The organism is Bacteroides intestinalis (assembly GCF_003464595.1).
In the GTDB taxonomy this organism is placed as follows: domain Bacteria; phylum Bacteroidota; class Bacteroidia; order Bacteroidales; family Bacteroidaceae; genus Bacteroides; species Bacteroides intestinalis_A.
In genome coordinates, this window is the sequence record NZ_QRZF01000003.1 from 519,044 (window position 1) to 561,583 (window position 42,540).

Sequence of the window (42,540 nt, forward strand, 5' to 3'; positions counted from 1 at the left end):
TTGTAATGATTGTCATGTTCCTCATGAGAATGCCGTTAAGAAATGGACATTCAAAGGGATGGACGGTATGAAGCATGTAGCTGCTTTTTTGACAAAGAGCGAGCCGCAGGTTATCAGGGCGCATGAAGCCAGTTCAGAGGTGATTATGAACAACTGTATTCGTTGCCATACGCAGTTGAATACGGAGTTTGTGAAAACCGGAAAAATAGATTATATGATGTCTCAGGTAGGCGGGGGTAAGGCATGCTGGGATTGTCACCGGGATGTGCCGCATGGTGGAAGCAATTCGTTGTCATCTACTCCCAATGCACTGGTACCTTATCCCGAATCGCCCGTTCCGGACTGGCTGCAAAAGATGCTTAAGAAATAATGAAATAAAATCAATATACTTATGGAAAAGAAATTGAAGTCATGGCAAGGCTGGCTGCTGTTCGGTGGTTCGATGGTAGTCGTGTTTGTATTAGGATTATGTGTTTCCGCACTGATGGAGAGGCGGGCGGAATTAGAAAGCGTGTTCAATAACCGCAGGACTGTTATTACAGGCATTGAAGCCCGTAATGAAGTGTTCAAAAGTGATTTCCCCCGTGAATATCAGACTTGGACGGAAACAGCGAAGACGGATTTCCAGAGTGAATTCAACGGAAACATTGCAGTCGATGTACTGGAGCAACGTCCTGAAATGGTAGTTCTGTGGGCAGGATATGCTTTCTCAAAGGACTATTCGACTCCGCGTGGCCATATGCATGCGATAGAGGATATTACGGCAAGTCTTCGTACGGGTGCACCTGCTACTCCCGAAGATGGCCCGCAACCGTCTACCTGCTGGACATGTAAGAGTCCGGATGTTCCCCGTATGATGGAGACTATCGGTGTGGATGCATTCTATAATAATAAGTGGGGAGCAATGGGTGATGAGATTGTAAATCCTATCGGATGTGCCGATTGCCACGAACCGGAAAATATGAACCTGCACATTAGCCGTCCGGCATTGATCGAGGCTTTTGCACGCCAGGGTAAGGATATTACGAAAGCTACTCCGCAGGAAATGCGCTCGCTGGTTTGTGCGCAGTGCCACGTGGAATATTACTTCAAAGGTGATGGTAAGTACCTGACTTTCCCTTGGGATAAAGGATTTACTGTGGAAGATATGGAGGCTTATTATGATAATGAAGGTTTCTATGACTATATTCATAAACTGAGCCGTGCTCCGATATTGAAAGCGCAGCATCCTGATTATGAAATCTGTCAGATGGGTATTCACGGTCAGAGAGGTGTGTCATGTGCAGATTGCCACATGCCTTATAAGAGCGAAGGTGGTGTGAAATTCAGCGATCACCATATTCAAAGCCCGCTGGCGATGATAGACCGCACTTGTCAGACTTGCCACCGCGAAAGTGAAGAAACACTGCGTAACAATGTGTACGAACGTCAACGTAAGGCTAACGAAATACGTAACCGTTTGGAACAGGAACTCGCTAAGGCTCATATCGAGGCAAAGTTTGCATGGGACAAGGGGGCTACGGAAGATCAGATGAAAGATGTACTTGCCCTTATCCGTCAGGCGCAGTGGCGTTGGGATTTCGGTGTGGCTTCTCACGGTGGTTCTTTCCATGCTCCGCAGGAAATCCAACGTATCCTTTCACATGGACTGGATAAGGCTATGCAGGCTCGTCTGGCTGTATCAAGAGTATTGGCTAAGCATGGTTTTACGGATGATGTGCCGATGCCGGATATTTCAACCAAAGAGAAAGCACAACAATACATTGGTCTCGACATGGATGCGGAAAGAGCTGCTAAAGAGAAATTCTTGAAAACAACTGTACCTGCGTGGCTGGAAAAAGCGAAAGCTAACGGTCGCCTGGCCCAGAAATAAAACAGAGATATGTGGATCAGACCGTGGGGATTTAAAGAAGGATGCCTGATAGGCGCAGGATTGTTGGTGACAGGATGGCTGCTACAGATTACAATTGGTGAAATAGATTGGAGTCTGTTTGCCTATCCGGTGAACATCATTGTTCTGGTTTTATATATAGCCGGAATAGTTGCCATGCATTGCCTGCGCAAACGTGTCTATTTCTTCGGTTGGATGAGTCATTATACATCAGCTGTCTCTTCTCTTTTATGGGTGGCGGGCATTACGGTGGTGATGGGACTTATCCGTCAGCTCCCTTCCGGCCCATGCCGTGCAAGCCTACGGCATCGAACGGGTGGTGATGGGACTTATCCGTCAGCTCCCTTCCGGTCATCCGGCAGATATGCTTGGCTTTTCGCGAATGCTTTCAGCATGGCCTTTTGTATTGCTTTATATCTGGATGGTGACTGTGCTGGGGTTGACTACACTTCGTGCCGGATTTCCATTCAGATGGAAGAAGCTTGCTTTCCTTTTGAATCATGCCGGGCTGTTCGTTGCCCTGATTACGGCAACCTTGGGAAATGCCGATATGCAGCGGCTGAAAATGACTACCCGGATAGATAATGCCGAATGGCGTGCAATGGATGAGCACGGTAAATTGATAGAACTTCCGCTGGCCATTGAACTGAAAGACTTCACGATTGACGAGTATCCTCCGAAACTGATGTTGATTGATAATGAAACAGGACATACATTGCCTGAGAAAGCACCGGAACATTTGTTGCTGGAAGAAGGTGTAACGGATGGGCAACTGTCCGATTGGCTGGTGACTATCCGGCAAACGATTCCCTGGGCGGCTTCTGTGGCTACGGAAGATACGGTGAAGTTTACCGAATTCCATTCGATGGGAGCCACGTATGCCGTTTATTTGCAGGCTATCAATCAAAAGACGAAAGCAGCAAAGGAGGGCTGGGTAAGTTGTGGTAGTTTTATTTTCCCATATAAAGCATTGCGTCTGGATTCGTTGACAAGCCTTATCATGCCGGAACGCGAGCCGCAGCGTTTTGCATCTACAGTGAAAGTTTACACGGAAGACGGCAAACAGGTGGAAGATACGATTGCAGTGAACCATCCTCTGAATGTGGCCGGATGGAATATTTATCAATTGAGTTATGATGATACGAAAGGGCGCTGGAGCGATATCAGTGTGTTCGAACTGGTACGTGATCCGTGGCTGCCTGCTGTCTATACGGGTATTATCATGATGGTGCTGGGAGCTATCTGTCTGTTTGTTAACGCACAAAAAAGAAAAGAGGAGGATGCTGAATGACGTGGGATTATTTTGTACCGTTTTCAATTGCCGCCCTGCACTTCTGGGGATTCGGTGCCTTTGCCGCCTGGCGCGGAAGAAAACCGTATGTTGTTGGCGGGCTTACCTTGATAGGACTTGCTATCTTCTTTTGCTTTATTGTGGGAATGTGGATTTCTCTGGAGCGTCCGCCTATGCGGACCATGGGAGAGACGCGCCTGTGGTACTCTTTCTTTCTTCCACTGGCAGGACTCATCACATACAGCCGTTGGAGGTATAAGTGGATACTCAGTTTCAGTTTTATTCTGTCACTGGTATTTATCTGCATCAATATCTTCAAACCGGAAATACATAACAAAACTTTGATGCCGGCTTTGCAAAGCCCGTGGTTTACGCCGCATGTCATCGTATATATGTTTGCCTATGCTATGCTGGGTGCGGCCACCGTGATGGCTATTTATCTGCTTTGGTTCAAGAAGAAGCCGATTGACAGCCGGGAGATGGACCTATGCGATAATCTGACTTATGTAGGATTGGCATTCATGACATTAGGCATGCTGTCGGGGGCTGTATGGGCAAAAGAGGCGTGGGGACATTACTGGTCGTGGGACCCGAAAGAGACATGGGCGGTCGCTACGTGGTTCTCCTATCTGATTTATATACATTTCCGCCTTGGAAAACCTTTGTTACACCGTAAGGCCTTAATTTTACTTCTGATATCATTTGTTTTGCTGCAAATGTGCTGGTACGGCATAAACTATCTGCCCTCTGCACAGGGAGTCAGCATTCATACGTATAATTTAAACTGATAATCATTATGAAAACTACTTATTGGGCAATGCTTCTCATGCTTTTGCCAAGCATGGCGTATACGCAAACAATAGAAAAAGAGAATGAATTTACAATGTCCATCCAGATCAGACCTCGTGCAGAATATCGTAATGGTGCTCTGATGCCCCGTAACGAAGGAGAGGAACCTGCGGGATTCATCAATAACCGTGCACGCCTTTCTATGGAGTACAAGCGTTCTGATTTGCAAATGAAAATCTCGGCTCAGCATGTGGGGGTATGGGGACAAGATCCGCAGATTGACAAGAATGGACGTTTCATCATGAATGAGGCATGGGCTAAACTGAATTTCGGTAAAAACTTCTTTGCACAATTAGGTCGTCAGACCCTTTCGTACGATGACGAACGCATTCTGGGCGGACTGGATTGGAACATAGCCGGACGCTATCATGATGCATTGAAACTGGGTTATATCGATCCCAACAACCAATTGCATTTGATCCTCGCTTTCAACCAGAATGACGAGACTAAGATAGGCGGTACCTATTACGTGCAGACCGGAGCACAGCCTTACAAGAATATGCAGACATTCTGGTATCACTATAAATCCGATTATACTCCCTTTGATGCATCCTTACTATTCATGAATCTGGGATTGGAGACCGGAGATGCGGCAACAAAAGAATCCCATACCCGCTATCTGCAAACGATGGGTACTTATATTACTTATAAGGATAATGGCTGGAATGTGGACGGTGCTTTCTACTACCAGATGGGGAAGAACCTGAATGCAGAAAAGGTATCTGCCTTTATGGCAAGCCTGCAGGCCGCTTATGCCATTGACAAGACCTGGACAGTAGTGGCAAGTGCCGATTATCTAAGCGGAGACAGCGGTGACAGTGACAAGTACAAGGCATTCAATGTTCTGTATGGCACACATCACAAGTTCTACGGAGCTATGGATTATTTCTACGCATCTGACTTTAAAAACGGATATGCTCCCGGGTTGTTTGACAAACGTCTGGGTGTACGTTTCCGTGCTTCCGATAAGGTGGATATGGACTTGAACTACCACCATTTCTCAACAGCGGCGAAATTGCCGAATCTGAAGAAAGCATTAGGTTCGGAAGTCGATTACCAGATTAACTGGTCGGTGATGAAAGATGTGAAACTCTCTGCCGGATATTCCTTCATGCGCGGAACGGAAACCATGGATGTCGTGAAAGGTGGTAATCACAAAAGCTGGCAAGACTGGGGATGGGTTTCAGTAAATATCAATCCGAGAGTATTGTTTGTGAAGTGGTAAAGATAGATAAAAGAGAATACGTATGGGGAGCTTCCTCATACGTATTTTTCTAATGATGGTTCGTCCAGAACACGGACTGTCTTTCCGTCCATCTCTATAATTCCTTCCTTTATCGTTTTATTAATTTCCTTCGATAGTGCAGGGCGGGTTACATTCAGATATTCGGCAAGGGTTGCCTGATTGTGAATGATATTGACTGTTGAAGAATTCTTTTTCTTGTGTTCCAACAAGTAGACAACGAAACGTTCACGCACTGTTTTTCGTGATAGGGTTTTCAGCCGGGATACTGTGCAGACATTACAATTGCCCGTGATGCAAAGAAAGTTGTGTAATATTTTAGGTTCCTCGCTGATAAGCTTAAACATGGACTCTTTACTGGCGGTGAGCAGGGTACTGTCTTCCATGGCGGTAAAGGTTGCCGGCAGCACTCCGTCTGAACTGAATAAATGAGGAGTGGCGAATGCACGTGCCGCAACGATATATTCTATCATGACTTCATTTCCCAGTCCGTCAATAATATCTACCCGTAGTTTCCCTTCTAACAATACATATAACTTCTTGCAGAGTGTCCCCTGGGTGGCAATGATATCTTTTTTGTCGACCGAGTACAGGGAGATATCCAACCTGTCGAGCAATGAATGCTTGATGTTAAGGGGAAGGTCACGAAACAGCGGAATCTGGAAAAGTAATTCCTGATGTTTGTCGGTTAATGTTATTTTCCTCATTATATTAGGTAGTTGGTTGTACAAAGATACGATGAAAAAGTAGAATTAAAAGTATTTCTTCGAATTCTCCTCGTCAATAAACATTTCTTTTCCTTCTATTTGTATGCAGCCCTCATTGCTCAGTTCAGATATAGCACGTGCCAGTGACGGACGGGCCACTCCAAGTATATGTGCCACTTCCTGTTGGGAACCGATGCCTCCATGCATCTTTACATAATTGAGCAATCTGGATTTCAGGCTTTGTAAGGCAAACTCGTTCAGTTTCTTGGATAGAAACAAGCTTCGGTCGGAAATCAACTTCAGGAAATTCTGCATGATGATCGGGTACTGGTGCATGAACTCCAGAAAAGCATCCTTATTCAGAATCAATACTTCCGAGGTTTCCAGGGTTTCGATATTCACCGGGAAACGGTTTTCGGAGGCGAAGATGAAAGCCGGTGCAAGGAGTTTCGGAGCACGGAGAGTCTCTATGGTGAGTTGTTTTCCTTCTGCACTGACCATTTGCGTACGTACTGTTCCATTGCACAGAATATATAGAGAACGGTAAATATCTCCCTGCATGGCGATAAACTCTCCCGGTTTATAAGATTTAAGGGTATGTTGGTGCAATAGAACGAACTTTAACAGCGTTTCTTCTGTTATGCCTCGAAATAATGGCATTTGTAATAATATATGTGGTTCCATTCTTTTTTAAGTTTTTTGTGATTGGGTGTAACATACGTGACAATTTACCTGCCATAAACTCTCCATCTTTGCACAAAGATAATGCAAATCGAACGCAGAACTTTCATGCCTGCATGAAAAAGTTATGCTGAGATGCAGCTTATCTTCTTAAAAGAGAAGGAATATATATTTTATAACTAAATAAAAAGAATAAGATGATGGAAGCTAAAATGTTTTGTTATCAGTGCCAGGAGACAATGAAAGGCACCGGTTGTATCTTGAAAGGTGTGTGTGGAAAAGAAAGTCATACGGCAAAGGCAATGGATTTGCTGATGTTCGTGGTACGTGGAATATCAGTCGTTACCGATGAGTTCCGTAACGCTGGACATTCTGTAGCTGCCGAAGTGAACCGTTTTGTTGTGGATGCCTTATTCTGTACCATTACAAATGCCAACTTCGATGATGAAAGCATTCTGAACAGGGTGGATAAAGGTATGGTATTGCGTAACCGTTTAATAGAAGAAGCCAAAGAAAAAGGTATTTCCTTGCCTGAAATTGACGAATTGCAATGGCAGGGCGGACGTGATGAGTATGCTTCCAAGGCGGAAAGCGTGGGTGTGTTGCGTGAGCCCGACATAGATCTGCGTTCCCTGAAAGAATTGATGACCTATGGTCTGAAAGGTATGGCGGCATATCTGGAACATGCCATGCGTCTGGGATATGACGATGCTTCTATCCATACTTTTATGCAACATGCTTTGGCCGCCACTGCCACAAAATCACTTCCGGCAGGCGAATGGGTGAAGATGGTGCTCCAGACCGGAGAATACGGTGTGAAGACTATGGCTTTACTGGATAAAGCAAATACCGAACGCTATGGCAATCCGGAAATGACAAAAGTAAATATCGGAGTAGGGAAGCGTCCGGGTATCCTGATAAGCGGCCACGACCTGAAAGATATGGAAGAACTATTGAAGCAAACCGAAGGTACAGGAGTCGACGTGTACACACATAGCGAAATGCTACCTGCTCACTATTATCCTGCTTTCAAGAAGTATTCCCACTTCGTAGGCAACTATGGAAATGCCTGGTGGAAGCAGCGTGAAGAGTTCACCACCTTCAATGGCCCTATCCTGTTTACAACGAACTGTATCGTCCCCCCGTTGGCAAATGCTGAATATAAAGAACGTATGTTCACAACAAACTCCACCGGATATTCCGGTTGCAAGTACATTCAGGCAGATGCCGAAGGCAGAAAAGACTTCTCCGAAATTATCGAGATAGCCAAGCAATGCCAGCCGCCTACGGAAATAGAACGTGGAGAAATCATCGGTGGTTTTGCCCATAATCAGGTGTTGCAACTGGCAGATAAAGTGGTGGATGCCGTGAAGAGCGGTGCTATTCGTCGCTTTGTGGTTATGGCAGGTTGCGACGGACGTATGAAGGGACGTGATTATTATACCGAATTTGCCAAGGCATTGCCTAAAGATACAGTCATCCTGACAGCAGGTTGTGCCAAGTATCGTTACAATAAGTTGCCTCTGGGAGATATCAACGGCATCCCACGTGTATTGGATGCAGGACAGTGCAACGACAGCTATTCACTGGCAGTCATTGCAATGAAACTGAAAGAAGTGTTCGAGCTGAATGATATCAACGAACTCCCGATTGTGTATAACATTGCCTGGTACGAGCAGAAAGCCGTTATCGTACTGCTGGCCTTGTTGAGTCTGGGTGTGAAGAAAATCCATTTGGGGCCTACGCTGCCGGCCTTCCTGTCGCCCAATGTGGCAAAGGTCTTGGTAGATACTTTCCAAATAGGTACCATCAGTGATGTGGAAGATGACTTGAAGATGTTCCAATTATCATAAGACTGAAAAAACTCCGGTAATAGCTACTGCTGTGCCGGAGTTTTTATTATTAATAAATAGTGAGATTTATGAAAACAAAAGATGTAGAAACGGATGCGGGAAGTACGGATTTGGCTTCCTACATACTTGCTGTGACCGAACAGCTGAAACGTGAACGAAAGTTTGCGGCGGCGCATGGTTATGTGTCTGCACTGCATTCCTTCCAAGATTTTGCGGGTGGCAGGGGCACACCACTGCCTATGGATGAAGTGTTCACCCCTATGCGGCTGAAAGCCTATGAGGAGTGGCTGATGCAAAAGAAAAAGAGACCCTTGAAGGTGAACAGTGTGACCAGTTACATGAGTTCACTGCGGGCTGTGTACAACCGCTGGATGCCTGTAGGCACACCGGGACACAACCCACAGCTGTTTGCCGGTGTACATACACGGGTGGTGTCTCAAACCAAACGTGCGCTGCGTGGATGGCAGATGGAAAAGTTGTTGAGAGCAGAGAACGATGACCTGACCAGAGAAGAAAGAAGGGCTTTGGCATATTTCCGCCTGATGTTTCTGTGCAGGGGGATACCGTTTATCGACCTTGCCCATTTGCGCAGGCAGGATTTGCAGGGTCAATATCTGGTCTATCTCCGTCATAAGACTCAGAAACCGATGCGGGTGAAACTGTCTCCCGAAGCCTTGCGCCTACTACGAGGGCTCGGACAGAAGACTAACCCCTCATCTCCCTACCTGTTGCCAATCCTGGATGCAGAGATACAGGACGGTTGGGAACAATATCTTTCTTACCAGATTGCTTTACGTAACTTTAACCGGACATTAAAGCAAGCTGTAAAACGGATGCTTCCAGGCGTACCGGTAAGTTCCTACACTGCCCGCCATACTTGGGCTACGCTGGCTTACCACATGGGGCAGTCCATTGGTATTATCAGCCAATCACTGGGACACTCGTCCATCCGGGTAACGGAAACTTACCTCAAACCTTTTGAGAATGAACGTATCGATGAAGTAAATAGACAACTCATCGCAGCTGTGAAAAAAGGTAAATGGAAGAGGAGTATGCTTTACAGTATATTGTAAGACACGAAGTTGAGACGAAATTACTTACCAAGTAACGGCAGTAATCGCTTGCAAATATCCACTTATTTTCACAAATAAACAAGGATATATTAATAAAACTTTAAATATAATTCTTTCAAGACGGAATCACGATGATCTAAAACAGGAAAAACACATATTATCTTCTTATTTCTACTACGGCAGGTATACGAATTGCACCCTCCACTTTCAGCTTAGAAGCGGAACCATCAACTATTTTACTTTTAGCTCAGAAAAGTCTTTTTTTTATCCTAAGCGATGCGCTTGGAAATCGCTTTTTCCGCATGCATCGGATAGTAGTTTGAAATTACTTGGTAAGTAATTTCAGGACTTCTGTTTTTTGAAATCCGATAAATGATAATTAATGAAATGTATATATAGTGTAGCACGCTTTAACCGTTTGTTGTTGTGCTGTTTGTGGGATTGCGGTGTCTGGTTGTAGCGACAGCTGCGACGCCGCAATTTACCAAACGGAGCGAACGGCCCTGAATCACTTGCAACTCGTCACCTATATAGTTTATCATAAATATATTAACCCTAAAATAAAAGAGATTATGTCAGAAGAAATCAGGTATCAAATCAACGGCCAACTGGCGGATAACACCGTGACCGTGGACAACAAAGAGGATTTGATCCTCGTCCCCGTCTCCAACGGCAGTGCCGACGAGGAACGTATCATTGCCGAAATGAAAGCGGAAGACTCCGGCCTGCGGGAAGAAACTATCCGCCACGTCTTCGACCTGGAGAAGCGCGTCACCAAACGCCTGCTGATGAGTGGTGTCAGTGTGAACACTGGTTTGTATTATGCCTCGGTCAGTTTCCATGGTGTGATCGAGAGCTCCGCCTGGAATCCGGCAAAGAACTCTATCGTGGTAAACTTCAACGTGGGTGCCGACCTTCGCGAAGCCATCAAAAATACGGTGGTGAACATTATCGGTGCAAAAGGCAGTGCCATGTATATTGCAGGCGTTCAGGATACATCCACCCGTGCATTGGATTCCAGTGCCACAGCCGGACGTGCTTTCACCCTGAAGGGTGCATTGCTGAAAGTGACTGGTACCGACGACTCTGTAGGCATCATCTTGACTGACTCAAAAGGTACGATAACAAAAATCACCGAAGACTTGTGGGTATTGAACGAACCTTCGCGCCTCAGTTTCATCATCCCCAGCGGATTGGATAAAGGCACGTATGAACTGAAGGTGACGACACAATACAGTAGAAACACTCTGTTGAAAGTACCGCGCAGCGTTATAAAAACGATTTATATCGGCACGGCACCTACCGGCGGTGGAAGTGGAGGTGACGGAGGGATAGAGGAAGATCCGCTCGGATGATCCGTAGGTATTACTGGTGACGGTGTTGCACCCGAGCGAGTGACGGTGTTTCACCTGATCGGGTGATGGTGCTTCACCTGAACGGGTGACGATGCTTCACCCAATTTACATCTCAATCAACTGTGATAATGATTACTTAGGAGAGAGAACATACATTTTACATATCATAATAAAAAAACGAACGCAACATGAAAAGAAAATCGATTTTCACCTTGTCTTTATTGCTGGTCACGTTAGCCTTTACATCATGCGAGAAAAGTGTGTATGATGCAGACAAACAACCGCAAAAAGAAAAAACAGTAGCCGACCTGATCGTCCCGAGCGGGTTTGACTGGAAAATGACCAAGAATGCACAGTGCGAAATCACAACTCAAAGTGCATCGGATGTTTCAGTATACTCCGATAAGGAATGTACCGAAAATACAATGTTGGCAACTCTACAGACAAACGACGGAACCCTAACGATTCCTCTGAGCCTGCCTGCCAATTCTAAAGAGGCTTACCTGCAATACGAAACGGTAAATGGCAAGAAAATGGTTTTGGCAGCTGCTGCTGACAAGGACAATGTGGTTCATTTCACGCTTCCCCAGGACAGTAAACCGAGTCCTGAGACAAGGGCGGAAAGCACAACCAGAGGAAGAGGCAGTATCTGTTACCCTAATAGCGGCTGGGGTACTGTCATGTTCGAAGACCAATTTCCGAGTTTAGGAGATTACGATTTCAATGATTTTGTTCTTGGCTACAGGGTGCAAATTCCATTCAAATCCGATGGACATAAGTCAGTGATTGACGAAGCCATACAACTCGGTATTGAGTTGAGGGCTATGGGAGGCTCTTTCTCTTATACTCCATGTTTAAGATTGAAGAACCTGATGGCAAAGGATGTTGACGAGATTGAAGTATATCAGCGCTTTAATACATCCGTTGAAGAAGTAAACTGGTTTGCTGGTCCTGATGGTGAAGTCATTATGGACTTCAGTAATTTGGTTTCGGCAACTTCAAAGCCTTCCGGTAGTACCTTCTTTAATACGGACAAAGAATATCTTGTTACGGAACTTCCGCAATTGAATATTGCTATTTACTTGGACGACGATGATGTAGATGTAAATTCAGCAGACTTTGAAAGTATCGACTTTTATCTGGCAAAAGCCAATCATGGCACCGAAATCCATTTAGGAGGATACAAACCGGTATACGATACATATCCCAGTGACAACTCCGATTTGGGAACGGATTATTATTATAACAATAAAGGCTTGATTTGGGGCTTGAGTGTTCCGGCTCCTATAGCTCATGTAATTGAGAAAGGAAATTTCCTTGATGCTTATAAAGACTTTGCCGCCTGGGTGATGAGTGGCGGTCAGGATAAAGCAAATTGGTATAACGGAGAGAAGAATAACGAACTCTTGATAAAAACTCAATAAAATTAGAACCAGTTTTTAGAGTAGAACGGCACATATCCTGTATGGTAACTGAGGGATATGTGCCGTTCGTTAATTCGTAGCTACAACTTTCCCTTTCTTCTTTTGTTCATTCGAAAGGAATAGACTACATTTGCATGGAGTCCCCGTTTATGAATTTAAATATAGAGTGATATGGAACCGATTAAACAAGTACCTTATGGAGTATCTGACTTTGTAGCAGTAGTAGAGCAGAACTTGTATTACGTGGATAAGACTATGTATTTGCCGTTGCTCGAACAGCAACCTCGTAATTTGTTCTTTATCCGTCCGCGCCGTTTTGGGAAGAGCATTTTTCTGAATATGCTTCGCGCTTATTATGACAGTTCACAGAAAGCGAAATTTGAAAAACGTTTCGGCAATCTTTGGATTGGGCAGAATCCTACACCGTTGCAAGGGCGCTATCAGGTACTTTTCCTTGATTTCTCTAAAGCGGGCGCCGGGATAGAGAATTTGGAAGCCAACTTTAACCTTTATTGTTGCCGTCAATTGGATGGATTCATGGCGACTTATGAGGATGCTTACTCCGAACGTATCGTTGAAAACTTCTTTGCCTCTCAGTCGGCAGCTGATAAGTTGAGTATGATTGAAGTGGAAGCCACCCGTCAGGGCTATCCGCTCTATTTGATTGTAGACGAATATGACAATTTCACCAATGTGGTGCTCAACGAAAAGGGAAATGATTTATATCATGCCATTACGCATGCCAGCGGTTTTTATCGGGAGATATTCAAGAAGTTCAAGGGCATGTTCGAACGTATTTTTATGATGGGGGTAAGTCCCGTTACATTGGATGACTTGACGAGTGGTTTCAATATAGGTTGGAATATCAGCACCGATTATCAATTCAATATGATGCTGGGTTTCAGCGAAAGTGATGTCCGTGAGATGTTTCAGTATTATAAGGATGCCGGACAACTAAAGGGAGATGTCGAGGCGATGATAGCTGAGATGAAGCCGTGGTATGACAATTACTGTTTTGCAAAAGAGAGCTTGACGCGTGATCCGAAGATGTTCAACTGTGATATGGTGTTTTATTATTTGCGTAACTATATGAATCTGGATAAAGCCCCTGAGCAGATGATTGACCCCAATACCCGTACGGATTACAACAAGATGAAGAAGCTCATTCAGCTGGATCATCTGGATGGTGATCGTAAAGGGGTGCTCCGGAAGATTACCGAAGAGGGGGAGATTGTTGCAAATCTGATAACAACTTTCCCTGCCAGTCAGATTACAGATCCGGATATGTTTCCCAGTCTGTTGTTCTACTATGGTATGTTGACCATTACAGCAACACGGGGAGAACGCTTGGTACTAAGTATTCCCAATAACAATGTGCGTAAGCAATATTACGAGTATCTTCTGGAAGATTATCAGGCAAAGAATAAGGAATATATCAATTTAAATAATTTGAGGGATTTGTACTATGACATGTCTTATGACGGTAAATGGCGCGAAGCCCTTGAATTCATTGCCCATGCCTACAAGGACAATTCTTCTGTACGCAGTATGATTGAGGGCGAACGAAATATACAAGGCTTCTTTACCGCCTATCTTAGTGTGAATGCGTATTATCTGGTTGCTCCTGAAGTGGAATTGAACCATGGCTTTTGCGATATGTTTTTGATGCCCGACCTGCAACGCTATAGCGGGGTGGCGCACAGTTATATTCTGGAACTGAAATATCTGCCATCGAAAGAGTATGAAACAAAAGCTCCTGCCCAGTGGCAGGAAGCTGTTGATCAGATACATCGTTATGCTGAGGCCCCGAGGGTACAACAACTCATTCAAGGCACAAGATTGCATTGTATAGTAATGCAATTCAGCGGATGGGAATTGGCAAGGATGGAGGAGGTATAGAAAACCTCCTCTATCTCTTTCTTACAACTTCCACCCCAATGTCTTTTCCTGTATATTCCATAGCTTGGCGTATAGCCCCTTATTATCGAGTAGCTCCTGATGCTTACCTTGTTCGGCAATGCGTCCTTCCTCCAATACTATGATGTTATCTGCATTCTTGATCGTCTTCAGGCGATGGGCAATCACGATTACCGTGCGTCCTGCAATCAGGGTATTGATGGCACGCTGTACTTCCACTTCATTTTCCGGATCGAGTGAAGCCGTTGCTTCATCCAGAAGTACTACGGGAGCTTCTTTCAATATAGCCCGTGCAATGGAAATGCGCTGCTTCTCTCCACCGGATAAGGTACAACCGCCTTCACCGACCTGCGTATCATATCCTTTGGGCAATCGCATGATGAAATCGTGGCAACATGCTTTGCGGGCCGCCGCCTCTATTTCTTCGTCCGTAGCGTCGGTTTTGCCGAAACGGATATTGTTGCGAATGGTATCCTGAAACAGATACACATCCTGGAATACCATTGAGATATGACTCATCAACGATTCCGGTTCCAGGGTTTTCATATCTACTCCATTAAATAAAACCTGCCCCTGTTGCGGATCGTAAAAGCGTGCGCATAGTTTCAGCATGGTACTTTTTCCACTGCCCGAAGGACCTACCAGAGCGGTGAGTGTATTCTTACGCAATGTTACCGATACATCATGCAGTACCTGTTTTTTCTGATAGCCGAATGATACGTGATAGAAAGTAATATCACCGCTTTCCGGAGCCTCTTTACTACCTTGCATTTCCGGTTCGTTCATCAGCGTCAGGATGCGTCCCCCGGCAATGGAGAAATATCGGAATTCTGCAAAGTTGGTCAGTGCCGAAGTCAGCGGATCGAAGACGCGGGAACCGACAACGAGGAACATAACGAATGTGAGCAGGGATAAATCTCCTCCTATCAATAAGTATGTTCCGCAAAGTATCATCAACGTCAGACCTGCCCGTATCAACGTTACAGAAAGCAGTATGAACGGGCCGAGCAATGCTTCCTGGCGGATACAGGCACGGCGCAGTTCGGCAAAGGCATTCTTCAGACGGACAAACTTGTCGCCCAGCAGATTATATGCTTTCATTACCCGTATTCCCTGCAAGTACTCTTCCAAGCGATTGCCTGCATTGATTTTGGCAGCAATCTGTTTGCCGCTCAGTTTGTATTGCAGGTAAGTACTGCCCAGCAATATTCCTACGGCAAGTGGCAGGGCTATAAACATGGCAACGGCCATTCGCCAATCTATCCATAGCAAGCCGAGGAAGGCAAGTACAGGCATCACCAGTGCACCCATCAATTGGGGCAGATGATGCGAAATACCTGTTTCCGCCATGGTAAAGTCTGTAATCAGCATGGACGAAAGATCACCCGGATCGCGGCGTGAGAGGAAACCCAATGAGAGTTTCCGCAAATGCTCTGCCAGGCTGACACGTCCTGCGGCACTCATTTCATAGGCACCCCGGAAATTGGCACGGTAAGAAGCCCTTTCGGCCAATGCCATGACAAATACATACACTACAAGCAGGATAAAAATAGTCCAGAGCCGTTGAGTGTCCAGCGGCATTCCGCTGCCATCGAAAGCGCGGAATATCACGTTGATCGCTTCGATGGACAGGCAGAACGGGATAATATTTATCAGGTTGGCAAGCATCGTGTAGCCCACAGGTTTGCGAAGGCGTTCGGTGTGCCCTATCGTAATATTTTCTATTGCATTCATTCTTTTACCTCCTTCTTACTGTTTAGTTCCCAGCGGAACGCATCCGTATAAGCGTCCCACATATTCTTATATAATCCTTCCGTTTTACTTAATATCTCGTGTTTCCCATGCTGTACGAGCTTTCCTTCGTTCAATACGATGATTTGCTGTGCCGAAATGATGGACGAGAGACGGTGCGCAATGATGATAACCGTCTTATTCTGGATCAGATGTTGCAAAGCCTGCTGCATCTTATATTCATTTTCGGGATCGGCAAAAGCAGTCGCCTCGTCCAGCACCAGGATAGGGGCATTTTTCAGGATGGCCCTTGCCACACAGACACGTTGCGACTCGCCACCGGAAAGGTAGACGCCCTCATCTCCGATACGGGTTTCATAACCTTGCGGAAGGCTTTCTATAAATTCATGGCACTGTGCGGCTTTTGCGGCAGCTATCACTTCCTCGCGTCCTGCACCGGAGTTTCCTACCCGGATATTCTCATAGAGGGTATCAAAGAAAAGGAAACTATCCTGGAAAACAAAGGAAACAATGTCCATCAACTTTTCGGTGGGAATATCTTTGATGTTGACTCCTCCGATCCGTATTTCGCCTTCCGCTACATCCCAGAAGCGGGGAATCAGATTGGCTACTGTCGATTTTCCTGAACCCGAAGGGCCTACGAGTGCCGTAATTTCACCTTGGCGTGCTGTGAAGGTGATGTCGCGCAGCGCTTCGGTACGGGTTGTCTCCGCTTTATTCTCATAAGTGAAACTAACCTTGAGGAATTCAATGTCATAACCGGCGGGTACTTGCGGTGTTTGTGCTTCCGATACGGGCGGCTCGGCAAAGATACGATCGATACGTTCTACGCCCTCGTCTATTTCCCGTGTGCCCGATCCGAGGTACATCAGTTTATAAATAGGGGAGGCTACTCCGGGCCCCATAATAATAAAGAATAGATAGACAGCGGCTAGTGCCAAATTTTGTGGCTCATGACTCAGTAATAGTAGACCTATCGGCAGAATAAACGTAATGAGTGAGTTCAGTAATATGGTGAAGACCATCATACCGGGTTCGTATGTATCGCATACTTTCAGTGCATATTCCTTATACGCCTCAATCTCACTGTTGAAACGGCGGAATGACCGGACGCTCTGACCGAAGATTTTCACGACCGGCATGCCGCGTACATATTGTACGGCTGAGGCGCTCATTCGTTCCTGTGTATCAAAGTAGATTTTAGTAAACTCCTGTGCCTTTTTCCCGAAGAAGTTGGCAAATTGTAATCCTATACTCAATGCGATACAAAATAGACAGACCGCTGCCATCCAGCCATTCAGGGAGAAGAAGATAATAAACATCAGAGTGACCGTAGCCAATACATTCACAAGGTCGGGGATGGTATGGGCAATGAAGTTCTCAATCTTTTCTACATTCTGTTCCATAATTTTCTTGATGCTTCCGGTAGATGTACCGTTCAGGTATCCTAACGATAAGCGTCCAATGTGTTCCGATAGCTTGATACGCAGTCCGTATAGGATACGGAAAGCTGCTACATGTGAGGCCATCAGTGCCGCATAAAGTAGCAATAATCCTCCGATCAGTCCGAAGAAGGCAAACCATCCCCAGTATATCAGTATTCCGCTATCTATCTTTTCTAAATCACTGGCGTGAAGCAGTAACTCCTGCAATACGCGGTATACCGACCAGTAGGGAACCAACATGCATGTAGCGCTTCCTGCCGACAAAATACCGGCTAGGATCAGCAACCCTTTCCGCTCGCCTGCAATCTCAAACAGGCGGGCGATTCCTTTTTTCTTTTTCAGTTTCTCTTTCATAATCTATCATACTTTTAAAAACGAACAATATTCAGATTCGTTCAAAAAAAGAGAGAGCTTATATTTTCATAAGCTCTCTCCAACCAGTTACTTCGAATGTGATGTATTCTGTGACTATCTGTTCCAAATCTTCTATCCCGACTCGGTGCATGATCAATTCCTCAAACATGGTGAACATCCATGCCGTGTGCAGGTGGATAGAAAAGTCGGTTACATTGATATTCATTTGCGGATGTTTTTCTTTCATATCTCTGAAGTACTCTTTCACAAGTGATGTGGAGCGTTCGGTGAAGTTCTCCTTGAAGTTTTCCAGTGAAGAACCCTGTGCATGGAAAAATAGCAATACCAACAATTTGCGATGCTTTTGTATCAATGTCATGTACTCTTCTATCACATATCGTAGGTATTCTGTGGAATACATCTCCATGATATCTGCTCCATAACGCCCGTGATGTTCGTGCAGCATCCTTTCGAATGCACTGATTACAGGCCGTACCACCGTACAGAAAATATCATCCTTACTTTTGAAATAGTTATAGATATTGCTCAACCCTACCTGTGCTTCTTGTGCAATTTCGCGCATGGAAGCCTTCGGAAAGCCGTTTTCGAGGAATACCTTTTCGGCAGCTTTCAAAATTTCTTTTTGTATGTCATCTTTAGGGTATTGCATAAGTTTTATTTCTCGACTGCAAAGTAGGGGAGAATCCGCGTTTTCTGAAATACCCATTAATGATGGTTTTTTGTTAGATTTTTATAAAAATCACAATTATTGGGTATTGCCAAGGTCGCTGAAAGCATGCAACTTTGCGCGTATAATCTAACTATAAACTGCTATATGGTGAAACTAACCAATCATAAAAGGGCAATTGACAGACCTTTAAGTTGTAAGAGATGGGGAATAATAGCTATTATTATTCTTTTTGCAGGTAGCTTATCTTTTTTACTGTACTCTTACTTTTCTCATGACGTTGATAATCCTCAGTGTAACTGTTTGCTATGTATGCTTAATCATGTTCCTGAAGAGGGAGAGTACATTTATAACCGCTATTTGATATTTATTAGTTTTATCTGGATTGCTGTGATCTTTGCGGCTGTCTTTTTAGTGAATTACTGCTTTGTAAAAAAGAACAAAAAGAAATAGTGTTCGTTTAAGTACCTACTTGTTATTATTTTTAATAACACAATACTCATATTTGGGTATTGCCCGCCTTTTTAACTCCCTCTACCTTTGCGCCAACAAAATTTAAGATAAAAGATGAGAAAATTAACTTGCTTATTCGCCTTAGGTTTCTTGCTTTTTAACAATACTTTACGGGCTAATGAACCTGAAAAAGTAACCTCAACAGAAGAGGTATCTGAAACTACGGCAAAGAAAGAGAGAATAAAACAGGTAACAAAAGATGACGACTACGAAAAGTTCCGTTTCGGTGGATACGGAGAAATGGTAGCAAAGTTTATGAATTACGGAACGAATCGTTTCTATGGTGGGGTCGATAACAGTGATCACCGCAATACCATTGCGATTCCTCGTTTTGTGTTGGCTTTTGACTACAAGTTTAATTCCAAGTGGATACTGGGTGCTGAAATAGAGTTTGAAGCAGGAGGTGTAGGTATTGAAACTGAACTTGAGAATTCAGAAAACGGTGAGTATGAAACAGAAATGGAAAAGGGTGGAGAAGTCGCTCTTGAGCAATTTCACATTACTCGTCTGATACATTCGGCTTTCAATGTTCGTGCTGGTCATTTGATTGTACCTATGGGATTGACCAATGCACACCATGAGCCTATCAATTTCTTTGGAACATCTCGTCCTGAGGGTGAAACCACAATTATTCCTTCTACCTGGCATGAGACAGGATTGGAATTCTTCGGCTCTTTTGGTAAAGGATATGCGCGTTTTGATTATCAGGCAATGATTGTTGCCGGCTTGAATGCTGATGGCTTCGGTCGCGATAATTGGGTTGCCGGTGGTAAGCAGGGGCTCTTTGAACAAGATAACTTTACTTCGCCTGCTTATGTAGCACGTCTGGACTATAAAGGGGTACCGGGACTGCGTGTAGGTGCTGCCTTTTACTATTGTAATGACGTGACAGCCAATGCTGATAAGAATTATAAGTATAGCAGCGTAGGTCGCTCATCAGTGAAAATCTACTCTGCCGATGCACAGTATAAAAATAAATATGTTACCGCTCGTGGTAATATCATTTATGGTGATTTAGAGAATTCTTCCAAGATCAGCAAGGTTACTCTTTCCAATAACTCCAATTATTATCACGGTGCTATGCGTAATGTAGCTAAGAATGCCCTGTGCTATGGCTTGGAGGCTGGTCTCAACCTGAGTGCTTTCTTCTCACAGAAGAAATGTCCGGTTATTTATCCTTATGCCCGTTATGAATACTACAACCCGCAGGAAGAGGCAGAAGGTTCTGCTACAATGGAGAAACGCTGTCAGGTAAGCAAATGGACGGCAGGAGTTAACTGGTTTGCATTGCCGAATCTGGTTGTGAAAGCCGATTATACTACCCGTCATATTGGTACGAACAAGGTATTTGGATCGACTAAATATAACAATGAAAATGAATTTGCTATCGGCATAGCTTATGTCGGTTGGTTTACCAAGAGATAGTTCAAATAGGTATTTATAATTAATTTAATGTTTAAGTAATATGAAAAAGTTTTTTTACTTGTCGGCTCTTTCATTGGGCATGATGTGTTCCATTACGGCTTGTAGTGATGATGACACTACGACTATAGACGCTAAAAATCTTGACTATACGGCAGAGAATGCAAGTAGTTGGGGAAATTACATGCGAGTAGTTGCACAATTGTTGGTGAATGATGCTACTGCTCTTTATGATGACTGGGCGGTTAAATACAACGAAGGTGGAAGTTATGCAGATTTCTTTAAGAATCAAGATGCTTTGACGAGCGTTGAGCAGTTGATTGATGGCTGTGTAGACATTGCCAATGAAGTAGGTACTGCCAAAATTGGTGACCCTTACGATCTTTTCATACATAATAATGAAGAAAAGGCTTTGTATGCTGTAGAGTCATGGTACAGCTGGCATTCTCGTGAAGACTATCGTAACAATATCTATTCTATTCGTAATGCTTATTTCGGAACACGTACAGGTGTTGTTAGCGAGTCATCTCTCTCAAAAGCAGTAGCTGCAGTAAATGCTAATCTTGATACTGAAGTGAAAAAAGCGATTGATGATGCAGCAGCAGCAATTTGGGCTATCCCGAGTCCTTTTCGCAACAATATCAATAGCCCGGAAGCAGTAAGTGCTATGGAAGCTTGTGCCACTTTGGAGGGAGTACTCAAGGGAAGTTTGAAGAATTGTATCGAAAGTATTGATAAAACAGTGTTGGCTGAAGTCGTAAGAAATTATGTGGATGTAGTTGTATTACCTACTTACTCTGATTTGAAAGCGGGAAATCAGGCTCTTTTCGATGCTGTTGAAACATTCCGTACTTCTCCCAGCAATGCTAACTTCAAGGCTTGTGCTACAGCATGGCTTGCTGCTCGTACACCGTGGGAAACCAGTGAGGCATTCCTTTTCGGTCCGGTTGCCGACAAAGGTCTTGACCCCAATATGGATAGCTGGCCGCTCGACCAGGATGGTATCGTACAGATCCTGACTTCCGGTAATTACTCTAACCTGAACTGGGATGGAGACTATGATGAAGAAGATGACAAAATTGCCGGTGCGCAAGCATTGCGTGGTTACCACACTTTGGAGTATCTGATCTTCAAAGATGGTGAGGCCCGTACCATTCAGTAAGATTTTTACTTGTTAGAAATAAGATTTTGCGGAAACAGCGGGATAATGAATATTCTGTTGCTTCCGCAACATCTGCGTTAAAAAGATAAATGTTAGTTACGTATTTTGCAATAATAATTCAATAACGAATGAATGGCTTATTAAAATACTCATTTCCAATCTGTTTTTCGCTTCTGGCGCTGTTTGCCTGCGAAAATGATGGAATTGATGTGGATGATATAGAAGTACCTGCCGGCTTTGCCCTCTCTGCCGGTACTGCTACCAACTTCCTGACTTCCTCTTATGCTTATGACAGGTCTGCTGACTGGATAACAGGGGCATACGATAAACGTTTCACCCGTGGTGACAAATTGTATGATGATATCCGCACCAGTAGTAATGGAATAGGGGGAGGACTGGGACCGGTTTATGCCGGTTATTCTTGTGGTAGCTGTCACCGAAATGCCGGACGTACGCAACCTACTTTATGGAGCGAAGGTGGTTCCGGCAGTTCCGGCTTTTCGTCTATGTTGGTTTATATTAGTCGTAAGAATGGAGCTTTCTTTCAGGATTATGGACGTGTGCTTCATGATCAGGCTATTTATGGCGTGAAGCCCGAGGGAAAACTGAAAGTGGAATATACCTATGAGACTTTCCAATTCCCTGATGGTGAGACGTATGAACTCTGCAAACCTAATTATTCTATTTATGAATGGTATGCGGACAGCATTAAACCCGAAGACCTGTTCTGTACAGTGCGTATTCCTTTGCGCCACGTAGGTATGGGACAAATGATGGCGCTTGATCCCACTGAAATTGAAGCTTTGGCTGCTAAAAGCAATTATCCGGAATATGGTATCAGTGGCCGTTGCAACTACATCTCCGAGAGAGGAGTGAGAAGTTTAGGCTTGTCCGGTAATAAAGCGCAGCATGCCGACCTGACAGTGGAACTTGGTTTCTCCAGCGATATGGGAGTTACGAACAGCCGCTATCCCGAAGAAATCTGTGAAGGGCAGGCACAAGTAAATCAAGGCAGTATGATGGGACTTTCTTATGCCCAATTGGATGTATCTACAGAAGAGATGGAGAATGTAGACCTCTACATGCAGAGCCTTAGTGTTCCGGCACGCCGCAATGTGAATAATGAACAAGTGATCAAGGGTGAGCAGAATTTTTATAAGGCGAAGTGCCATCTCTGCCATGTAACCACCTTGCACACAAAACCACGTGGTTCTGTACTGTTGAACGGAACCCGCCTTCCTTGGCTGGGTAGTCAGACAATTCATCCATATTCGGACTTCCTGCTTCATGACATGGGCTCTGAAATCATGGGCGTAGGACTGAATGATAACTATGTAAGCGGTTTGGCCCGTGGCAACGAATGGCGTACGACTCCGCTTTGGGGTATCGGATTGCAGGAAACTGTGAATGGTCATACTTACTTCCTGCACGATGGGCGCGCCCGCAACTATGTTGAGGCTATCATGTGGCACGGTGGTGAGGGTGAAGCATCGAAGAACCTCTTCAAAAAGATGAGTAAAGAAGATCGTGATGCTTTGGTCGCATTCTTGAAATCATTATAAAACAAATAACGAACAATAAAACCAATAAGTATTATACAAGCAATTATGAAGAAATTAATTTTAATGGTTGTAATGGCTGCCCTTTCGTTGGCTGCTATGGCACAGCATGAAGAAGATACAGAAAACGGTGTAGTGTCACTCGCCGGAAGAGAGGGATTTACGATAGAAACCAAGAAGGGAGACTTTGTATTCAAGCCCTACCTGTTGGTACAGACTTGTGCAAATTTCAATTGGTATGATGATGAAGGTTTGGATAAAGCGTACAATCAGGATAATGTAGCTAATTCCGGTTTCTCAATTCCCTATGCTGTATTGGGCTTCACCGGTAAAGCTTTTGGTAAAGTAGCCTTTAATCTTTCTATCAATGCGGCTGCCAGTGGGGGAGCATTGCTTCAACAAGCATGGTTCGATGTACAACTTAAAAAACAGTTTGCCGTGCGTGTCGGTAAATTCAAAACACCTTTCTCGCATGCTTATCTGACGACGTTGGGCGAAACATTGTTGCCGCAGTTGCCGGTATCGTTGACTTCTGCCGTCATTCTGCCTTATTCTTTGAATGCGGTAACGCCTAATATCGGTACCGGTTTTGACCTCGGTGTTGAAATTCACGGATTGGTAGCTGATAAATTTGGCTATGAAGTAGGTTTATTCAATGGCACCGGTTCTTCTGTAAATACAGCTACAAAAACTTTGAGTGATGATTGGCATATCCCTTCTTTACTGTATGCGGGACGCTTTACTTATATGCCTAAAGGTGTGATGCCGTCCACTCAAGGTAATCCCAACCGTTTGAATGAAGATAAGATCATGTTCGGAGTATCGGCTTCAATCAATGTGGAAAGTGAGAATGAAAGTACCAATGATACCCGTGTGGGAGTGGAATTTGCCATGTTAAAGAACAAACTATATCTGGGTGCCGAAGCATATTATATGAATGTAGGTTTCACGGATCGCCAGAAGATCAATGAAAGCTACAATTATTTGGGTGGTTATGTACAGGGCGGTTACTTTGTAGCTCCCCGTTTGCAGGCTGCCTTGCGTTATGACTTCTTTAACCGTAATGGCACGGGTGATGACGGATTTTTGAATATGCCGGCTGTGGGTATGAATTATTTCTTTAAGGGTTGTAACCTGAAACTCCAGGCTATGTACCAGTATATTGCCCGTACGGGTCACGATACACAGCTCGACCGCGATAATGATAATTTAGGTCTGGCCACTCATTCTGCAACAGTAATGCTGCAATATACTTTCTAAAAAACAGGAAAGGGTGGGTATGAAGAACTATATATTATTCTTTCTTGCTATCTTTACGCTGACAGCTTTTTATTCATGTGATGATGGAAGAATCTATGAGAAGGAGGTCAATATACAGCGTGGTGGACGTGCTATGAAGTTGACAGGTCGTTTCAGTGGCATCAGCAATTGGACGGACGATTATAGTGTCGTTGTGGCAGGCTTCAATGATAAAAGTGAATACGCCGTTATAACGAAATCACTGCCAGTCAATGTAGCCGACGGAACAGATATCGTTATGACACTGGGAGGTATCAGTGATGATGTGAAATCACTCAAATTGTGTGTTATCAGTCGTTTGCGTGAATGCATTGTTGAATTTAAGACGATGGAAGATGAAGAACTCACAGCTATCACAGATACCATATTAATGGATGTGGGAACACTGGACGTGGGTATGTTCAGTTCTATCCAGTCACAGGTTTTCGATAAAAGATGTGTAGCATGCCATGGGCAGACCGGTTCTGCATCAGGTAATTTATTTCTGACGGAGGGTAAGAGTTATCATGCGTTGGTCAACCAGCCGGCGCATAAGAATAGTGATATACTATTGGTGAAGTCTGGCAGTGCAGAAGAGAGTTTTCTACATCTGGTCTTGAACAGGGCTGGTGATACGAGTATGAACCATACCGATATGCTGTCAGAAGATGAGCAACCCTTATTGAAACTGATAGATAATTGGATAAACGAAGGTATTTTTTTGAATAACGAGTAAACGATATTGGAAATGAACAACAAAAAACAACAAACTAACCAATCAGAGAATACATTAACCGAGATTTTTAAATATGAAGTAAAAGAAGGCGTTTCAGAGTTTCATGTAATGATTCACTCTACCCGGCCGGAAGATACTTATGAGGAACAATTAAATGCAGTAGCCAATGCCTACAACGATTTGCTTGCAGGTGAATTGAAAGGTGCCATGGCTGTGTTTAAACGTTATTTCCTGAGTGATACCGCCAATCAGGCTGACCTCCTGCTGGCTATCACTACCGAAAGTTCCGACTGTGCTCTTTCCGTGGTAGAGCAACCCCCTTTGGATGGGACGAAAATAGCTTTGTGGGCTTATTTACAGACCAATGTGCAGACACAAGTGGTGCACAACGGACTATTTGAAGTAAAGCACAATGCGTATCGCCACCTGTGGGGAGGCAGTGTTTTCAATCGTGCTGCTAATTCTGAATACCAGACCCGTTTGTTGCTGAATGACTACGTGATGCAGCTTATGGAACAAGGATGTAAATTGGCGAATAACTGTATCCGTACCTGGTTCTTCGTACAGAATGTGGATGTGAATTATGTCGGTGTGGTAAAGGCACGTAATGAGGTTTTTGTTACTCAGAATCTGACGGAAAAAACACACTATATTGCCAGTACAGGTATCGGTGGACGTCATGCTGATCCTAAGGTATTGGTACAAATGGATACCTATGCTGTGGCAGGCTTAAAGCCGGAACAGATACACTTCCTTTATGCTCCTACGCATCTGAATCCTACTTATGAGTATGGTGTCAGCTTTGAACGCGGAACGTATGTCGATTACGGTGACCGGCGTCAAGTGTTTATTTCAGGTACGGCAAGTATCAACAATAAAGGGGAAATAGTATACCCCGGCGACATCCGCAGGCAGACGGAACGGATGTGGGAAAATGTAGAAGCCTTGCTGAAAGAGGCTGAGTGCACATTTGATGATTTGGGACATATGATTGTTTACTTGCGTGACATTGCAGACTATGCAGTTGTGAAGAGTATGTATGACAAGCGTTTTCCAGATACTCCTAAAGTATTTGTACATGCGCCTGTATGCCGTCCCGGATGGTTGATTGAAATGGAATGTATGGGAGTTAAGGCTTTGAAGAATAAGGAATATGCACCTTTTTAATTTGAAGAAAAGTCTCGTCTTCTTATATATCTGTCTGGTGGCTTTGCTCGCTGCGGTGACCTTTGTGGAGCATGTACATGGAACAGAGTTTGTAGAAAAGTATGTTTATCATACAGTTTGGTTTTGTTGTTTGTGGGGAGTACTTGCCGCATTGGCAGTTGCCGTGTTGGTTAAGCGGCAGTTGTGGCGGCGTCTCCCGACATTGTTGTTGCATGGCTCCTTCCTCGTTATCTTGGTGGGAGCCATGATTACATTTTCATACAGCAAAAAAGGATATATGCATCTCACAGTAGGTACTGAGGTGGGAACTTTCATAGACCAAGACAGTAAGCGGGTAATCGAACTACCGTTCACCCTATGTTTAGACAGTTTTCGGGTGGAGTATTATCCGGGGACGGATGCTCCGGCAGATTACGTCAGCTATATTCGGGATGCGGAACCTGTTTCCATGAATCGTATCCTCTCTCGTCAGGGGTATCGCTTTTACCAGTCTTCTTTTGATGATGATAAAGAGGGGAGTTGGTTGTCGGTGAATTATGACCCGTGGGGAATAGGGATTACGTATGCAGGATATATTTTGCTGGGTATCTCCATGTTGTGGATGCTTGTCGGTCGCAGTGGGGAATTCCGTAGATTGCTCAGGCATCCGTTGCTTCGAAAAGGGGGAATGTTTGTGTGGTTGCTCATGGTTACGGGAGCGGCGATGCAAGCTGAAAACAGAAGTCTTCCGGCACTTGCACTCAGACAGGCGGATAGTCTGGCATCCAAACAAGTGATTTATCATGATCGCGTAGTACCTTTTAATACCCTTGCACGAGACTTTGTATTGAAACTGACCGGGAAATCTTCTTATGGTGGCATGACACCCGAACAGGTTGTCGGAGGTTGGTTACTTCGTCCGGAGGTTTGGCAGAATGAACCGATGATCTATATAAAGAGTGTGGAACTTCGTCATTTACTCCGATTACCTTCTTCTTATGCCCGTCTTACTGATTTGTTTGATGGGCAAAACTATCGCTTGCAGGAGTTTTGGAAAGGCGGACAAAAGCCACACATGAAAATGACTTCGTTGGAAAAGGCTATCATGGAAACGGACGAAAAGGTAGGATTGATACTGATGCTACGGAGTGGAACACTTATCCGTCCTTTACCGGAAGATGGGAGTATAAAACCACTGTCTGACGTAAAGGTGCAGGCTGAAATATTGTACAATCGCATTCCATTCAGCAAACTGTTGTTTATGTTCAATTTGACTGTAGGGATGCTGGCATTTTTCTATCTGCTTTATTGCAGCATGCATCGTTCGGCAGGTAAGGCATGGAGCGTTTTTACAGTTGCACTTTATGCGGCATTCCTTTTTCAACTCTTTGGCTACTGTTTGCGGTGGTATATTGGCGGGCGTATTCCACTGAGCAATGGATATGAAACCATGCAGTTTATGGCACTGTCTACACTTCTGCTTGCATGCATATTCCGGCGTCGCTTCTCTTTTACGTTGCCTTTTGGATTGCTCATTTCGGGTTTTGCCTTGTTGGTAGCTTATCTTGGGCAGAACAATCCTCAGATTACTCCTTTGATGCCTGTGTTGCTGTCTCCCTGGTTAAGTATCCATGTTTCTCTGATTATGGTATCTTATGCATTGTTTGCCTTTATGATGCTAAATGGATTACTGGCATTCTGCATAGGAGGCTGGCGAAAAAAGGCAATCGATTCGGAGATTCAGGAACAGCGTAAGGTCCGTGTGGAGCAATTGATGCTTTTCAGTCGGTTGATGCTCTATCCGGCAGTATTTTGTCTGGGGGCGGGAATTTTTATTGGTGCTGTGTGGGCGAATGTTTCATGGGGTCGTTATTGGGCCTGGGACCCGAAAGAAGTCTGGGCTTTGATCACCTTTTTAATCTATGGTGCGGCATTCCACGGACCATCGCTTGCCGTCTTCCGGCAACCCCGGTTCTTCCATGCTTATATGGTGTTGGCTTTCTTTACGGTGCTGATGACTTACTTCGGAGTAAATTATCTACTGGGCGGTATGCATAGCTATGCCTGATTATCTTTCTATTTTCGGATGATATAATAAAAATGCCTACGGAATCCGTAGGCATTTTTTACAAAAACAACTAACTAAACACATGCAAAGTTAATCAAGCGCACCGGACTTTTCTTTCACAGTACCGTTCGCATTGCGCACATATATCATAACCTAACATTGCCCCGAGTATGAAATCTTCTTCGGGAGACAGCTTGTTCAGTGGCTGCCTTACCAAAAGACGGATTGCTTCGATACATTCCTTGCGCCCAAAGAAAAGATTGATCCTACCGTTTCCTACCGGCTGGATAACATAGCTTATCTTTTGGTCTGTCAGGCGTTTCACGGCAAAAGCTTCATACTTCTTGTTTGTAGTATAAAGTACCATCTGGCGTACTCCTTTCTTAAATTCGTAGATGTGGTTCAGGAATACTTTCAATTCTACCGGGTTAATGTCAGATATTGTCATAAGGCTATGGAATAAGAGAAAATTATGCCAAGTGATTTTTTATGTCGCTCACCCAAGTGTTGATACGTTCTTCCGTCTTATCACTTTCGTTGATGTCATCAAGAGCGAGTCCGACAAACATACCGTCGATGACGGCAATAGAGGAGGAGAAAGAATAATCTTTTGCAGATACCTTACCAACGATGGTACAACCGGAATCCTTGATATCTTCGTATATGATACCCATGCCATCGCAGAATGTATCGCAATAAGACTCAGCATCACCACAACCGAACAGGGCAATTGTTTTTTCTTTCAGGTCTGATTCTTTCAACACTTTAACGCCATCATACCAGTCATCCTGCAATTCACCGTCACCCCAGGTGGAAGTTCCTAAAAGAAGAACTTCGTATTCTTTTACCATGTCGGCATTCATTTTGCTGACATCGATTACATCAGATGCGGGAACACCAAGTTTAGAAGCGATTGTTTCGGCAATGCCTTGTGTAGTTCCGGTTGAGGAACCATAAAATATTCCTATTTTCTTCATACTATAAAATGGTTTAATTTGTACGGTTGCAAAGTAACGGCATCAGAGGGGTTTATGAAATACCCACAAATAATGAAATGTTTCTTTGTAGCTAACCACTTATAGGTATGATGGGTGGGGTCAGGTATTTGCTTTACGGTTTTTCTTCAAATCAGGCAAAAACCAGGTAACCAATCCGAGTAATGGCATATAAGCGCAGACATTATAAACAGCTTCGATGCCGAACTTATCCGCCATATTTCCCAATACAGCCGAGGCAATACCTGCCACTCCGAAAGCAAATCCGAAGAATAATCCGGAGATCAGTCCCAGTTTACTGGGTAATAATTCCTGCGCATATAACAGGATGGCGGGGAAAGCAGATGAAAGAATCAGGCCGACACAGAAACTCATAATAATTGTGGCAAGCAAGCCTACATGAGGCATCAGCATACTGAAAGGTGCGGCACCAAGGATGGAACCCCAGATGACATACTTTCTTCCGATGCGGTCTCCGATAGGACCGCCCATCAGTGTACCGATGGCTGTAGCCACAAGAAACACAAAGAGGTAAAGCTGGGAGTCCTGCACACTTACTCCGAATTTATCAATCAGATAGAAAGTGTAATAGCTGCTTAAGCTTGCCATATAAATATATTTGGAGAAGATAAGTATCAGCAGAATAGAAATGGAAAGAATCGTTTTTCCCATAGGCAAAGGCATCTGCATATGAGGTTGCAGGGAAATATGATCACGTTTCATCCGGGTAATGTATCCTTTGTACCATTTGCCGACAGGTATCATTACCATGATTGCTATCACTGATAAAATTGCGAATAATGCGATGTTGTGCCTGCCATAAGGTGCTACAATTAAAGCTACCAGTAACGGACCCAATGATCCTCCCAGGTTTCCACCCACCTGAAACAGGGATTGTGCCAATCCTCTTCTGCCTCCGGAGGCGAGCGAAGTGATGCGGGATGCTTCCGGGTGAAGTACGGAAGAACCTATACCTATGGTGAATACTGAGAACAATACCCAATAAAGATTCGTGGAAAAGGCCAGATTCAACATCCCCGTCATAGTGAACAACATACCCATCGGTAGTGTCCAGGCAAACGGGCGCTTATCAAAAAATAATCCGAATACGGGTTGGAATACCGATGCGGACATCTGATAAACCAGCGTAATCAATCCGATTTGTGCAAAACTCAACGTCAAGTCCTCTTTGAAAAGCGGATATGTGGCGGTTATGACGGATTGCAATAAGTCGTTCAGACAATGGGAAATACTTAATGCGATCAATATCGGATAAGCTATCGAGCTTACCGGGCGTTGTGTATTCTGTTGCATGATGGTTGCGTCTCTAATGTAAATCGGGCGCAAAGGTACAAAATAAAATGATTAATACGGATGAGTAAACCAAAAGCATGAACCTTCGCCTTCGGTTGATTCCACTCCGATTTTTCCTCCCATCTGCGATACTAAACTTTTGCAGATGGAAAGTCCGAGACCGGTACCCTGTACAAAGGTATTGAGTTTCACAAACCGTTCGAATATGCTGTCGATTTTTTCTTTGGGAATCCCGACGCCTGTATCACGTACATAGAATTTAATTTCATGGGGGGCTGTCTGTTCATATCCCAAAGCTATAGTGCCTTGCTTTGTAAACTTCAATGCATTGTTTATGAAATTGGTTATGACCTGCATGAATCGATTCTTGTCTGTATAAATATGACAATCGGGCATACATTTCTCGAAGACCAGGTCCACAGTTTCCGGTACTTTCATCTCCATCGATTTGATGATTTTCATGCAGCTTTCGTTTACATCCAGATCGGAACGTACGAAGTCGAATGTTCCGGATTCTATCTTCGAAAGATCGAGAATATCAGAAACCAGTTGCAGAAGCAATTCATTGTTTGTTTCTACTATTTTGATATATTCCTGGCGTTCTTCCCTGTCGTCTGTTTCTGCCAGCAGACTGGAAAAACCAACGATAGAGTTGAGCGGAGTACGTATTTCATGGCTCATGTTGGCAAGGAAAGCAGACTTCAAACGATCCAGTTCTTCGGCTTTGTCACGGGCAATGATCAGCTTCTGTTCTGTCTCTTTCAAGGGGGTAATATCATAGTTGATACACAGCATTTCAATAACTCCATCCTGAGGACGATAATCTCTGACCATTACGTTTATACTGGTCCACGAATATTTTTCGTTACCTCTGTTGACGCGTACTTCTTTACTTAAACTTGTGGCTTTCCCTTCTTTAACCTGACCTACAAATTGTTTCAGGACAGCGCAATCTTCCGGGTGCACATGAGAATATACTCCGATAACCTGAGGCATGGGAGTGTTTTCTTTTTCACCTAAATTCCGATACCATGTATCCTGGGCATACCCGTCTCTTGTCATTACATTAAAATGAGCAAAACCCACTTTGGCATAGTCGCCTATCAGGAGGAATAGATTTTCAAACTCTTGTATTTTGGTGTATGCACTGGTGGTTTCTGTTGTATCTATATTGATAAACAGGTAATTGCTGAATTGATTCTGCGAATCGTAAAGCAGAGCCACTTTGGTTTGAAGATTGATAACATCTTTTCTTCGACTTGTGACGTATCGGTCGATCTTTGAGAAATCATAATTGATCGAGAAGTCCACATTCTCTTTGGCACGTAATTTTTCTTTCACGTCTTCGGGAATATTGGGATTCTCAAACAGTGATACCCCCAGTGCTTCTTTCATATCCGCCAAGCCGAATATTTCAAGTTCTTTATCATTCATATCTACCAGATACCCGTCTTTGTCGTAAAGCTCGATACCTACCGGCAGATTCTTATAAATATTACGAAGAATTTTCTCACTGTGATCCAATGCGCGGCGATCCTCTTTAGCCTGAAGTTCCGCTTTACGTAATTGGAGGCAAATGCTGATGATGTTTCCTAAAGAAGAAAACCATTGATGGTCGATGTTACTCCAGCTGCGGTGTGTTCTGACCATATCGATACCCATATATCCCCATACCTTATCTTTGGATAGGAGAGGGACTGCCATTACTGATTTGATGTCTTGCATCTCCAGGGTATCACGGTAAATCTTTGCTTCGGGTGGCATATCATCCAATGTATTCAGAATGATTGATCTCTTTTCTGAGATTTGGCGATCCCACCAGAGAGAATCATCCCAAGGTACATTCTGTAAGAAATCCAGTTCCTGGGATATTCCTTCGGCTGTTGCTTCGTAAATACAACTTTGTACTTTATGTTCCCTGTCTATTTCGATTATATAGGTGCGGTCCCCTTTGGTTTGTTTAAGGAGATCATTTAATATTTTATTGATAATCTGCGTAATATCATCTGACTGCAGAAAAGCAAGCAATGAATAAGAAAGGCTGTTTTGTTGATAAAGCAGGCTGTTTACCTGAAGGGAGTCAGTGCTTTCACTCATTTCTCCGGTCTGCTTTTCTATGCATTGCAGATATCCTATCATATTTCTGTAACCTTCTTCGTCCGGTTGTTTGAAGCTGATTTTAGAATACACCCATATATCCCCATTTTTTGCCCGGATGGGGAACATCTGCTCATAGGTTTCTATGTTTGTGAGCGAAAAGTATTCATTCCTGAGTCGCCTCCGATGATCCTCCCGTATTCTTCCGTGAAAATCTTCGAAACTGATCCGGTCGCTTTCAAGTCCGAGTAAGTCAATTATAAAGTCTGAACAAATATATTGGCGATTCTTCAGGTCCGATTCCCACCAACCCATTTTAGCCATTTGCGCAATCTGGCGATATTTCTCACAGTCAATATTTGGCTTCTCTTTCATACATCTTTTTGCTCCTGTTTTCTATTCTTTATTAAAATCTCAGTGGGCAAATATAGAGATAACTTTTATATTTTGAGGGTTTTGTTGTCAAAAGAATGCTTTTTACTGTCGGAATCGATAGGTAATATCATCCATTTTGTCCTGTGTAATCTTGTAAAGCCGCTGGTTGGTATGTTCGGACTTCAGGCCGCCGCGACTTTCCATATAGGGCCCGAGTTTGATATATTGGAAATTCTGTATAGGGAATTCTGCAGGTAATTCCGGTTTTCCGGAATACCAGCCTACTTTCACCGGAGCGATCTGCTGCCTTTGTAGGAAATCTGCGAAATATGCTACATCATAAGGATCCGCATCTCCGCCCATAAAGCAAACACACGTAACAGCCTTTCCATACTTTTGCAAAAGTATGGAAAGGTTTTCTTCTGTCAATGGCTCTCCGACATTTTGTTGGAGATAAGGACTGTGGCAACCTTTGCACCTGTTCGGGCAATTGGACAGGTTGATTGCCAATGTCACTTCATCCGGTATCTCCTGGAAAACAATGTCGTAATCAGTGTACTTCAGCATAATATCTTCGGGCAGCCTCCTTTTGCCGGGCTTGAGAGAAATTGCTGATTCGCTTCATATAGCCGATGACGCGGGTCAGATAGTCCACGTTTTGGCTATGACATTCCGGACACTCTTTCAAGTATCTTTTGTCAATGTGGTTGCATTCGTTGCAAACCGTGTTAGGTATATTGAAAGTAAAGTAATTGCAGCCCTCAGTGGCGGCTACCCGAAGTAATTGTCTGTATTGCTTTTTGCTTAGATGTTCTTCCAAATTCATATGGAGTGCCGAACCACCCGTTAGATGCTCTATATACCTGTGTCCATGCATACGGAACTTATCAATGACGTTCAGCGACTCATCCTCTACAATGTAGAAATAGCTGTTATAGCACTCGCGGAATGTCTGGAAACCGGCTTCTTTGTCCCATTTGGCATGTTTCACACCTACATTTTCAGCCGGTATCATTTCGCAGTTAAAGAGTATATCTTTCGTGCGGTATTTCTTATTGTATTTTTCAACTATTCCCAAAATTTCCTGTACAAAAGCTTCATATTTAGGATTATCGTTGATTTCAATACCCATGAATTGAGCAGCTTCCACCAGCCCGTTTACACCGATTGTCAGGTATTGGCGTCCCATATTGATGTATCCGGCATCGAACAAGGGGAGCATGCCTTTGCTTTGCAGATTCTTTAAATTCTCATTATAGGCCAACTGTACTTTGTGTACCAGATCTACTACCTCTTCAAGGAAGAAATGATAAAGCAATCCGGATTTTACAGCGTGCTGGATACAACGGTTCAGGTTGATAGTCAACACACTTTTTGAACCGGTAGATACACCGCCAGCTCCCAAGGTATAGCTGAATCCATTATCCTGTATTTCATTACGCAACCGGCAGCAACTACTCAGTGAGTCGGCATTATCACTCATGTATGTAAAGAAAGAGTGTCCTTCCGCATACATTTCAGCAGTGAAGTTACCATATTCTTTATCCAGAACATCTCCGTCTTTGGTCAGCAATGCCATTGTCTCCACGGGAAAGGTAAGAACGGCTTTGGTACGTTCCTTATTGAACCATTTCATAAAACGCTTTTGCAACCAGCTCAATGATTCCCAATGGGGAGCGTTTCCGTCAGGGAAGACGAAATGTTCGAAAAGACTATTGAAATAGTACTGATCATAGTAAGCCACATTCCAGAATACTGCCTGGAAATTCCGGGCACCCGTAGGCTGATTGATGGAGTACACGATTTGCTCGAAACAATCAGTAATTATTTTATCTATGGTCCTTTGTTTGGTGGAAAGGTCAGCAAGCTGTTCCGGATGTTTGTAGTAATCCTCTCCGAATTCTTTTTCTATGAAATAATTCATATACATCAGAAACTCTGGTGTGGCGCAGGCACCGCTGAGCATGCTCGATACGATGAATACCATATTGATAAATCCTCCACAGAAAGACTTTAGATTGGTGGGGGCGGTGGAGTTACCTCCTATGGATGCGGTTCCGCTTATCAGCCACGGATACATGGTGATACTTGCACAATAATTGGCAAGATTGGTCTCATCATTTTTGTATATGAAGTGTTGATTCAGCAAGTCAATATAGCGGTCTGAAAGTTCTTTGCCATACATATCTTTTAGGCGGTCGGTCAGCAAACGGCGGTTCAGGCGGATAAAGTTCGATTTGGGGAGTTCACCTATCAGAGTGGCTATGTTTTTATTCTCTACATTGGCATTAGCATCATACTTGCTACCGGTGGCGGGGTTGGATGCATCACAGTAGTCCATCAGGAAACGGAGCTTGTCACGTACCTCCCGGTCTTCCAGATGCTTTTGTCTATATAGCATGAATGCTTTGGCCACACTGTAATAATGTTCGGCCATCAAGGCTACCTCTACCTGATTCTGAATATCTTCCACGCTGGTTCCATCACTGATACTCACGCGGCTGAGTATATTGGTGATGACGTCTTGCGTGGCAAAACTACCTACCGATAAAAAGGCTTTACTAATTGCATTCTTGATCTTATCAAGTGAAAATGCTTCTTTCTTCCCATCTCTTTTGACGATGAATGTCTCCGAATTGATCATACCTGTAATTTAAGATTTAACAAACTATTCTTTTTTGTTTAGCTGTGCAAACATACGGGCATGCGAGAAGATAGAGTAATAAAATGAATCTTGAAGGATACGTTCTATTGCTTTTTCACCCGAAAGCCTGAATGTTTGTGGATGTCGGCAGGTCTTCTGACTTGTTTCCGTTGTGGCGCCTTCCCGGTCTTTACAGGACCAGTGGCTCAAGAATGCCACAATCTTTTCTCCGGAATAAATGGGGAGATGAAACTTACAGCTACGGGGATAGTCCCTGATTTTCACAGGATTCCCTTTTAATCCCGTTTCACGTTTGCAGTGATTCGGAAACCGTTATCGCTGACAAAGTTAGAAATAAAATCTATAATCCAACAGATGATAGGAAAAAATATTCCCGGCTTACATTTTTTGTTTTAAAAGATATGTTCAATGATAATTTCCACTATCTTTACCCCGAATTGGTTTCGGATGAACTATTCCATCATTCGGATTAAAAGGGAATCGGGTGTAAATCCCGGACAGTCCCGCTGCTGTGAAGCTCCATAACTTTCTGATAAATACTTTAGCCACTGGCTGTGAATTAGAGGTCGGGAAGGAATCAGAAAGGGAGTCAGTCAGAAGACCTGCCATTCGTTAAAGGTTGTTTCTACTCGTGGGATTAGGGAAACAGTACGAAAATATAATTGTTTTAATTTAATTAATGCGAAAGGGATGCCTATGGAGAAGGTATGTCCGTGTTGTGGTGCGACCTTTGAGTGTATGCACGATCAGATTTTGTAGCACGAAGCGGATGCCATTCACCCCGGATATGGCTTTTTATCTGAGAATGCTGATTTTGCCCGCCGCTGTAAGGAAGAGGGTATTATTTTATCGGTCCTTCTGCCGAAACAATGGAAGCGATGGGAGATAAAATCTCGGCCCGTAAACACATGATTGCTGCCGGTGTACCGGTAGTTCCCGGTACGGAAGAGCCGTTGCAAAGTGCTGAAGAGACTGTGCGGTGTGTAATAGAATAGGGTATCCTGTGATGCTGAATATGATAAAATTATATATGCTTTAATTTATGGAACTATTGAAAAACCTTTTTGAAGGATATCCGGATCTTTGGGGTGGAGGAGTAGCTCATTCCGTCCTGATCCTTTCGCTTGTGATAGCATTTGGTATCATGCTGGCAAAAATCAAAGTTGCAGGAGTTTCATTGGGTATCACGTGGATACTTTTTGTAGGTATCGTGTTCGGACATTTTAATATGACTCTGAATGAACATTTGCTTCATTTTATGAAGGAATTCGGATTGATATTGTTTGTTTACTCCATTGGTTTGCAGGTGGGACCCGGTTTTTTCTCTGCCTTTAAGAAGGGGGGACTTACTTTGAATCTGCTTGCCATGCTGGTTGTTTTTTTAGGAGTAGTCATTACTATAATATTGCATTTTGTTACAGGTACTCCTATCACTACCATGGTCGGCATTCTTTCCGGTGCAGTGACCAATACACCTGGTCTTGGAGCTGCCCAACAGGCAAACAGTGATCTGAATGGTATAGATGCACCTGAGATAGCATTGGGATATGCAGTTGCTTATCCGCTGGGTGTGGTCGGTATAATCTTGTCTTTAATAGCTCTGAAATATATCTTACGTATCAATACTAAGACAGAAGAGGCGGAAGCTGAACGTGGTTTGGGACATATACAGGAACTCACAGTGCGTCCTATTTCGTTTGAAATTCGTAATGAAGCTATCGATGGGAAAAAGATAAAAGATATACGTCCGTTGATGAACCGCGATTTTGTGATTTCGCGCGTGCAGTATAATGACGGACAAAAAATAGAGTTGGTAAATTCTGATACGGTATTGCATCTGCGTGATAAAATTTTGGTTATCTCTACTCCTAAAGATATTGAAGCAATTAGTGTCTTCTTCGGTAAGCAGATTGATATGCAATGGGAACAGCTGGACAAAAAACTGATTTCCCGTCGTATTCTGATAACAAAACCGGAACTGAATGGAAAGATGCTTTCCCAGTTGAAGATACGTAATAATTTCGGAGCCAGTATCACACGCGTGAATCGTTCGGGAGTGGATCTGGTTGCTGCACCGCAATTGCAATTGCAGATGGGGGACCGTGTCACTATTGTGGGTAGCGAGTTGGCAGTCAGTCATGCAGAAAAAGTACTGGGAAATTCAATGAAACGTTTGGATCATCCCAATCTGATTCCTATATTCTTGGGCATAGCATTGGGATGCATCCTGGGTAGTACACCTTTCGTATTTCCGGGTATTCCACAGCCTGTAAAGTTAGGATTGGCGGGTGGCTAATGATCTAACCTCGTGTGATGCTCCTGCGGTGGGATATGCCACTGTTTATCCGCTCACCATGTTTTTACGTGTGCTTACTGCACAAATACTGATACTTGCATTAGCTTAATTCCTAAACTTTAATTGAATCAAACATTTTCTCTTTTAGCTTGTTCTTTACTCCCCGTAAGATTATCTTTGCGGGGAGTTTTTTATGTGAAAGAAAAATGTAGTAACCAAGATGTATACAAATAAAGTAAAGAAAATAGCAGCGGTTCATGACCTTTCAGGTATGGGACGCGTATCTCTTACAGTGGTAATTCCTATTTTGTCTTCGATGGGCTTTCAGGTTTGTCCTTTACCTACGGCTGTCCTTTCCAGTCATACACAATATCCGGAGTTTTCCATTCTCGACTTGACGGATGAAATGCCCAGGATCATTGCTGAATGGAAAAAGCTGGATATACAGTTTGATGCTTTTTATACAGGTTATTTAGGCTCTCCCCGACAGATACAGATCGTTTCGGATTTTATAGATGATTTCCGCCAGCCGGACGGTTTGGTAGTGGTTGACCCGGTATTGGGAGATAACGGTCGGCTATATACTAATTTTGATGAATCGATGATCCGGGAGATGCGTCATCTGGCAGCAAAAGCCGATGTGATAACCCCGAATCTGACCGAGCTTTTTTATCTGATGGATAAACCTTATAAAGCGGATAATACGGATGAAGAACTGAAATCCTATCTTCGGCTTTTGTCCGATGCCGGACCTCAGGTAGTTATTATTACAAGCGTCCCTGTCCATGGAGAAAGCCATAAGACTTCGGTATATGCCTACAATCGGGTAGGAGATCGTTATTGGAAAATAACCTGTCCCTATCTTCCTGCCCACTATCCGGGAACGGGGGATACCTTTACGAGCGTCATCACCGGAGCCTTATTGCAAGGTGACAGCCTTCCTATTGCCCTGGACCGTGCCACGCAATTTATCCTTCAGGGTATCCGTGCCACTTTTGGCTATGAGTACGATAACCGGGAGGGAATTCTGCTTGAAAAGGTATTGCACAATCTGGATATGCCTATCCAGAGCGCCAGTTATGAGTTGATTTAAAATGTAGTTATGTTGCCCGTTGGCGGAATTAATTTCTTTCTTTCGGGTTTTGAGAGAAAGTTGACAAGGGGACGAGTTGACAAGGGGACAAGGTTCCATGCGGCATAGAAGCATTGCGCAGCCCCTTGTTCCCTGGTCAACTTGTCAACTCGTTAACTTGTTTCCTTCCTTTCTGCACGGAAGTGAATCTTTTAATAAGATGGGAACTTCTGCCGGTTCTTTTGCCACTCGTATGCCTGCTGCCGTGAGTGCTGCAATTTTCTCTTCGGCAGAACCGGAATTACCGGAAATGATTGCTCCTGCATGCCCCATTTGCTTTCCCGGAGGCGCCGATTGCCCGGCAATAAAAGCGACAACAGGTTTTGTCACATGCTTCTGTATATATTCTGCTGCCAGTTCTTCTGCATTGCCACCAATCTCACCGATCATAACGATAGCTTCCGTATCCTTATCATTCTGGAACATTTCCAGCAGTTCACGAAAATACAGACCTACCACGGGATCACCTCCCATACCAATAGCAGTGGACTGCCCCATGCCATTGACAGTGAGATGGTAAACGATTTCATAAGTTAAAGTTCCGCTACGGCTGATCACTCCGATATTTCCTTTTTTGAAAACATTGCCGGGAAGAATACCCGCCAGACTTTTCTCCGGTGAAATTAAACCGGGGCAATTGGGGCCGATCAGCATTGCTCCCTTTAATTGGGTGAAGCGGTAAGCCTTGATCACGTCCAGAGTAGGGATACCTTCGGAGATACAAATAATCAGTTTGATTCCGGCATCTGCAGCTTCCATGATGGCATCTGCCGCATGGTTGGCGGGGACGAATATAATGGAAGCGTTGGCCTGCGTTTTCTCTATAGCTTCGTACATGGTGTTGAATACAGGAAGTCCGTCTACAGTACTGCCTCCTTTACCCGGAGAGGTTCCACCTACTACATGCGTACCGTATTCTTTCATTTTAGCAGCATGAAAATGTCCGTCCCTGCCCGTAATACCTTGTACCAACAAGCGGGTCGATTTATCGATGAGTATGCTCATAATATTTCTCCTTTCACTGATTTTACTGCCATCAGGGTAGCTTCATTCATAGTTTCCGCTACCTGAAAACGGTTACTGTCTTTTAATAGTTTTCTGCCGATATTCTCATTGGTTCCCGTCAGTCTTACAATGATGGGTATTTCCGTTTGCAGCTGATCAAAAGCCTGTATTAATCCTATCGCTACATCGTCACAACGGGTGATCCCGCCGAATATATTGATGAAGACAGCTTTTACTTTCGAGTCATTCAGTAATAACTTCATGGCTTCAATAACCTTTACAGGGTTTGAACTGCCGCCGATATCCAGAAAGTTGGCCGGTGAACCGCCGTAAAGCTTAATCATATCCATTGTAGTCATTGCCAGTCCGGCTCCGTTTACCATGCAACCTATATTTCCATCCATGCGTACATAGCTGAATCCTCTTTCCTTGGCCGTGGCTTCCAGTTCTTCTTCCGGAGTCAGTTCAAAAAGTGCATGTATATCGGGATGGCGGTAGAGTGCATTATCATCGAATACCATTTTGGCATCGATGGCCAGAAGTGTACCTTGGGTTGTCAATACTAACGGATTGATTTCTGTCAGTGAAGCATCACTTTCCATAAAGGCTTTATAGAGATCCTGCAGGATGGAGGTCATGCGCTTGGCTTGCTCTGGTTGTTCAAAAAGTGCGAAGGCAAAACGTTGTGCCAGATATTTGGGGAGTCCAATCAGCGGATCGATAAGATAACGGGTGATTTTTTCCGGTGTTTTCCGGGCTACTTCTTCAATATCTATTCCTCCTGCCGCACTTATGATAAGTACGACTGAACGTGCATTGCGGTCAATGGCAAAGCTGACATAATATTCAGCTGCGATTTCCACAGCTTCACTGACTAAAATCCGGGTAACGGGAAATCCCTTGATGGTCATATTCAGGATTTCCTGAGCATGTTGTCTTACAAGTTCCTCACTGTTTGCCAATTTTACGCCTCCGGTCTTTCCACGTCCTCCGGTCAGTACCTGAGCCTTGATAGCTACTCGGTCCGTGCCTAATTGCCGGAAAGCTTTGACTGCTTCATCGGGTGTATTACATAACACATGCCGTTCTACCGGAATTTCATACCGGGAGAAAATTTCCTTTGCTTGGTATTCATGTACTTTCATGGATTATGGATTAAAGTTTCTATCTCATCTAAACAAATAATGGAGCTAAAAAGTTGTTGAATAAGTGATTAAGGAGATAAATAAGAGATAAAGAGGTAATGAACTACCAGGAGTTTTACCTCCCGATAGTTCTGATAAAAACTTCCTGCTCTCATAGTCTATTTCATGCAGGAATTCAGTCCGAATACGCCTGCCAGGGCAGATGCTACGGCGATTACTACTTTGATGATCACACTCCAGGTTGAACTTGATTTTTTCTCCATGTGACAGTAATTTAGTGATTAGTGATTTAGTGATTAGTGATTAGCAATAGCGCAGACTTTCATTCTTAATTTCTAAAGGCTGCGCCTTTATACCCTATCCCAGCGGATCATCCTCTATGCCTCCGTCACCTCCTGAATTTCCACCTCCACCGGTGTTTCCTCCATCGTCTCCTCCCGGTGTGGATGTTTTGGAAATATCCACGGTGGTCTGTCCTGCCTTCTGTGCCTTGAGCACGGCGCGTGTGGCAGCGCGGGTAGGGACCGGTGAGAACTCCATACCGGCGAAGATGTTTTTCAAATCTTCTCCGGGGATAAACTGAATATTTACTCCGGTAATATTGGCAGTCGAGAATTTCTCTGCCGTTTCCGCTCCCCGGCTGGTTATCTGTAATCGGAATTTCCCCAGGTCTCCGAAGTCTACCTGTTCTCCTGCCCGCAGGCCGTCAATCATATTCTCGACGGTAGCGATGATAACGGCAGTCACGTCCGCCCTGCTGGCGGTGGTCTGCGATGATACTCTCTTGGCGAGTGCTTTTAGTGATAACTCTTGCGAAACCTGCGCTTTCGCATACGCTTTTTTGGCCTCTTCCAGATTCATTGGATTGCCCATCATTGCAATACTGTAATTCAATGCCATAGTTGTGAATTATGAATTAAAAATTAAAAAATGAAGGATGAAATTCACCCGGGTAAGTTCAGTGGAATACTGTGCTTCCCGTGGTGAACAAAACAAAGGTACGATGTGCTGAGGGGTGAATAATGAAAGGGCTTATTCCTTCATGAAACTGCATGATAAAGAGTGAAAAGTATTTGTCTAAGATGAGTTGTATGTAATATAAAATGCTT

The 42,540-nt window shown here is 44.0% G+C and carries 34 protein-coding genes, 3 pseudogenes and 2 riboswitches (1 of these 39 running past the window's edge); of the genes and pseudogenes, 21 read left to right on the forward strand and 16 right to left on the reverse strand.

Features of this window, described 5'->3' with window-relative positions:
- From nrfH to DWW10_RS06650, 5 genes and pseudogenes are all read left to right on the forward strand, one after another.
- Positions 1-370 carry the 3' portion of a cytochrome c nitrite reductase small subunit gene (nrfH, locus tag DWW10_RS06630; protein ID WP_022393598.1) on the forward strand. Its footprint begins 221 nt before the window's first position, so the window shows 370 of its 591 coding nt (coding positions 222-591); its start codon lies off the left edge, out of view; the stop codon is at positions 368-370.
- Positions 371-391: 21 nt separating this feature from the next.
- A complete protein-coding gene (nrfA, locus tag DWW10_RS06635) occupies positions 392-1,873 on the forward strand; it encodes an ammonia-forming cytochrome c nitrite reductase (protein ID WP_022393599.1) in 1,482 nt (493 codons plus the stop codon).
- 9 nt (positions 1,874-1,882) lie between these two features.
- A pseudogene (locus DWW10_RS06640) lies at positions 1,883-3,182 on the forward strand (cytochrome c biogenesis ResB family protein).
- The gene (gene ccsA, locus DWW10_RS06645) at positions 3,179-3,970 is read left to right on the forward strand and encodes a cytochrome c biogenesis protein CcsA (protein WP_022393601.1); all 792 of its coding nucleotides are present in this window, start codon (positions 3,179-3,181) and stop codon (positions 3,968-3,970) included. Before DWW10_RS06640 ends, ccsA begins: the two are co-directional and overlap by 4 nt.
- A gap of 8 nt (positions 3,971-3,978) precedes the next feature.
- Entirely contained in the window at positions 3,979-5,256 is a 1,278-nt protein-coding gene (locus DWW10_RS06650; protein ID WP_022393602.1) for an alginate export family protein, read from the forward strand.
- A gap of 35 nt (positions 5,257-5,291) precedes the next feature.
- Here DWW10_RS06650 and DWW10_RS06655 read toward each other — a convergent pair whose 3' ends face one another.
- Together DWW10_RS06655 and DWW10_RS06660 are read right to left on the reverse strand one after the other, a co-directional pair.
- On the reverse strand, positions 5,292-5,981 hold the full coding sequence (locus tag DWW10_RS06655; RefSeq protein ID WP_118487010.1) for a Crp/Fnr family transcriptional regulator: 690 nt from the start codon (positions 5,979-5,981) through the stop codon (positions 5,292-5,294).
- Positions 5,982-6,026: 45 nt separating this feature from the next.
- Positions 6,027-6,665, reverse strand: a complete 639-nt coding sequence (locus DWW10_RS06660) for a Crp/Fnr family transcriptional regulator (protein WP_022393603.1) — start codon at positions 6,663-6,665, stop codon at positions 6,027-6,029.
- Positions 6,666-6,862: 197 nt separating this feature from the next.
- Between DWW10_RS06660 and hcp the strand changes: the two genes are divergently transcribed.
- On the forward strand, positions 6,863-8,515 hold the full coding sequence (gene hcp / locus DWW10_RS06665; protein WP_022393604.1) for a hydroxylamine reductase: 1,653 nt from the start codon (positions 6,863-6,865) through the stop codon (positions 8,513-8,515).
- A gap of 68 nt (positions 8,516-8,583) precedes the next feature.
- The gene (locus DWW10_RS06670) at positions 8,584-9,588 is read left to right on the forward strand and encodes a tyrosine-type recombinase/integrase (RefSeq protein ID WP_022393605.1); all 1,005 of its coding nucleotides are present in this window, start codon (positions 8,584-8,586) and stop codon (positions 9,586-9,588) included.
- Positions 9,589-9,998: 410 nt separating this feature from the next.
- Here the strand turns inward: DWW10_RS06670 and DWW10_RS26370 are convergent, their stop codons facing one another.
- Entirely contained in the window at positions 9,999-10,130 is a 132-nt protein-coding gene (locus tag DWW10_RS26370) for a hypothetical protein (protein WP_022393606.1), read from the reverse strand.
- 30 nt (positions 10,131-10,160) lie between these two features.
- On the opposite strand from DWW10_RS26370, the gene DWW10_RS06675 reads away from it, so the two are divergent.
- The 3 genes from DWW10_RS06675 (at position 10,161) to DWW10_RS06685 (ending at position 14,266) form a co-directional block, all read left to right on the forward strand.
- Entirely contained in the window at positions 10,161-10,943 is a 783-nt protein-coding gene (locus DWW10_RS06675; protein WP_022393607.1) for a DNA-binding domain-containing protein, read from the forward strand.
- Between the two features lie 188 nt (positions 10,944-11,131).
- On the forward strand, positions 11,132-12,367 hold the full coding sequence (locus DWW10_RS06680; protein ID WP_022393608.1) for an LruC domain-containing protein: 1,236 nt from the start codon (positions 11,132-11,134) through the stop codon (positions 12,365-12,367).
- Between the two features lie 171 nt (positions 12,368-12,538).
- The gene (locus tag DWW10_RS06685; protein ID WP_022393609.1) at positions 12,539-14,266 is read left to right on the forward strand and encodes an ATP-binding protein; all 1,728 of its coding nucleotides are present in this window, start codon (positions 12,539-12,541) and stop codon (positions 14,264-14,266) included.
- A gap of 21 nt (positions 14,267-14,287) precedes the next feature.
- Here the strand turns inward: DWW10_RS06685 and DWW10_RS06690 are convergent, their stop codons facing one another.
- The 3 genes from DWW10_RS06690 to DWW10_RS06700 are packed head-to-tail and all read right to left on the reverse strand — an operon-like array spanning position 14,288 to position 18,505.
- The gene (locus DWW10_RS06690; RefSeq protein WP_022393610.1) at positions 14,288-16,018 is read right to left on the reverse strand and encodes an ABC transporter ATP-binding protein; all 1,731 of its coding nucleotides are present in this window, start codon (positions 16,016-16,018) and stop codon (positions 14,288-14,290) included.
- Positions 16,015-17,835: an ABC transporter ATP-binding protein gene (locus DWW10_RS06695; protein WP_022393611.1), complete on the reverse strand. Its 1,821-nt coding sequence runs from the start codon at positions 17,833-17,835 to the stop codon at positions 16,015-16,017. Before DWW10_RS06695 ends, DWW10_RS06690 begins: the two co-directional genes overlap by 4 nt.
- 58 nt (positions 17,836-17,893) lie before the next feature.
- Positions 17,894-18,505, reverse strand: coding sequence for a TetR/AcrR family transcriptional regulator (locus DWW10_RS06700; protein WP_044155328.1), 612 nt, complete (start codon positions 18,503-18,505; stop codon positions 17,894-17,896).
- A gap of 99 nt (positions 18,506-18,604) precedes the next feature.
- Between DWW10_RS06700 and DWW10_RS26375 the strand changes: the two genes are divergently transcribed.
- The 8 genes from DWW10_RS26375 (at position 18,605) to DWW10_RS06740 (ending at position 28,407) form a co-directional block, all read left to right on the forward strand.
- Entirely contained in the window at positions 18,605-18,976 is a 372-nt protein-coding gene (locus DWW10_RS26375) for a hypothetical protein (RefSeq protein ID WP_022393613.1), read from the forward strand.
- Between the two features lie 114 nt (positions 18,977-19,090).
- Positions 19,091-20,461, forward strand: a complete 1,371-nt coding sequence (locus tag DWW10_RS06710) for a hypothetical protein (protein WP_022210573.1) — start codon at positions 19,091-19,093, stop codon at positions 20,459-20,461.
- Positions 20,462-20,501: 40 nt separating this feature from the next.
- Positions 20,502-21,620 carry an imelysin family protein gene (locus tag DWW10_RS06715; RefSeq protein WP_022393614.1) on the forward strand — a complete coding sequence of 373 codons (1,119 nt, stop codon included), beginning with the start codon at positions 20,502-20,504 and terminating at the stop codon, positions 21,618-21,620.
- Positions 21,621-21,748: 128 nt separating this feature from the next.
- Entirely contained in the window at positions 21,749-23,182 is a 1,434-nt protein-coding gene (locus tag DWW10_RS06720) for a di-heme oxidoredictase family protein (RefSeq protein WP_007216203.1), read from the forward strand.
- Between the two features lie 45 nt (positions 23,183-23,227).
- Complete coding sequence (locus DWW10_RS06725) at positions 23,228-24,439, forward strand: porin (RefSeq protein ID WP_007212214.1); 1,212 nt, start codon at positions 23,228-23,230, stop codon at positions 24,437-24,439.
- Positions 24,440-24,458: 19 nt separating this feature from the next.
- Positions 24,459-25,193 carry a hypothetical protein gene (locus DWW10_RS06730; protein WP_118420998.1) on the forward strand — a complete coding sequence of 245 codons (735 nt, stop codon included), beginning with the start codon at positions 24,459-24,461 and terminating at the stop codon, positions 25,191-25,193.
- A gap of 12 nt (positions 25,194-25,205) precedes the next feature.
- The gene (locus tag DWW10_RS06735; protein WP_022393616.1) at positions 25,206-26,360 is read left to right on the forward strand and encodes a Rid family hydrolase; all 1,155 of its coding nucleotides are present in this window, start codon (positions 25,206-25,208) and stop codon (positions 26,358-26,360) included.
- Positions 26,347-28,407 carry a cytochrome c biogenesis protein CcsA gene (locus DWW10_RS06740; protein WP_022393617.1) on the forward strand — a complete coding sequence of 687 codons (2,061 nt, stop codon included), beginning with the start codon at positions 26,347-26,349 and terminating at the stop codon, positions 28,405-28,407. The genes DWW10_RS06735 and DWW10_RS06740 overlap by 14 nt, the downstream gene beginning before the upstream one ends.
- A gap of 94 nt (positions 28,408-28,501) precedes the next feature.
- On the opposite strand, the gene DWW10_RS06745 is transcribed toward DWW10_RS06740, so the two are convergent.
- The 6 genes from DWW10_RS06745 to nrdD all read right to left on the reverse strand — a co-directional run bounded on the left by DWW10_RS06745 (position 28,502) and on the right by nrdD (position 35,832).
- Positions 28,502-28,855, reverse strand: coding sequence for a DUF2023 family protein (locus DWW10_RS06745; RefSeq protein ID WP_007212218.1), 354 nt, complete (start codon positions 28,853-28,855; stop codon positions 28,502-28,504).
- Between the two features lie 22 nt (positions 28,856-28,877).
- Complete coding sequence (gene fldA, locus DWW10_RS06750) at positions 28,878-29,384, reverse strand: flavodoxin (RefSeq protein ID WP_022393618.1); 507 nt, start codon at positions 29,382-29,384, stop codon at positions 28,878-28,880.
- Positions 29,385-29,504: 120 nt separating this feature from the next.
- Positions 29,505-30,716: an MFS transporter gene (locus tag DWW10_RS06755; RefSeq protein WP_022393619.1), complete on the reverse strand. Its 1,212-nt coding sequence runs from the start codon at positions 30,714-30,716 to the stop codon at positions 29,505-29,507.
- A gap of 51 nt (positions 30,717-30,767) precedes the next feature.
- Positions 30,768-33,188: a sensor histidine kinase gene (locus DWW10_RS06760; protein WP_022393620.1), complete on the reverse strand. Its 2,421-nt coding sequence runs from the start codon at positions 33,186-33,188 to the stop codon at positions 30,768-30,770.
- A gap of 102 nt (positions 33,189-33,290) precedes the next feature.
- Positions 33,291-33,755, reverse strand: coding sequence for an anaerobic ribonucleoside-triphosphate reductase activating protein (nrdG, locus tag DWW10_RS06765; RefSeq protein WP_022393621.1), 465 nt, complete (start codon positions 33,753-33,755; stop codon positions 33,291-33,293).
- Complete coding sequence (gene nrdD / locus DWW10_RS06770) at positions 33,739-35,832, reverse strand: anaerobic ribonucleoside-triphosphate reductase (protein WP_118420999.1); 2,094 nt, start codon at positions 35,830-35,832, stop codon at positions 33,739-33,741. Before nrdD ends, nrdG begins: the two co-directional genes overlap by 17 nt.
- Before the next feature lie 129 nt (positions 35,833-35,961).
- A riboswitch (cobalamin riboswitch) is annotated at positions 35,962-36,182 on the reverse strand.
- Positions 36,183-36,273: 91 nt separating this feature from the next.
- A riboswitch (cobalamin riboswitch) is annotated at positions 36,274-36,477 on the forward strand.
- A gap of 135 nt (positions 36,478-36,612) precedes the next feature.
- On the opposite strand from nrdD, the pseudogene DWW10_RS06775 reads away from it, so the two are divergent.
- The 3 genes and pseudogenes from DWW10_RS06775 to DWW10_RS06785 form a co-directional block, all read left to right on the forward strand.
- Positions 36,613-36,865 (forward strand): annotated as a pseudogene (locus DWW10_RS06775) (biotin carboxylase N-terminal domain-containing protein); the annotation flags it as partial.
- A 30-nt stretch (positions 36,866-36,895) separates the two neighbouring features.
- Positions 36,896-38,258: pseudogene (locus DWW10_RS06780) on the forward strand (putative transporter).
- A 111-nt stretch (positions 38,259-38,369) separates the two neighbouring features.
- Entirely contained in the window at positions 38,370-39,242 is an 873-nt protein-coding gene (locus DWW10_RS06785; protein ID WP_022393865.1) for a pyridoxamine kinase, read from the forward strand.
- 144 nt (positions 39,243-39,386) lie between these two features.
- Here DWW10_RS06785 and sucD read toward each other — a convergent pair whose 3' ends face one another.
- The 4 genes from sucD to DWW10_RS06800 all read right to left on the reverse strand — a co-directional run bounded on the left by sucD (position 39,387) and on the right by DWW10_RS06800 (position 42,331).
- A complete protein-coding gene (sucD, locus tag DWW10_RS06790) occupies positions 39,387-40,286 on the reverse strand; it encodes a succinate--CoA ligase subunit alpha (protein WP_022393866.1) in 900 nt (299 codons plus the stop codon).
- Positions 40,283-41,431: an ADP-forming succinate--CoA ligase subunit beta gene (sucC, locus tag DWW10_RS06795; RefSeq protein WP_022393867.1), complete on the reverse strand. Its 1,149-nt coding sequence runs from the start codon at positions 41,429-41,431 to the stop codon at positions 40,283-40,285. The genes sucD and sucC overlap by 4 nt, the downstream gene beginning before the upstream one ends.
- Before the next feature lie 158 nt (positions 41,432-41,589).
- Positions 41,590-41,694 (reverse strand): smalltalk protein, encoded by a 105-nt coding sequence (locus DWW10_RS25995; protein WP_156148567.1) that lies wholly within the window; start codon positions 41,692-41,694, stop codon positions 41,590-41,592.
- 94 nt (positions 41,695-41,788) lie between these two features.
- Positions 41,789-42,331 carry an HU family DNA-binding protein gene (locus DWW10_RS06800; protein WP_118421000.1) on the reverse strand — a complete coding sequence of 181 codons (543 nt, stop codon included), beginning with the start codon at positions 42,329-42,331 and terminating at the stop codon, positions 41,789-41,791.
- Positions 42,332-42,540: the final 209 nt, after the last annotated feature.

Coding starts and splice junctions, on each gene's coding strand:
- nrfA (WP_022393599.1), top strand. CDS start 392: ATGGAAAAGAAATTGAAGTCATGGCAAGGCTGGCTGCTGTTCGGTGGT.
- ccsA (WP_022393601.1), top strand. CDS start 3,179: ATGACGTGGGATTATTTTGTACCGTTTTCAATTGCCGCCCTGCACTTC.
- DWW10_RS06650 (WP_022393602.1), top strand. CDS start 3,979: ATGAAAACTACTTATTGGGCAATGCTTCTCATGCTTTTGCCAAGCATG.
- DWW10_RS06655 (WP_118487010.1), bottom strand. CDS start 5,981: ATGAGGAAAATAACATTAACCGACAAACATCAGGAATTACTTTTCCAG.
- DWW10_RS06660 (WP_022393603.1), bottom strand. CDS start 6,665: ATGGAACCACATATATTATTACAAATGCCATTATTTCGAGGCATAACA.
- hcp (WP_022393604.1), top strand. CDS start 6,863: ATGGAAGCTAAAATGTTTTGTTATCAGTGCCAGGAGACAATGAAAGGC.
- DWW10_RS06670 (WP_022393605.1), top strand. CDS start 8,584: ATGAAAACAAAAGATGTAGAAACGGATGCGGGAAGTACGGATTTGGCT.
- DWW10_RS26370 (WP_022393606.1), bottom strand. CDS start 10,130: ATGATAAACTATATAGGTGACGAGTTGCAAGTGATTCAGGGCCGTTCG.
- DWW10_RS06675 (WP_022393607.1), top strand. CDS start 10,161: ATGTCAGAAGAAATCAGGTATCAAATCAACGGCCAACTGGCGGATAAC.
- DWW10_RS06680 (WP_022393608.1), top strand. CDS start 11,132: ATGAAAAGAAAATCGATTTTCACCTTGTCTTTATTGCTGGTCACGTTA.
- DWW10_RS06685 (WP_022393609.1), top strand. CDS start 12,539: ATGGAACCGATTAAACAAGTACCTTATGGAGTATCTGACTTTGTAGCA.
- DWW10_RS06690 (WP_022393610.1), bottom strand. CDS start 16,018: ATGAATGCAATAGAAAATATTACGATAGGGCACACCGAACGCCTTCGC.
- DWW10_RS06695 (WP_022393611.1), bottom strand. CDS start 17,835: ATGAAAGAGAAACTGAAAAAGAAAAAAGGAATCGCCCGCCTGTTTGAG.
- DWW10_RS06700 (WP_044155328.1), bottom strand. CDS start 18,505: ATGCAATACCCTAAAGATGACATACAAAAAGAAATTTTGAAAGCTGCC.
- DWW10_RS06710 (WP_022210573.1), top strand. CDS start 19,091: ATGAGAAAATTAACTTGCTTATTCGCCTTAGGTTTCTTGCTTTTTAAC.
- DWW10_RS06715 (WP_022393614.1), top strand. CDS start 20,502: ATGAAAAAGTTTTTTTACTTGTCGGCTCTTTCATTGGGCATGATGTGT.
- DWW10_RS06720 (WP_007216203.1), top strand. CDS start 21,749: ATGAATGGCTTATTAAAATACTCATTTCCAATCTGTTTTTCGCTTCTG.
- DWW10_RS06725 (WP_007212214.1), top strand. CDS start 23,228: ATGAAGAAATTAATTTTAATGGTTGTAATGGCTGCCCTTTCGTTGGCT.
- DWW10_RS06730 (WP_118420998.1), top strand. CDS start 24,459: ATGAAGAACTATATATTATTCTTTCTTGCTATCTTTACGCTGACAGCT.
- DWW10_RS06735 (WP_022393616.1), top strand. CDS start 25,206: ATGAACAACAAAAAACAACAAACTAACCAATCAGAGAATACATTAACC.
- DWW10_RS06740 (WP_022393617.1), top strand. CDS start 26,347: ATGCACCTTTTTAATTTGAAGAAAAGTCTCGTCTTCTTATATATCTGT.
- DWW10_RS06745 (WP_007212218.1), bottom strand. CDS start 28,855: ATGACAATATCTGACATTAACCCGGTAGAATTGAAAGTATTCCTGAAC.
- fldA (WP_022393618.1), bottom strand. CDS start 29,384: ATGAAGAAAATAGGAATATTTTATGGTTCCTCAACCGGAACTACACAA.
- DWW10_RS06755 (WP_022393619.1), bottom strand. CDS start 30,716: ATGCAACAGAATACACAACGCCCGGTAAGCTCGATAGCTTATCCGATA.
- DWW10_RS06760 (WP_022393620.1), bottom strand. CDS start 33,188: ATGAAAGAGAAGCCAAATATTGACTGTGAGAAATATCGCCAGATTGCG.
- nrdG (WP_022393621.1), bottom strand. CDS start 33,755: ATGCTGAAGTACACTGATTACGACATTGTTTTCCAGGAGATACCGGAT.
- nrdD (WP_118420999.1), bottom strand. CDS start 35,832: ATGATCAATTCGGAGACATTCATCGTCAAAAGAGATGGGAAGAAAGAA.
- DWW10_RS06785 (WP_022393865.1), top strand. CDS start 38,370: ATGTATACAAATAAAGTAAAGAAAATAGCAGCGGTTCATGACCTTTCA.
- sucD (WP_022393866.1), bottom strand. CDS start 40,286: ATGAGCATACTCATCGATAAATCGACCCGCTTGTTGGTACAAGGTATT.
- sucC (WP_022393867.1), bottom strand. CDS start 41,431: ATGAAAGTACATGAATACCAAGCAAAGGAAATTTTCTCCCGGTATGAA.
- DWW10_RS25995 (WP_156148567.1), bottom strand. CDS start 41,694: ATGGAGAAAAAATCAAGTTCAACCTGGAGTGTGATCATCAAAGTAGTA.
- DWW10_RS06800 (WP_118421000.1), bottom strand. CDS start 42,331: ATGGCATTGAATTACAGTATTGCAATGATGGGCAATCCAATGAATCTG.